At 45.4% G+C, this 57,671-nt stretch carries 56 protein-coding genes, 2 tRNA genes, 2 rRNA genes and 1 pseudogene (2 of these 61 only partly in view); 60 read left to right on the forward strand and 1 reads right to left on the reverse strand.

The genetic code is table 11. The features are described 5' to 3' along the window. The 11 genes from CP943_RS00360 to rsmI form a co-directional block, all read left to right on the forward strand. Positions 1–1,164 carry the 3' portion of a toxic anion resistance protein gene (locus CP943_RS00360; protein WP_105980621.1) on the forward strand. The gene continues 30 nt to the left of window position 1, outside the view, so the window shows 1,164 of its 1,194 coding nt (coding positions 31–1,194); its start codon lies off the left edge, out of view; the stop codon is at positions 1,162–1,164. A 139-nt stretch (positions 1,165–1,303) separates the two neighbouring features. Beyond that, a complete protein-coding gene (locus CP943_RS00365) occupies positions 1,304–2,746 on the forward strand; it encodes an aminotransferase class I/II-fold pyridoxal phosphate-dependent enzyme (protein ID WP_105980622.1) in 1,443 nt (480 codons plus the stop codon). Continuing rightward, on the forward strand, positions 2,743–3,381 hold the full coding sequence (gene tmk, locus CP943_RS00370; RefSeq protein ID WP_026579005.1) for a dTMP kinase: 639 nt from the start codon (positions 2,743–2,745) through the stop codon (positions 3,379–3,381). Before CP943_RS00365 ends, tmk begins: the two co-directional genes overlap by 4 nt. A 74-nt stretch (positions 3,382–3,455) precedes the next feature. Then, on the forward strand, positions 3,456–3,785 hold the full coding sequence (locus CP943_RS00375; RefSeq protein WP_003178156.1) for a cyclic-di-AMP receptor: 330 nt from the start codon (positions 3,456–3,458) through the stop codon (positions 3,783–3,785). Positions 3,786–3,796: 11 nt separating this feature from the next. Next, positions 3,797–4,237, forward strand: a complete 441-nt coding sequence (locus CP943_RS00380; RefSeq protein WP_020449792.1) for a YaaR family protein — start codon at positions 3,797–3,799, stop codon at positions 4,235–4,237. Between the two features lie 11 nt (positions 4,238–4,248). Further along, entirely contained in the window at positions 4,249–5,238 is a 990-nt protein-coding gene (holB, locus tag CP943_RS00385) for a DNA polymerase III subunit delta' (protein WP_020449793.1), read from the forward strand. Between the two features lie 2 nt (positions 5,239–5,240). Continuing rightward, positions 5,241–6,068, forward strand: coding sequence for a competence/sporulation regulator complex protein RicT (locus CP943_RS00390; RefSeq protein WP_020449794.1), 828 nt, complete (start codon positions 5,241–5,243; stop codon positions 6,066–6,068). Positions 6,069–6,082: 14 nt separating this feature from the next. Then, a complete protein-coding gene (gene yabA, locus CP943_RS00395) occupies positions 6,083–6,445 on the forward strand; it encodes a DNA replication initiation control protein YabA (RefSeq protein WP_020449795.1) in 363 nt (120 codons plus the stop codon). A gap of 64 nt (positions 6,446–6,509) precedes the next feature. Beyond that, positions 6,510–7,253 carry a tRNA1(Val) (adenine(37)-N6)-methyltransferase gene (locus CP943_RS00400; RefSeq protein WP_020449796.1) on the forward strand — a complete coding sequence of 248 codons (744 nt, stop codon included), beginning with the start codon at positions 6,510–6,512 and terminating at the stop codon, positions 7,251–7,253. After that, positions 7,240–7,533 carry a GIY-YIG nuclease family protein gene (locus CP943_RS00405; RefSeq protein ID WP_020449797.1) on the forward strand — a complete coding sequence of 98 codons (294 nt, stop codon included), beginning with the start codon at positions 7,240–7,242 and terminating at the stop codon, positions 7,531–7,533. Before CP943_RS00400 ends, CP943_RS00405 begins: the two co-directional genes overlap by 14 nt. Next, positions 7,508–8,383 (forward strand): 16S rRNA (cytidine(1402)-2'-O)-methyltransferase, encoded by an 876-nt coding sequence (gene rsmI / locus CP943_RS00410; protein ID WP_026579003.1) that lies wholly within the window; start codon positions 7,508–7,510, stop codon positions 8,381–8,383. Before CP943_RS00405 ends, rsmI begins: the two co-directional genes overlap by 26 nt. 49 nt (positions 8,384–8,432) lie before the next feature. Here the strand turns inward: rsmI and CP943_RS00415 are convergent, their stop codons facing one another. Further along, complete coding sequence (locus tag CP943_RS00415; RefSeq protein ID WP_085959887.1) at positions 8,433–8,723, reverse strand: transition state genes transcriptional regulator AbrB; 291 nt, start codon at positions 8,721–8,723, stop codon at positions 8,433–8,435. 507 nt (positions 8,724–9,230) lie between these two features. Between CP943_RS00415 and metG the strand changes: the two genes are divergently transcribed. From metG to CP943_RS00665, 49 genes and pseudogenes are all read left to right on the forward strand, one after another. Continuing rightward, positions 9,231–11,219 carry a methionine--tRNA ligase gene (metG, locus tag CP943_RS00420; protein ID WP_026579002.1) on the forward strand — a complete coding sequence of 663 codons (1,989 nt, stop codon included), beginning with the start codon at positions 9,231–9,233 and terminating at the stop codon, positions 11,217–11,219. 83 nt (positions 11,220–11,302) lie between these two features. Continuing rightward, entirely contained in the window at positions 11,303–12,070 is a 768-nt protein-coding gene (locus CP943_RS00425; protein ID WP_026579001.1) for a TatD family hydrolase, read from the forward strand. A gap of 244 nt (positions 12,071–12,314) precedes the next feature. Then, complete coding sequence (locus CP943_RS00430) at positions 12,315–13,511, forward strand: G5 and 3D domain-containing protein (protein ID WP_020449801.1); 1,197 nt, start codon at positions 12,315–12,317, stop codon at positions 13,509–13,511. A gap of 167 nt (positions 13,512–13,678) precedes the next feature. After that, positions 13,679–14,239: a ribonuclease M5 gene (gene rnmV / locus CP943_RS00435; RefSeq protein ID WP_020449802.1), complete on the forward strand. Its 561-nt coding sequence runs from the start codon at positions 13,679–13,681 to the stop codon at positions 14,237–14,239. Next, positions 14,232–15,110 (forward strand): 16S rRNA (adenine(1518)-N(6)/adenine(1519)-N(6))-dimethyltransferase RsmA, encoded by an 879-nt coding sequence (rsmA, locus tag CP943_RS00440; protein WP_020449803.1) that lies wholly within the window; start codon positions 14,232–14,234, stop codon positions 15,108–15,110. Before rnmV ends, rsmA begins: the two co-directional genes overlap by 8 nt. A gap of 159 nt (positions 15,111–15,269) precedes the next feature. Next, positions 15,270–16,151 (forward strand): sporulation peptidase YabG, encoded by an 882-nt coding sequence (gene yabG, locus CP943_RS00445; protein WP_023855980.1) that lies wholly within the window; start codon positions 15,270–15,272, stop codon positions 16,149–16,151. A 224-nt stretch (positions 16,152–16,375) separates the two neighbouring features. Next, positions 16,376–16,636 (forward strand): biofilm formation stimulator Veg, encoded by a 261-nt coding sequence (veg, locus tag CP943_RS00450; protein ID WP_003178187.1) that lies wholly within the window; start codon positions 16,376–16,378, stop codon positions 16,634–16,636. Between the two features lie 156 nt (positions 16,637–16,792). Next, complete coding sequence (locus CP943_RS00455) at positions 16,793–16,978, forward strand: small, acid-soluble spore protein, alpha/beta type (RefSeq protein WP_003178189.1); 186 nt, start codon at positions 16,793–16,795, stop codon at positions 16,976–16,978. 298 nt (positions 16,979–17,276) lie between these two features. Continuing rightward, complete coding sequence (gene ispE, locus CP943_RS00460) at positions 17,277–18,146, forward strand: 4-(cytidine 5'-diphospho)-2-C-methyl-D-erythritol kinase (RefSeq protein WP_025809574.1); 870 nt, start codon at positions 17,277–17,279, stop codon at positions 18,144–18,146. Positions 18,147–18,202: 56 nt separating this feature from the next. After that, positions 18,203–19,056 (forward strand): annotated as a pseudogene (gene purR / locus CP943_RS00465) (pur operon repressor); the annotation flags it as partial. Continuing rightward, entirely contained in the window at positions 19,054–19,431 is a 378-nt protein-coding gene (ridA, locus tag CP943_RS00470) for a 2-iminobutanoate/2-iminopropanoate deaminase (RefSeq protein WP_065643993.1), read from the forward strand. The pseudogene purR and the gene ridA, both read left to right, overlap by 3 nt. A gap of 180 nt (positions 19,432–19,611) precedes the next feature. Then, a complete protein-coding gene (spoVG, locus tag CP943_RS00475; RefSeq protein ID WP_003178198.1) occupies positions 19,612–19,905 on the forward strand; it encodes a septation regulator SpoVG in 294 nt (97 codons plus the stop codon). A gap of 300 nt (positions 19,906–20,205) precedes the next feature. After that, positions 20,206–21,576 carry a bifunctional UDP-N-acetylglucosamine diphosphorylase/glucosamine-1-phosphate N-acetyltransferase GlmU gene (gene glmU / locus CP943_RS00480; protein ID WP_105980623.1) on the forward strand — a complete coding sequence of 457 codons (1,371 nt, stop codon included), beginning with the start codon at positions 20,206–20,208 and terminating at the stop codon, positions 21,574–21,576. Between the two features lie 20 nt (positions 21,577–21,596). Continuing rightward, a complete protein-coding gene (locus CP943_RS00485; protein WP_020449809.1) occupies positions 21,597–22,547 on the forward strand; it encodes a ribose-phosphate diphosphokinase in 951 nt (316 codons plus the stop codon). A gap of 80 nt (positions 22,548–22,627) precedes the next feature. Further along, positions 22,628–23,254, forward strand: a complete 627-nt coding sequence (locus CP943_RS00490; RefSeq protein WP_020449810.1) for a 50S ribosomal protein L25/general stress protein Ctc — start codon at positions 22,628–22,630, stop codon at positions 23,252–23,254. Between the two features lie 116 nt (positions 23,255–23,370). Beyond that, positions 23,371–23,937 (forward strand): aminoacyl-tRNA hydrolase, encoded by a 567-nt coding sequence (pth, locus tag CP943_RS00495; RefSeq protein WP_025809572.1) that lies wholly within the window; start codon positions 23,371–23,373, stop codon positions 23,935–23,937. 56 nt (positions 23,938–23,993) lie between these two features. Beyond that, positions 23,994–24,224, forward strand: a complete 231-nt coding sequence (locus CP943_RS00500; protein ID WP_003178210.1) for an anti-sigma-F factor Fin — start codon at positions 23,994–23,996, stop codon at positions 24,222–24,224. A 64-nt stretch (positions 24,225–24,288) separates the two neighbouring features. Beyond that, positions 24,289–27,822, forward strand: a complete 3,534-nt coding sequence (gene mfd / locus CP943_RS00505) for a transcription-repair coupling factor (protein WP_025809571.1) — start codon at positions 24,289–24,291, stop codon at positions 27,820–27,822. A gap of 137 nt (positions 27,823–27,959) precedes the next feature. Continuing rightward, entirely contained in the window at positions 27,960–28,496 is a 537-nt protein-coding gene (spoVT, locus tag CP943_RS00510) for a stage V sporulation protein T (protein WP_020449813.1), read from the forward strand. Positions 28,497–28,720: 224 nt separating this feature from the next. Further along, positions 28,721–30,313, forward strand: coding sequence for a putative polysaccharide biosynthesis protein (locus CP943_RS00515; RefSeq protein ID WP_105980624.1), 1,593 nt, complete (start codon positions 28,721–28,723; stop codon positions 30,311–30,313). Next, positions 30,303–31,772, forward strand: coding sequence for a bifunctional methyltransferase/pyrophosphohydrolase YabN (gene yabN / locus CP943_RS00520; RefSeq protein WP_095293082.1), 1,470 nt, complete (start codon positions 30,303–30,305; stop codon positions 31,770–31,772). The genes CP943_RS00515 and yabN overlap by 11 nt, the downstream gene beginning before the upstream one ends. A gap of 6 nt (positions 31,773–31,778) precedes the next feature. After that, positions 31,779–32,042 (forward strand): RNA-binding S4 domain-containing protein, encoded by a 264-nt coding sequence (locus tag CP943_RS00525; protein WP_003178218.1) that lies wholly within the window; start codon positions 31,779–31,781, stop codon positions 32,040–32,042. Between the two features lie 76 nt (positions 32,043–32,118). Continuing rightward, on the forward strand, positions 32,119–32,427 hold the full coding sequence (gene yabP, locus CP943_RS00530) for a sporulation protein YabP (RefSeq protein ID WP_011197470.1): 309 nt from the start codon (positions 32,119–32,121) through the stop codon (positions 32,425–32,427). Further along, complete coding sequence (yabQ, locus tag CP943_RS00535; protein WP_020449817.1) at positions 32,424–33,050, forward strand: spore cortex biosynthesis protein YabQ; 627 nt, start codon at positions 32,424–32,426, stop codon at positions 33,048–33,050. The genes yabP and yabQ overlap by 4 nt, the downstream gene beginning before the upstream one ends. Positions 33,051–33,066: 16 nt before the next feature. Beyond that, positions 33,067–33,444, forward strand: a complete 378-nt coding sequence (locus tag CP943_RS00540; RefSeq protein WP_025809568.1) for an FtsB family cell division protein — start codon at positions 33,067–33,069, stop codon at positions 33,442–33,444. A 79-nt stretch (positions 33,445–33,523) separates the two neighbouring features. Continuing rightward, a complete protein-coding gene (locus CP943_RS00545) occupies positions 33,524–33,922 on the forward strand; it encodes a S1 domain-containing RNA-binding protein (RefSeq protein WP_003178226.1) in 399 nt (132 codons plus the stop codon). A gap of 150 nt (positions 33,923–34,072) precedes the next feature. Continuing rightward, positions 34,073–34,146, forward strand: a tRNA-Met gene (locus tag CP943_RS00550). A gap of 10 nt (positions 34,147–34,156) precedes the next feature. Continuing rightward, positions 34,157–34,228, forward strand: a tRNA-Glu gene (locus CP943_RS00555). A 210-nt stretch (positions 34,229–34,438) separates the two neighbouring features. Then, a complete protein-coding gene (spoIIE, locus tag CP943_RS00560) occupies positions 34,439–36,928 on the forward strand; it encodes a stage II sporulation protein E (RefSeq protein WP_020449819.1) in 2,490 nt (829 codons plus the stop codon). Between the two features lie 76 nt (positions 36,929–37,004). Then, a complete protein-coding gene (locus tag CP943_RS00565) occupies positions 37,005–37,742 on the forward strand; it encodes a vWA domain-containing protein (RefSeq protein ID WP_020449820.1) in 738 nt (245 codons plus the stop codon). Beyond that, a complete protein-coding gene (locus tag CP943_RS00570; RefSeq protein WP_020449821.1) occupies positions 37,711–38,745 on the forward strand; it encodes a protein kinase domain-containing protein in 1,035 nt (344 codons plus the stop codon). Before CP943_RS00565 ends, CP943_RS00570 begins: the two co-directional genes overlap by 32 nt. A gap of 102 nt (positions 38,746–38,847) precedes the next feature. Next, positions 38,848–40,278 (forward strand): tRNA lysidine(34) synthetase TilS, encoded by a 1,431-nt coding sequence (gene tilS / locus CP943_RS00575; RefSeq protein WP_023855974.1) that lies wholly within the window; start codon positions 38,848–38,850, stop codon positions 40,276–40,278. Beyond that, positions 40,262–40,801 carry a hypoxanthine phosphoribosyltransferase gene (gene hpt / locus CP943_RS00580; RefSeq protein WP_003178236.1) on the forward strand — a complete coding sequence of 180 codons (540 nt, stop codon included), beginning with the start codon at positions 40,262–40,264 and terminating at the stop codon, positions 40,799–40,801. The genes tilS and hpt overlap by 17 nt, the downstream gene beginning before the upstream one ends. Positions 40,802–40,897: 96 nt before the next feature. Next, the gene (gene ftsH, locus CP943_RS00585; RefSeq protein WP_020449823.1) at positions 40,898–42,817 is read left to right on the forward strand and encodes an ATP-dependent zinc metalloprotease FtsH; all 1,920 of its coding nucleotides are present in this window, start codon (positions 40,898–40,900) and stop codon (positions 42,815–42,817) included. A 200-nt stretch (positions 42,818–43,017) separates the two neighbouring features. Continuing rightward, a complete protein-coding gene (locus CP943_RS00590; protein WP_003178242.1) occupies positions 43,018–43,794 on the forward strand; it encodes a type III pantothenate kinase in 777 nt (258 codons plus the stop codon). Between the two features lie 11 nt (positions 43,795–43,805). Then, positions 43,806–44,675, forward strand: a complete 870-nt coding sequence (gene hslO / locus CP943_RS00595; protein WP_020449824.1) for an Hsp33 family molecular chaperone HslO — start codon at positions 43,806–43,808, stop codon at positions 44,673–44,675. A gap of 52 nt (positions 44,676–44,727) precedes the next feature. Next, positions 44,728–45,618: a peptidyl-prolyl cis-trans isomerase gene (locus CP943_RS00600; protein WP_026578991.1), complete on the forward strand. Its 891-nt coding sequence runs from the start codon at positions 44,728–44,730 to the stop codon at positions 45,616–45,618. A gap of 75 nt (positions 45,619–45,693) precedes the next feature. Further along, positions 45,694–46,617: a cysteine synthase A gene (gene cysK, locus CP943_RS00605; RefSeq protein WP_020449826.1), complete on the forward strand. Its 924-nt coding sequence runs from the start codon at positions 45,694–45,696 to the stop codon at positions 46,615–46,617. A gap of 198 nt (positions 46,618–46,815) precedes the next feature. Then, positions 46,816–48,246, forward strand: a complete 1,431-nt coding sequence (locus tag CP943_RS00615) for an anthranilate synthase component I family protein (RefSeq protein WP_179289543.1) — start codon at positions 46,816–46,818, stop codon at positions 48,244–48,246. Continuing rightward, positions 48,243–48,827, forward strand: coding sequence for an aminodeoxychorismate/anthranilate synthase component II (gene pabA / locus CP943_RS00620; protein WP_023855970.1), 585 nt, complete (start codon positions 48,243–48,245; stop codon positions 48,825–48,827). Before CP943_RS00615 ends, pabA begins: the two co-directional genes overlap by 4 nt. Continuing rightward, positions 48,824–49,693, forward strand: a complete 870-nt coding sequence (gene pabC, locus CP943_RS00625) for an aminodeoxychorismate lyase (protein WP_105980625.1) — start codon at positions 48,824–48,826, stop codon at positions 49,691–49,693. Before pabA ends, pabC begins: the two co-directional genes overlap by 4 nt. A 5-nt stretch (positions 49,694–49,698) precedes the next feature. Beyond that, positions 49,699–50,556: a dihydropteroate synthase gene (gene folP / locus CP943_RS00630; protein WP_020449830.1), complete on the forward strand. Its 858-nt coding sequence runs from the start codon at positions 49,699–49,701 to the stop codon at positions 50,554–50,556. Next, a complete protein-coding gene (gene folB / locus CP943_RS00635; RefSeq protein WP_023855968.1) occupies positions 50,549–50,911 on the forward strand; it encodes a dihydroneopterin aldolase in 363 nt (120 codons plus the stop codon). The genes folP and folB overlap by 8 nt, the downstream gene beginning before the upstream one ends. Beyond that, the gene (gene folK / locus CP943_RS00640) at positions 50,908–51,408 is read left to right on the forward strand and encodes a 2-amino-4-hydroxy-6-hydroxymethyldihydropteridine diphosphokinase (protein WP_020449832.1); all 501 of its coding nucleotides are present in this window, start codon (positions 50,908–50,910) and stop codon (positions 51,406–51,408) included. Before folB ends, folK begins: the two co-directional genes overlap by 4 nt. Then, a complete protein-coding gene (locus CP943_RS00645; RefSeq protein WP_031304995.1) occupies positions 51,360–51,569 on the forward strand; it encodes a helix-turn-helix domain-containing protein in 210 nt (69 codons plus the stop codon). The genes folK and CP943_RS00645 overlap by 49 nt, the downstream gene beginning before the upstream one ends. A 16-nt stretch (positions 51,570–51,585) precedes the next feature. Then, positions 51,586–52,587, forward strand: coding sequence for a tRNA dihydrouridine synthase DusB (gene dusB / locus CP943_RS00650; protein ID WP_020449833.1), 1,002 nt, complete (start codon positions 51,586–51,588; stop codon positions 52,585–52,587). A gap of 84 nt (positions 52,588–52,671) precedes the next feature. Then, complete coding sequence (gene lysS / locus CP943_RS00655; RefSeq protein WP_023855967.1) at positions 52,672–54,171, forward strand: lysine--tRNA ligase; 1,500 nt, start codon at positions 52,672–52,674, stop codon at positions 54,169–54,171. A gap of 295 nt (positions 54,172–54,466) precedes the next feature. Next, positions 54,467–56,016, forward strand: a 16S ribosomal RNA gene (locus CP943_RS00660). Between the two features lie 171 nt (positions 56,017–56,187). Next, positions 56,188–57,671, forward strand: a 23S ribosomal RNA gene (locus tag CP943_RS00665) (it continues 1,446 nt past the right edge of the window). Together the 16S and 23S rRNA genes form the textbook arrangement of a ribosomal RNA operon.

Here is a 57,671-nt window from a genome sequence, read left to right on the forward strand (position 1 = left end):
ACTGGCGCACAGCTTAAAATTGATGATTTGCTTTCCGATCCTTTTGGACAAGGAGAAAAGTCTGTTTCCGGCATGGAGAAAGAACACCGCGGGCAGCAAGTAAATCTGGTTGATACGTTATCCGAAGAAAAACGCCGGCAGGCATTCCAACTGGCCGAACAGATCGATCCAAAACAACATGACAGCATGACTCTGTATGGAACGCAAGCTCAATCCAAACTCTTGAATTTTTCACACGAGATGCTTGAGCACGTCCAAAAAAAAGATATTGGTGAAATTGGGCAGGTCTTAAGCGACCTAATGAAAAAGCTTGAACAGGTCAGCCCTGATGAATTGAAAACTGAAAAAAGGAACTTTTTTTCCCGTTTTTTCGGAAGAGTATCCCATTCTGTTCAAGAAGTCTTATCAAGGTATCAAAAAACCGGCGCCCAAATAGACAGAATCAGCGTAAAACTTGAGCATTCCAAAAGCACGCTGATCAATGATAATAAGATGCTCGAACGGCTGTATGAAAAAAATAAAGAATATTATGAAGCGCTGAATGTCTATATTGCAGCCGGTCAGCTGAAGCTTGAAGAATTAAAACATCAAACCATACCCGAATTAAAAGAGAAATCGAAAACAGAACATCATCATATGGCCGTTCAGGATGTAAATGATATGATTCAGTTTGCCGACCGGCTGGAAAAGCGGGTTTATGATTTAACATTGAGCAGACAAATTACACTGCAGAGCGCCCCGCAAATCCGTTTGATCCAACACACAAATCAAGTGCTGGCGGAAAAGATCCAATCATCGATTATGACAGCAATTCCTCTTTGGAAAAATCAGGTTGCTATTGCGCTTACTCTATTGAGGCAGCGCCGAGCCGTAGAAGCTCAAAAAAAGGTTTCAGCCACAACAAACGAACTGCTCTTGAAAAATGCCGAGATGCTGAAGGCCAACACGATCGAAACTGCCAAGGAAAATGAGCGCGGCTTTATCGATATCGAAACATTGAAACAAGTGCAGGACAATCTGATCGGAACGCTTGAGGAGACGCTTAAAATTCAAGAAGAAGGCCGTTCAAAGCGCCTTCAGGCAGAAGAAGAAATAAGGGCAATGGAAGATGGTCTCAAGGCTAAGCTGCTGGACATGAAAGAAAACCAAAACCGTTTATCATAAGCAAGATAAACATTTACCAAAACGTCCGCCCTTTATGTAATCCGCCTTGAAGGGTATAATAAATGCAGAATGTCATACCGTCACCCGGGAGCACGAGGGTGACGAAGAAAATAGAGAAGATGACTAAAGGATCGGTTATATGAAGACACCTTTATATACAGCATTGGTGAACCATGCTGAAGGACATCATTATTCTTTTCACGTTCCGGGACATCACAATGGAGATGTCTTTTTTGATGAAGCGAAAATCTTTTTCGAAACGATTCTCAAAGTTGATCTAACTGAACTGACGGGTCTGGATGATTTGCATGAGCCATCAGGCGTCATCAAAGAAGCGCAGGATTTAGTTTCGCGGCTTTATGGCGCGGAAGAAAGTTTTTTTCTCGTCAATGGTTCGACCGTCGGGAATCTGGCGATGATCATGGCTGTTTGTCAGCCGGGTGACACGATACTTGTTCAGCGGAACTGCCATAAGTCTGTATTTCATGCGATTGAACTTTCAGGCGCCCATCCGGTTTTTTTGACGCCGGAAATTGATGAGGCGATGGCCGTTCCCACACATATATTGTACGAAACGGCAAAAGATGCAATTTCACAATATCCGCACGCTAAAGGAATCGTGCTGACATATCCCAATTACTACGGACATGCTGTTGATCTGAAGCCGATCATAGAAGAGGCCCATCAACACGACATTCCCGTTCTAGTCGACGAGGCTCACGGCGCCCATTTTGTGCTGGGCCATCCATTTCCCCAGTCGTCGCTGAAAGCGGGCGCCGATGTTGTCGTTCAGTCTGCGCACAAAACGCTCCCGGCGATGACAATGGGATCTTATCTGCATATTAACAGCCGCAGGATGAACAGGGACAGACTGGCATACTATCTCTCTGTACTTCAAAGCAGCAGTCCTTCTTATCCAATCATGGCATCTTTGGATATAGCCAGGGCATACGCCGAAGATATCTTGAAAACAAATCGAACAGCCGATATTGAGAAAGAGCTCCTCAACATGAGAGAAGCCTTTTCTCAAATAAACGGAGCCGAGATCGTCGAGCCGGCTGATGCCGGTATCCAGCAAGATCCGCTTAAGCTGTCTGTCAGATCAGCGTATGGCCACTCCGGTTTTGAACTGAAATCCATATTTGAAGCAAACGGCATCCATCCTGAATTGGCAGATGAAAGGCAAGTCCTGTTGATCCTGCCGCTTGAAGGAAAAAACAAGCCTGCGCCGGAACTGATCAGCACAATCAGCAAAGAAATCAGAGATACAGCTGTTCAACACGATTATCCTGCCGGAATCGGAATCCCTTCTGAAAAAGTCACAGCTTTGCCTTACCGGAAAAGCAAGTTGTCAGCCTTCAAAAAAGAATCGGTTCCTTTTACGGAAGCCGCGGGCAGAATAAGCGCGGAACCGGTCATACCGTACCCTCCGGGTATACCGTTGATTATGGCGGGTGAGAGAATAACAAAAGGGACGATCAGCCGGCTGACGCGGCTCGTCGATCTGAATGTACACATTCAGGGCAGCAATCAGCTCAAACAAAAGCAATTAACTGTATATATAGAAGAGGAGAAATCATGAACGGATTATTTATTACTTTTGAAGGGCCTGAAGGTGCGGGGAAAACGACAATCCTTCAGGCTGCGGCAGACCAATTGACGAAAAACGGCTATTCTGTTCTCGCGACAAGAGAACCGGGCGGCATTGAAATATCTGAACGAATTCGCGAGGTTATTTTAAATCCAAGTCATACGGCTATGGATCCAAAAACCGAAGCCTTATTATATGCAGCCGCAAGAAGGCAGCATCTTGTCGAAAAAGTAAAACCGGCGCTTGAAGAAGGAAAAATCGTCTTATGCGACCGGTTCATCGACAGTTCACTTGCTTATCAGGGGTATGCCAGGGGACTCGGCATTGATGAAGTATTTTCTGTTAATCAATTTGCGATCGGCAATATGATGCCTAATATGACGATTTATTTCGACATCGACCCGGAAGAGGGAATGAAGCGGATCAATATAAATCATGCCAGAGAGAAGAACCGGCTTGATCTGGAAAAACTCCATTTTCATCAACTTGTTCAAAAAGGCTATAAAGAAGTTATGAACCGGTTTCCCGGCCGATTTCGGATCGTGGATGCCAGTCAGAATGTTGAACATGTGTTAAAAAGGGTAAATAACATCATTAAGGAAGCATTAAAAGAAAATCAGTTGTGACCTGTTTACCATTCATTGTTATAATGGTAGCAAGAGTATCCTTAAGTGTTTCCATCCAAAAGGGGGCTTTTCATATGAAGTTAATTATCGCTGTTGTTCAAGACCAAGACAGCAATAGGCTTTTAAAGGCTTTAACCGATCACAATTTTCGCGTGACTAAACTGGCGTCAACCGGCGGCTTTTTGAAATCGGGAAACACAACCTTCATGTTGGGTGTAGATGATATTCGAGTAGACAAAGCTTTAAGCTTGATAAAAGAAAACGGAAGCAAGCGCGATCAGCTGATTGCCCCTGTTTCTCCAATGGGCGGAAATGCCGATTCATATGTTCCTTATCCCGTTGAAGTTGAAGTGGGCGGAGCAACCGTTTTTGTACTGCCGATCGAGCAATTCCATCAATTTTAAGGGTTGAGGATATGAAAATAAGTCAAGAACTGCGTACAATGATAGAGAAACAGCAGACTCCGCCTGCAAGAGGAGAAAACGTTTCTGCTTCATTTAAAGAGAAGATGAATATACAAAGCGGCAAGCTACGAGTTGAACAGTTGACAATGCTTTTAACAGATATTGAAGCGTTCGGAAAACGCTTATCAAAGTCGAGGAACTTCAAGGATTTGGCCAGATTCAAAGGCTTGATCAAACGATTTGTAAAAGAGACCGTTGAAAACGGGCTGACGGTGGAGAATTCAAGAAGCTTCGATCTGTACGGAAACAGCCGGACATTGAGCATTGTAAAAGAACTGGACGAAAAGCTTGTGCAATTAACAGAGGACCTGATGGACCAAGAAAAATCTTCTATCGAACTTTTAGAACAGATTGGCGAAATCAAGGGTTTACTGATAAACCTTTACACATAGAGAGTGATGGTATGGCTACAACCTGGACAGAAATGCAGAAGCTTCAGCCACGGGTCATGAAGCTTTTGCAAAATAGTATAGAAAGAAACCGGCTTGCCCATGCCTATTTATTTGAAGGGCGCAAAGGGACGGGCAAATTAGACGCGGCAACCCTTCTGGCAAAAAGCTTTTTTTGCCTTGAAGACGGAGCGGAGCCATGTGAGTCGTGCCGGAACTGCCAGCGGATTGAATCAGGAAACCATCCGGACGTTCACGTCGTGCATCCGGACGGACTTTCGATTAAAAAGGGACAAATTCAGGCGCTTCAGGAAGAGTTTTCAAAGACCGGTTTGGAATCGCATAAAAAGCTGTACATTATCTCCCATGCCGATCAAATGACGGTCAATGCGGCGAACAGCCTTCTGAAGTTTTTAGAGGAGCCGAGCAGCGATACAATCGCTGTTCTTTTAACGGAACAGCCGCAAAAATTGCTCGATACGATCATATCGAGATGCCAAGTTTTATCCTTTCAGTCGTTGCAGCCCGAATCAATTGAAAAGGAACTGATCAAACAAGAGGTCTCACCGAATATTGCTGCCCTTTTGTCGAATATGACAAACAATTTATCGGAAGCGCTCGAATTGAGTCGAAATGATCAGTTTGCAGAGTCGCGAGCGAAAGTGATAAAATTGTATGAAGTCTTACACCAGCGAAAAGGACATGCTTTTTTCTATATTCAAGATCAGTGGATGCCCTTTTTCAAGGAGAAAGACCACCAAGAAATGGGTCTTGATATGCTTTTATTTATATATCGCGACGTGTTGTCCATTCAGTTGGGACATGAAGATAAAATACTATTTCAGGACTTATTCCAATCATTAAAACAGCATGCGCTGCAAACAACACAACAAAGAGTGACAAACCAGATACTTGCTGTTTTAGAAGCAAAAAAACGGCTTTATTCCAATGTGAATGCTCAAGGATTAATGGAGCACTTGGTTTTAATGCTGCAGGAGGGATAAGCTTGTACAACGTTATTGGTGTCCGTTTTAAAAAAGCGGGCAAAATATATTATTTCGATCCGAACGGATTTCAGATAGATAAAGACAGCTGTGTGATCGTCGAAACGGTTCGCGGTGTTGAATACGGGCAGGTTGTCATCGCCAACAAGAAAGTAGACGAGAACGATGTCGTGCTGCCTTTAAGAAAAGTGATCAGAGTTGCGGATGAGCGCGACCGCCTGATCGTTGAAGAGAATCAAGAAGCTGCGCTGTCCGCCTTTGATGTCTGCCAGAAAAAGGTTAACGAGCACGGCCTTGAGATGAAGCTGGTCGATGTGGAATTCACTTTTGACCGCAACAAAGTCATTTTTTATTTTACGGCTGACGGAAGAGTCGATTTTAGAGAACTCGTCAAAGATTTGGCGTCAATCTTTAAAACGAGAATCGAACTGAGGCAAATCGGCGTCAGGGATGAAGCGAAGATGCTGGGCGGCATCGGACCGTGCGGAAGAATGCTTTGCTGTTCCACATTTTTAGGTGATTTTGAGCCCGTGTCTATTAAAATGGCAAAGGATCAAAATCTGTCGCTGAATCCGACGAAGATTTCCGGACTATGCGGACGGCTGATGTGCTGTCTGAAATATGAAAACGATGAATACGAAACAGCAAAAGAACAGCTTCCGGATATTGGGGAAGTGATCGCCACGTCCAACGGCCCGGCAAAAGTCGTCGGCTTGAATATTCTTGAACGCATTCTCCAAGTTGAACTGACAGACTGTGACAAAGTCGTTGAATATACGTGGGATGAGCTGTTGCAAGAAGGTGTCGTATCTGCACAAACCACAGATTAACGAGGTGTGAAACCTTGGATAAAAAAGAATTGTTTGATACAGTGATAAGTTTAGAAGAACAAATCGGGTCCCTTTACCGCCAGCTTGGAGATCTCAAGCAGCATATCGGGGAAATGATTGAAGAAAACAATCATTTACAGCTTGAAAACGAGCATTTGCGCAAGAGGCTGGAGGAAACGGATCAAAGGCTAAAAAACGCAAAATCCGATGAAAAAGAGATAAAAGCAGAAAAGACAGGGCATGCTGATATTGGAGAAGGCCATGATAATTTGGCGCGCCTGTATCAGGAGGGTTTCCATATTTGCAACATCCATTACGGAAGTGTTCGCAAAGAAGGAGACTGCCTGTTCTGCCTCTCGTTCTTAAATAAAAAATAAGAAAGGCTTCCGGCGGAACGGAAGCCTTTTTAACGGTACAATGTGTTTAGGAAAGGGAAAAGACATGATTCAATTAAAAGACGATGAACGACTGGATTATTTACTTGCAGAAGATATGAAAATCGTGCAAAGCCCGACAGTTTTTGCGTTTTCCTTAGACGCCGTTCTGCTGTCGAAATTTGCATATGTTCCGATACAAAAAGGAAACATCATTGATCTGTGCACAGGGAACGGGATTGTTCCGCTGCTTCTCAGCACCCGCACAAAAGCCGCCATCACCGGGGTGGAAATTCAGGAAAGGCTGTATGACATGGCTCTCCGCAGCGTGGAATACAATAACCTACAAAAACAGATTCATCTCATCAGGGACGACTTGAACAATATGCCGCAGGTGCTCGGATATAATAAAGCTGATGTCGTCACATGCAATCCTCCTTATTTCAAGACGCCGCAAAAAACGGAGCAAAACTTAAATGAACATCTGGCCATTGCCAGACATGAAATTTACTGCACGCTTGAAGACGTCGTTCGCGTCAGCAGCAAGCTGTTAAAGCAGGGCGGCAAACTCGCTCTCGTTCACCGGCCGGGGAGGCTGCTCGAAATCTTTGAATTGATGAAGGCCTTCCAAATCGAGCCGAAGCGCGTCCAGTTTGTTTACCCGAAAAAAAGTAAAGAGGCCAACACCATTTTAGTGGAAGGAATAAAAGACGGCCGGCCTGACCTGAAAATTCTGCCTCCTTTATTCGTATATGATGAACAAGATCAATATACACCTGAAATAAGGAAGATTTTATATGGAGACGAGTAGCCATTATTTTTACGTGCTTTCGTGCCGGGACGGTAGCTTGTACGCCGGCTATACAAACAATATCGAGAAGCGCCTGAAAACCCATAATGACGGGAAAGGCGCGAAGTATACGAGGGCAAGGCTGCCGGTAAAACTCCATTATGCAGAGTGCTTTTCAACAAAGCGAGAGGCGATGCAGGCCGAATACTATTTTAAAAAATTATCGAGAAAGAACAAAGAACGTTATATAGAAGAAAAAAGACGGGAGGGTGTTGATTATCAACCGGCAAAAGAGCTTTGACCAAAAATCAGACATGGGCATGTTATATCTCGTTCCGACACCCATCGGCAATTTGGAGGATATGACATTTCGAGCGGTTTCTGTGTTGAAAGAGGCGGACATTATCGCTGCGGAGGATACGAGGCAGACGAAGAAATTGTGCCATGTATACGAAATCGAGACACAGCTTGTCAGCTACCATGAACACAATAAAGAAAGCAGCGGACACAAAATTTTGGAATGGCTGAAAGAAGGTAAAAATGTCGCGCTGGTCAGTGACGCCGGAATGCCGACAATATCTGACCCCGGGGCTGAAATCGTCCGCGATTTTATTGAAATGGGCGGCTATGTCGTGCCTTTGCCCGGTGCAAATGCCGCTTTGACCGCACTGATAGCCTCAGGCATTGCGCCGCAGCCGTTTTTCTTTTTCGGTTTTTTGGACCGTAACAAACGGGAAAGGAAAAAACAGCTCGAGGCTTTGAAAAACAGACAGGAGACGATGATTTTTTACGAGTCCCCGCATCGGCTGAAAGAAACCTTGTCAGCCATCAGAGAGGTATTCGGCAACCGGCAAATCGCATTGACAAGGGAACTCACGAAAAAATTTGAAGAGTTTATCAGAGGTTCGATCGAAGAAGCGCTCAAATGGGCTGAACAGGAACAGGTGCGCGGAGAGTTTTGCCTTGTGATCGAGGGAAGCCGTGAAGAAACGATCGAAGAATCGTTCTGGTGGGAGAACCTTTCAGAAAAAGAACATGTCGAGCATTATATCAGCGAAGGATACCATTCAAAAGAAGCCATTAAAAAAACCGCGGTAGACCGCGGCGTTCCGAAACGGAAAATTTATGACGCTTATCATATTCAAAACTAAAAAAACCGCCCTTGCTTCGGCAAGAGCGGTTTTTGTATAATCAAAATAATTATTTTTGAGATTGAAGTTGTGCTTGAATTTCGTTAATGATTTGCTCAGCGCCTTCAGGGCTAAGAACCAATTTACCGCCTGCAAGTTTAAGGTTGTCATCAGAAACTTCACCTGTAACTTGGCAAGTCATGTTTGGTTTATATTTTTTCAAGATGATTTTTTCGTCATCTACATAGATTTCAAGAGCGTCTTTTTCCGCGATTCCAAGCGTACGGCGAAGTTCGATCGGAATCACCACGCGTCCTAGCTCATCAACTTTACGTACAATACCTGTAGATTTCATATTCATTCTCCTCCCGAAAGATTGTTATTTTTATAGGTGTTTATTATCTTCGTCATTATTCGACAAAATCCTTACAGTCCTAGCATAACAAGGTTTCCAATAAACGTCAATCATTTTCTTTTCTATTGTTTGTAAAAATTAGATCATATAGTCAAAAGACCTTGGAAGAACTGATGTAACAAGGGAAATGAAGATGATAAAACAGTAGGATCAATCAAAAAAAAGCCCTTAAATCAAGACTTTCGAACTAAGGTTTTTCCTCATATCGATTATATACGACATTATTCGACAATGAAAGCATTTTTTTGTCGAAGTATAATATTTCTTTCTGTTAAAAAATTTGTAATCGACCGTATTCATGATGGATCGACAATGTATATTTTCTTGAACTTGAAGGCTAAGATGGTATCATATAAAGAGGGATTATATATTGAGTATATACTGAATGAATACACATGCCGCTCTCGTCCTTTGGGCGGGAGTTTTTTGACATTTTAATTGGGAGGTTCCATCATGCCGCAAGAAAAAAATACGTTTTACATTACTACACCCATTTATTACCCAAGTGGAAAGCTACATATTGGACATGCCTACACAACCGTTGCCGGTGATGCGATGGCTCGGTATAAAAGACTGAGAGGCTTTGATGTCAGGTACTTAACAGGTACAGATGAGCACGGACAAAAAATCCAGCAAACGGCGGAGAAGGAAAATATTACTCCGCAGGAATTGGTCGATCGTGCGGCAGAAGACATTCAGCAGCTTTGGAAAAAGCTCGACATATCCAATGACGATTTCATACGGACGACAGAGGAACGTCATAAAAACGTGATCGAAAAGGTTTTTCAGAAGCTGCTTGACAATGGTGATATATATCTTGATGAATATGAAGGCTGGTACAGCATACCTGACGAAACGTTTTACACCGAAACCCAGCTCGTTGATGTTGAGCGAAACGAAAAAGGCGAGGTAATCGGAGGAAAAAGTCCTGACAGCGGCCATCCCGTTGAGTTAATCAAAGAGGAATCTTACTTCTTCCGCATGGGAAAATATGCGGACCGGCTGCTCGCTTTCTATGAAGAAAATCCTGAATTCATTCAGCCTGAATCCCGCAAAAATGAAATGATCAACAACTTTATTAAACCGGGTCTTGAGGATTTGGCTGTTTCCCGGACGACGTTCGACTGGGGAATAAAAGTGCCCGGCAACCCGAAGCATGTCATCTATGTTTGGATAGACGCGCTGTTTAATTACATTACGGCACTTGGCTTTAATACGGCAAACGATGAAAATTATCAAAAATATTGGCCGGCAGACGTTCATCTTGTCGGTAAAGAGATCGTCCGTTTCCATACCATTTACTGGCCGATTATGCTGATGGCATTGGACCTTCCGCTGCCGAAAAAAGTTTTTGCCCACGGATGGCTGCTGATGAAAGACGGAAAAATGTCTAAATCAAAAGGAAATGTGGTCGATCCAGTCACATTAATCGACAAATACGGACTTGATGCATTGCGTTATTATCTTCTCCGCGAAGTGCCGTTCGGTTCTGACGGCGTATTTACACCGGAAGGATTTGTCGAGCGGATTAACTATGATTTAGCGAATGATTTAGGCAACCTGTTAAACAGAACGGTCGCCATGGTCAACAAATACTTTGACGGCCGGGTTCAGTCATACGAAGGCCCGGTTACCGCTTTTGACGAACAGTTGTCATCATTCTCACAAAAGACAATTGAAGCGTACGAACAGGCGATCGAAAATATGGAGTTTTCTGTAGCGCTTTCTTCATTGTGGCAGTTTGTCAGCAGAACGAATAAATACATTGACGAGACAGCCCCATGGGTACTGGCAAAAGATAAGGACAAAGAAAAAGATCTTCAATCGGTCATGTACCATTTGGCAGAGTCGTTGCGCATCACTGCTGTATTGCTGCAGCCGTTCTTAACGCAGACGCCTGAAAAGATTTTTGCACAGCTCGGTGTTACGGATGCGTCATTGAAAACCTGGGACAGCATTAAAAGCTTCGGCCAGCTGAAATCGGTCAAAGTACAAAAAGGAGAACCGTTGTTCCCGCGTCTTGAAGCGGAAGATGAAGTCGCTTATATCAAATCAAAAATGCAGGGAACGGCTCCAAAAGAAGAACCGAAACAAGAGGAAAAAGCAACTGAAAGGCTTCCGGAAATCACGATAGACCATTTTATGAGCACGGAGCTGAGAGTGGCTGAAGTCATCCATGCCGAACCCGTCAAAAAAGCGGACCGTCTGTTAAAGCTTCAGCTTGATTTGGGCTTTGAAAAACGCCAGGTCGTTTCAGGAATTGCCAAGCACTACAAACCTGAAGAGCTTGTCGGCCGGAAAGTCATTTGTGTAACAAACTTAAAACCGGTCAAACTAAGAGGAGAACTTTCTCAAGGCATGATATTGGCTGGAGAAGACAACGGCGTTCTGTCGCTTGCAGCGGTAGACAGTTCATTATCAAACGGAACGCGAATCAAATAAATGTTGGCAAAGGGTGTTCCACGTGTAACATTTCGTCGAACACCTTTTGTTTTTCGACAATATCTAAAAAAGGTGGCATTTTGATGTTATTTGATACACATGCACATTTAAATGCCGAGCAATTTAATGAGGATTTGGAAGAAGTCATTGCTCGGGCAAAGGAAGAAAAAGTGGAGCACATTGTTGTTGTGGGGTTCGATCGTCCGACGATTAAGCGCGCAATGGAATTGATTGAAGCATACGATTTTATTTATGCTGCCATCGGGTGGCATCCGGTTGATGCAATTGATATGACCGATGAAGATTTGGCTTGGATCAAAGACCTCTCTGCCCATGAAAAAGTTGTGGCGATCGGTGAAATGGGACTTGATTATCATTGGGATAAGTCGCCGAAGGACGTTCAAAAAGAGGTGTTCAGAAAACAGATTGCTTTGGCAAAAGAAGTCGGCTTGCCAATCGTGATTCACAACCGTGATGCAACAGAGGATGTCGTTTCTATTTTGCGGGAAGAAGGGGCCGAGGAAGTCGGCGGGATCATGCACTGTTATACCGGAAGCGCCGAAATTGCACAAGAGTGCATAAATATGAATTTCTACCTATCTTTCGGCGGTCCCGTCACATTTAAAAATGCCAAAAAGCCGAAGGAAGTGGTCAAACAAATACCAAATGACCGACTTTTAATTGAGACGGACTGCCCGTATTTAACGCCGCATCCATACAGAGGAAAGCGGAATGAACCAAGCTATGTGAAGCTTATCGCCGAACAGATTGCTGAATTGAAAGGGATGACTTATGAAGAAGTAGCGGCCGTCACCACAGAAAATGCAAAAAAACTTTTCGGCATCAGCTGACACGATTTGATATCGAGCCTTGTTCAAGCTTGTCTCTTCGGGGGACGGTTCTAAAAAGTTCTACATGTCTGTTTGCACTCATAGGATATCTTTGTCGACAAGTCTTTCTTTCTTTTATGAGGTGGTTTTCCCATAATAAAAGAGATGGCGGGCTTGCGGAGAAATAGAGAGGAGGGTTGACAGGCTTGTAGATACTCTATATAATCTCCCCGAGGAGAAGGAGGCGTTTTTCATCATACAAAAAATGAAAAAGCTGTTTTCCGTAAAGCTTAGCAAAAGCAGATGGATACTGATTGCTGCTGGACTGCTTGTCGCAGGAAGCGGAACTGCTTACGGAGCACATGAGCTCGCTAAACAGCAAGTCACCATTTCGATAAACGGGAAAAAGCAGGATGTTCGCACGAATGCGGAAACCGTAGGTGAACTGCTGAAAAGCTTAGACATCGAGACGAGGAAAGAAGATCACATCTCTCCCGCTGAAGATACAAAATTAACGGCGAACACGAATGTTGAGTATGTTGCCGCAAAACCTGTTCATTTCGCGGTCGACGGACAGGAAAAAGAAATCTGGACAACAGCGGGTACTGTCGGCAAACTGCTGAAAGATTTAAATCTAGAGTTGGCGGAACACGATCAAATTGAACCCTCAGTTGATAAAGAAATAACAAAAGACATGAAGCTGACTTTGCAAAGGGCTTTTAAAGTAACCGTAAAGGATGCCGGTAAAGATAAAGATATATGGACGACTTCGACTACGGTCGCTGACTTTTTAAAACATCATAAGATCAGCATAAAAGGCGATGATGAAGTTAAGCCTGCGCTTGATAAAAAGCTGACAAAAGATCAGGCGATTCACATTACTCGTATCAAAAAAGTCACCGATGTAGTGGAAGAGAACATCCCTTTTGAAGTCCGCAAAAAAGAGGACGATTCACTTGAAAAAGGGAAAGAAAAAGTTGTACGGGACGGTAAACATGGCAAGCTTAAAAAGCACTATGCCGTTGTTATGAAAAACGGCAAGGAAGTTTCCAGAGAACTGGTTAAAGAGGAAACAGCCGCTGAAAGCAAAGCCAAAATCATTGCTGTCGGTACAAAGCAAGCCGCAGTGGCTACAGTCAGCGCGAATGTATCGCGCGGAAATCAATCCTCAGGAAAAGAATTTTATGTATCCTCTACAGCTTATACGGCAAGCTGCAACGGATGCTCTGGCCACACTGCGACCGGCGTTAACTTGAAAAATAATCCGGGTGCTAAAGTGATCGCTGTCGATCCGAGCGTCATTCCGCTGGGTTCTAAAGTACATGTAGAAGGATATGGCTACGCGGTTGCAGCCGATACAGGCTCAGCCATCAAAGGCCGTAAAATCGATGTATTCTTTCCGAGTAAGTCTACAGCTTACCGCTGGGGTAACAAAAGAGTTAAAATCAAGGTGTTGAACTAAATATCATTTATTACGCTTCTTATATAAGCAGAGGGATTTTGCGCCCTCTGTTTTTTTGGTTATAATAGATCCATCTTGTTTTCTAATTAATTAGACGGTTTTATTACAAAAAGGTTTCAATAATTTTAAAAATGTAATAAAAGGTTTTTCACTATACGGAGGAAGAAATGAAGATTAAAGAAATCATTGTTGTCGAAGGCCGTGATGACACAGCAAAAATCAAATCGGCTGTTGATGCTGATACGATTGAAACGAACGGATCTGCCATAGGGGAAGACGTCATCAAACGGATTCGGCTTGCCCAGGAAACGCGCGGGGTCATTATTTTAACCGATCCTGATTTCCCGGGGGAAAAAATCAGAAAAACGATTGCAGAAAAAGTCCCCGGCTGCAAGCATGCATTTTTACCCAAGCATTTGGCAAAGCCTAAAAATAAGCGCGGAATCGGTGTTGAACATGCTTCGCTTGAGGCAATCCGCGAATGCTTAAAAACCGTTCAGGAGGAAATGGAGGCGACGGAACCTGAGATTGAGGCTCGGGATTTAATCGAAGCCGGCCTGATCGGGGGCCCTCTGGCAAAACAAAGGCGGGAGCGGCTCGGCGAGATATTGAATATCGGCTATACAAATGGGAAACAGCTTCAAAAGCGGCTGCAAATGTTTCAGATCAAAAAGAGTGATTATTTAAGCGCACTGGATGTTGTGCTGCGGGAGGAAGAGCATGAATAAAGATATCGCCACCCCAATTAGAACTAAGGAAATTCTCAATAAATACGGATTTTCATTCAAAAAAAGCCTGGGGCAGAACTTCTTGATTGATACGAACATATTGGACAGAATTGTCGACCATGCGGGAGTGACGGAGCGTACCGGCGTGATTGAAATCGGTCCGGGGATCGGGGCATTGACCGAGCAGCTGGCAAAGCGTGCGAAGAAAGTGACGGCCTTCGAAATCGACCAAAGGCTCCTGCCGATTTTAAAAGATACGCTTTCTCCGTATGATAATGTGACTGTCATTCACCAGGATGTCCTGAAAGCCGATGTCCGGGCGGTAATGGACGAGCAGTTTCAAGACTGCGATGAGGTGATGGTTGTCGCCAACCTCCCGTATTACGTCACGACTCCGATCATCATGAAGCTTTTAGAAGAAAATCTGCCGCTGAAAGGGATCGTCGTCATGCTTCAAAAAGAGGTAGCGGACCGAATGGCTGCGAAACCTTCTACAAAGGAATACGGGTCCCTTTCCATCGCGGTTCAGTTTTATACCGAAGCCAAAACGGTCATGAATGTGCCAAAGACTGTATTTGTCCCTCAGCCTAACGTGGATTCCGCGGTCATCAGGCTGACGCTGAGGGGAGAACCGGCTGTCGCGGTTCAAGATGAAGCCTTTTTCTTTCAAGTCGTAAAATCCAGCTTTGCACAGCGCCGAAAAACGCTTTTCAACAACCTCGTTAACAACCTGCCGAATGGCAAAGAGAATAAATCAAAAATTGAAAGAGCGCTTCAGGATTCACAAATCGACGGAAAACGACGCGGAGAATCGCTGAGCATTGAAGAGTTCGCCGTCTTATCTGACCGCTTGAGAGCAGTCCTTCTTTAATGGAGGGCTTTTTTTATTTGAAGCCGGGCTTTAAGCCTGATCAGGCTTGTCATCCGTTCACCACTTGAAGGGCGGGCACATAGGCTAAAGAAGCACCTTTACTTTTCATTGCTTTATATTCATCAGGATGGGGCTTAGTCTATGTGTGGAGTGAAAAGCATGCAATTTAAAATAGGCGATATGGTCGTCAGAAAATCTTATCGAAGAGATATCTTATTTCGAATTATACGAATTGATCAATCGGCAAATGGAGAACCTGTGGCCGTTTTGCACGGAGATGAGGTCAGATTAATCGCTGACGCATATTTAACGGACCTGGAGATGGTCCGCGAGGCTGAGCGGCAGATGAGAAAGCGGGAAGAAGAATCGAGAATGAAGGAATCCCTCGATCTTCTCCGCCAGGATTACAAACTCCTTCACAATAAACATGAGTATCGCGCCACAAACCAATATAACAATCAACAGCAGTACTTTCATATGCCTGGAAGAGTCCTTCATTTAGACGGGGATTCGGCTTATTTAAAAAAATGTCTGGCGCTCTATGAAAAGATCGGGGTTCCTGTATACGGCATTCATTGTTATGAAAAGAAAATGTCATCGGTCATCGAGGAACTGATCGATGAGTACCGCCCGGATCTTCTCGTCATCACCGGACACGATGCCTATTCTAAGCAGAAGGGTGATATTAACAATCTGGATGCCTACAGGCATTCAAAAGATTTTATCGAAACCGTTCAAAAAGCGAGAAAAAAAATTCCCCATCTTGATCAGCTTGTCATTTTTGCAGGCGCATGCCAGTCCCATTTTGAATCACTGATCAGAGCCGGTGCAAATTTTGCAAGCTCTCCGTCAAGAGTCAACATCCATGCGCTTGATCCGGTCTATATAGTCGCAAAAATCAGCTTCACTCCGTTTATGGACCGCATTAACGTCTGGGAAGTGCTCAGAAACACCCTGACGAGGGAAAAGGGACTCGGAGGCATTGAGACGCGAGGCGTATTGAGAATCGGAATGCCATATAAAACAAAAGAAAACGATTAAACGAGCCCGCCGGATGGCGGGTTTTTGCCATACAGCCGAATGTTTTTATCTTTTTTTAAAAAAACATACATAATGAAACGAAAAATGAGGAAAATAAGGGAAAGTCGGCGTATAATTTGTCACAAATATTTTATTGACAGAGGCTTATGAACGTTGATATAATTTAAATTTTATTTGACAAAAATGGGCTTCTGGTGTATACTGAATATAGTGAGGTGGATGCAATGGCGAAAACGTTGTCCGATATTAAAAGATCGCTTGATGGACATTTGGGAAAAAGGCTGACGTTAAAAGCAAACGGTGGCCGCCGAAAAACGATTGAGCGTTCGGGCATTTTAGCTGAGACGTACCCTTCTGTTTTTGTGATACAACTAGACCAAGACGAGAATTCGTTTGAAAGAGTTTCATACAGTTATGCGGATATTCTTACTGAGACGGTTGAATTGAGATTTTCTGATGATAAAACCAGCTCAGTAGCCCTTTAATAAGCAGCGGACTTTATGTTTGCTGCTTTTTGTTTTGCCTTTTTTTATCCAGAATTTTTCGGGGAAGTTCTGCACAAATCGAGCAAAGCTAATACATGTCACTTGTTTTATGATGAGTCAGACGGATGGTATGATACTTGAAAGGGGCTGTTTCGCATGGGCAGACGTCGAAGCATCATGTCAGAGGAATTCAAAAATGAATTGGCTAAGGATCTTGGATTTTACGACACGGTAAAAACCGAGGGCTGGGGCGGAATTCGGGCCAGAGACGCCGGTAACATGGTGAAGAGGGCCATTGAATTAGCCGAACAGCATATGGCTCAAAACCAGCAAAATCATTAAAACAGTGACATACGGAGGGCGCTTCTGTCCTCCGTTTTTTTCATTGATCTGCATTCAGCCGATCAGGTGCTGCAAACGCCTTGAGGATTCGCTGAAGGGGGCAATCGCGATCTGCGGGAATGACCGCATGCTAAGAGCGCGGTGTCCTGCACGTGCGCATGCATTTGTACTTGTATGGAAAATGACCGCATGCTAAAGGCGCGGCGTCTTGCGCGGGCGCATGCATTTGTACGTCCTGTACTTCAAAATATGTTACAATGTGGATACTTATGTTTAGATGGAGAAGTAGGTGAATGGATTGCGTATTTTAGAGAAGGCGCCGGCTAAAATTAATTTGTCGCTCGACGTTCGCCGCAAACGTCCAGATGGGTATCATGAAGTAGAGATGGTCATGACGACAATTGATTTGGCGGATCGGATTGAATTAACCGAGCTGGCAGAAGATAAAGTAACGGTTTCCTCGCATAACCGCTTTGTTCCCGACGATCAGCGAAACCTTGCTTATCAGGCTGCAATGCTCATGAAAGAACGATACGGCATTAAAAAAGGTGTTTCTATATTTATTACGAAAGTGATTCCCGTTGCTGCGGGGCTTGCGGGAGGAAGCAGCGATGCGGCTGCCGTCTTCAGAGGGCTGAACCGGCTGTGGGATTTGAAGCTTTCGATGAATGAACTGGCTGAGCTTGGCGCTGAGATCGGATCTGATGTCTCCTTTTGCGTACATGGAGGAACGGCTCTTGCAACGGGAAGAGGAGAGAAAATCCGTCATATCGAGACTCCGCCGCACTGCTGGGTTGTGCTGGCAAAGCCGACGATCGGCGTATCAACTGCAGAAGTGTACAAGCAGCTGAAAGTCGATGAGATTGAACATCCGGATGTTCAAGGTATGATTTCTGCGATCGAAGAGAAGAATTTTCAAAAAATGTGTGACAAACTCGGCAATGTTCTCGAATCTGTTACATTGAATATGCATCCCGAAGTCGCGATGATCAAAAATCAAATGAAGCGGTTTGGCGCCGATGCTGTGCTGATGAGCGGGAGCGGCCCCACTGTGTTCGGATTGGTTCAATACGAATCAAAAGTACAAAGAATCTATAACGGATTAAGAGGGTTTTGCGATCAGGTTTATGCGGTGCGGATGATCGGAGAACAAAATGAACTTGATTAAATCCGTATGTTAAGTTATATTATTTTTAAAAATATTCGGATTTTGGAGGTAAGTGCATGAAGTTTCGTCGAAGCGGCAGATTGGTGGATCTGACAAATTATTTGTTGACCCATCCGCATGTCTTAGTGCCATTAACCTTCTTTTCAGAACGGTATCAATCTGCTAAATCATCCATTAGTGAAGATTTAACCATTATTAAGCAGACCTTCGAGCAGCAGGGGATCGGGACGCTTCAGACCGTGCCGGGAGCAGCAGGCGGCGTTAAATACATTCCAAAGGTAAAACGCGATGAAGCGGAGGAATTTGTAAAGTCGCTCGGTGAGTCATTGATCGATTCGGAACGGATATTGCCCGGCGGATATTTGTATTTAACCGATATCCTTGGCAAGCCCTCTGTATTAACGAAGGCCGGCAAGATTTTTGCTTCAGCTTTTTCAGACAGGGAGATCGATGTCGTGATGACGGTGGCGACAAAAGGAATTCCTCTGGCATATGCGGTAGCCAGCTACCTTGATGTGCCGACAGTGGTCGTCAGAAAAGACAATAAGGTAACTGAAGGTTCAACGGTCAGCATTAACTATGTGTCTGGATCTTCCAACCGCATTCAGACGATGTCTCTTGCAAAACGCAACTTGCAGACGGGCTCGCGCGTTTTGATTATAGACGACTTTATGAAAGCGGGAGGAACGATCAACGGTATGATCAATCTTCTCGAGGAATTCAATGCCCATGTAGCAGGCATCGGTGTTCTTGTGGAGGCTCAGGGAGTCAAGGAGCGGCTGGTCGATGAGTACATGTCCCTTTTGACTCTTTCTGAAATTGATATGAAGGAAAAAAAGGTGGAAATCCAAAACGGAAACTTTCAGCGTTTTTTTGCAGACAATGAATAGGAAATGGGGAGTTTGAGATGACAAAGGTTGTTCAGACAAAAGAAGCACCGGCGGCGATCGGACCGTATTCACAAGGAATTGTTGTCAATAATATGTTTTACAGTTCAGGGCAAATTCCACTGACCCCGTCGGGTGAAATGGTGACTGGAGACATCATAGAACAGACGCATCAAGTTTTCCGCAATTTAAAAGCCGTGCTGAAAGAAGCGAACGCCTCTCTGGAGACTGTCGTCAAAGCAACTGTGTTTTTGGCGGATATGAATCAGTTCGCAGAGGTGAATGAAGTTTACGGACAGTACTTCGATACCCACAAACCGGCGAGATCATGTGTTGAGGTGGCAAGGCTGCCGAAAGACGCGCTCGTTGAAATAGAAGTCGTCGCATTAGTAAAATAGAAAAAACTCCGAAAAGATGGTTTTGGTCTCCAAAATCATCTTTTTTGTTTGGAAAATTTGTCAATTCAGTGTTTTTTTATCCCAATATTACAAAAATATTTTTAATTATGCAGGAAAACAAAAAAAACCGTTGAATAGTTACACTAATGTTTTTATATTGGGAAAAGGTGGTGAACTACTGTGGAAGTTACCGACGTAAGATTACGCCGCGTGAATACCGATGGTCGCATGAGAGCGATTGCATCCATCACGCTGGATCACGAATTTGTAGTGCATGATATTCGTGTAATTGATGGAAACAATGGTCTTTTCGTTGCGATGCCAAGTAAGCGTACACCTGATGGAGAATTTCGTGATATCGCTCATCCAATCAACTCAAGCACCCGCGGAAAAATTCAGGACGCGGTGTTAAATGAATATCATCGTTTGGGTGACGTTGAGGAAATAGAATATGAAGAAGCTGGAGCTTCTTAAAAAAAGAAGGGCTTATGGATAAGCCCTTTTTGTTTTGAAAAAAATAATCTTATCATAATAAAATGACAATATATGGTTTGTGATTGCGTATAACAGAAACAGGAGGTAAAACATATGGCGGTTTGAGAATCCCATCCCGAAGGAATCAATTTGTCTCCCTGATCAGTGAATCCTAAATATACTCTGAATATCCAAAATATGCTGTCTTGATTTTCCGATTTCTCATTTTGGCTTGCTTGAAATCAACTCATATTTAGGATATATTTTTCTATGGATAATAGGGATAATGGAGGCCAATACATGGATAAGCGGTTTGCAGTTGTGTTAGCAGCTGGTCAAGGAACAAGAATGAAATCAAAGCTTTATAAAGTTCTTCATCCGGTTTGCGGAAAACCTATGGTCGAGCATGTTGTCGACGAAGCTCGCAAGCTATCATTAGAAAAACTTGTCACAATAGTTGGACATGGAGCCGAAGATGTCAAAAAACAGCTCGGGGAAAAAAGCGAATATGCCCTGCAGGCTGAACAGCTCGGAACAGCCCATGCCGTTAAGCAGGCCAAGTCGATTCTTGGAAGCGAAAAAGGAACGACTATCGTCATTTGCGGAGATACACCGCTTTTAACTGCCGAAACGATGGAAGCCATGCTCAATGAGCACCAGAAAAAAGCAGCAAAAGTGACGATTTTAACCGCTGTAGCGGAGGATCCGACAGGCTACGGACGCATTATTCGCAATGAAAACGGCGATGTTGCAAAAATTGTCGAACATAAAGATGCAACAGACGAGGAAAGACTTGTCAAAGAAATTAACACAGGAACTTATTGTTTTGACAACGAAGCTCTTTTTCAAACGATCGAGCAGGTTTCCAATGACAACGTACAAGGGGAATATTATCTTCCGGATGTCATTGAGATCTTGAAAAATCAAGGTGAAACTGTAGCCGCTTATCAGACTGGCAACTTCCAGGAAACGCTCGGAGTCAATGACAGAGTCGCCCTTTCACAAGCGGAAATTTATATGAAGCAGCGGATCAATAAACGCCACATGCGAAACGGCGTAAGCTTAATCGACCCTGACAACACATATATTTCACCGGAAGCCGTCATCGGCAGAGATACCGTGATTTATCCCGGCACCGTTATTAAAGGGCGGGTTGTCATCGGTGAGGACGCGGTCATCGGACAGAACAGCGAACTCGAAAACAGTACGATCGGCAGCAGAACGGTTATTAAGCAGTCCGTTGTCGTGAACAGTGAAGTCGGTGACGATGTTACAATTGGACCGTTTGCTCATATCAGACCCGATTCAAAGATCGGCAATGAGGTAAGGATCGGGAATTTCGTCGAAGTGAAAAAATCGGAATTTGGTGATCGCAGCAAAGCATCTCATTTAAGCTACATAGGGGACGCGGAAATCGGAACGGATGTCAATCTCGGCTGCGGGTCGATTACCGTAAATTATGATGGGAAACATAAGTTCAAAACGAAGATTGAAAATGGGGCATTTATCGGCTGCAACTCCAATTTGGTCGCTCCGGTGACAATCGGCGAAGGTGCATACGTAGCTGCGGGTTCAACGATTACCGACGATGTACCAGGCAAGGCTTTGTCTATTGCCAGAGCAAGACAAGTCAACAAAGAAGACTACGCTGAGAACATACACAAAAAATAATCCTAAATCGGAGGTTTACCATGTCTAAATATGAAGACGACAATTTAAAGATTTTTTCTTTAAACTCAAATCCGGGTCTTGCGAAGGAAATCGCAGATATCGTCGGAGTTGAGCTGGGAAAGAGTTCTGTTAAACGCTTTAGCGACGGTGAGGTTCAAATTAATATTGAAGAAAGCATCCGCGGCTGCGACTGCTATGTCATCCAATCGACAAGCGCACCGGTGAACGAGCATATTATGGAGCTTTTGATTATGGTGGATGCGCTGAAACGCGCATCGGCGAAAACGATTAATATCGTGATGCCTTACTACGGCTATGCCCGTCAGGACCGTAAAGCCCGTTCCCGTGAGCCGATCACAGCCAAACTGGTGGCAAACCTGCTGGAAACCGCCGGAGCTACCCGTGTGATTGCACTTGATCTTCACGCGCCGCAAATCCAAGGTTTCTTTGATATACCGATCGATCATTTAATGGGTGTTCCGATTTTAGGTAATTATTTTGAAGAGAAAAATTTCAAGGATGTCGTGATCGTGTCCCCTGACCACGGCGGTGTGACGCGTGCCCGCAAATTGGCGGACCGCTTGAAAGCGCCGATTGCGATTATCGATAAACGCCGACCTAAGCCGAATGTAGCCGAGGTTATGAATATCATCGGACATATTGAAGGGAAAACAGCCATTTTAATTGATGATATTATTGATACGGCAGGAACGATTACGCTTGCGGCTAATGCGCTCGTCGAAAGCGGCGCAGAGGAAGTGTATGCATGCTGTACACATCCGGTTCTTTCCGGTCCGGCGATCGAAAGAATCGACAATTCGAAAATTAAAGAGCTCGTTGTGACCAACAGCATTGAGCTTCCTGAAGAAAAGAAAATCGCGAAGTTCAAGCAGCTTTCTGTTGCACCGCTTCTGGCAGAAGCGATTATTCGTGTGCATGAAAAACAATCTGTCAGCTTCCTGTTCGATTAATTTGCTGATTCTGGTTTAAAGTTTTGTCGTTATGGGTATGGTTTTAGAAAGACCAATCTAACGATAGGATGGTGCTGAACATGGCAATTTTAAAAGCGGAAGAAAGAACGGATTCCAGACGGTCTTCTTTAAGAAAGATCCGGCAATCCGGGTATGTGCCGGGTGTCATTTACGGAAGAAACCTGGAAAACAAATCCGTTGCGTTAGACAGTATTGAGCTTTTAAAAATTTTGCGAGCTGAGGGCAAAAATACGATTATCAACTTGGATATAAACGGAGACCAGCACTCTGTTATGGTGACTGAGCTGCAGACGGATCCATTAAAAGATTCAATTGTACATGCCGATTTTAAAGTGGTTGATATGGAAGCGGAAATGGAGGCGACGGTTCCTGTAAACCTTACGGGTGAAGCAGAGGGGATTAAACAGGGCGGTGTTCTTCAGCAGCCGCTTTACGAGCTGTCTGTCACAGCGAAGCCGAAGAACATTCCGCAAACGATCGAGGTCGATATTTCCAGTCTCGAAGTCAACGATGTTCTAACCGTCGGCGATATTCCGTCTAAAGGCGATTATTCATACAACCATGAGCCTGATGAAGTTGTTGCATCCATTCTTCCTCCTCAAAAGCAGGAAGAAACGGAAGCCGAATCAGCCGCTCAAGACGTTGAGGAACCAGAAAAAGGCACTGAAGAGGAAAAAGAAGAATAAGTACGTAAGACGTAATCCTCCCGCGGTTACGTCTTTTGTGCTAGAATGAGGGGAAATTAGGATGCTCCCCCTCAGTATGCTGAGGCAGGGTTTTGCTTAAGGGAGGATATAGAATAATGCTTGTGTTTGCAGGATTGGGCAATCCGGGTAAAACATATGAAAATACGAGACATAATGTAGGATTTATGACGATCGATGAGCTTTCAAAAGAGTGGAACATTCCGCTTGATAAAACAAAGTTCAACGGTCAATACGGAATCGGATTTGTTTCCGGCAAAAAGGTTCTACTTGTTAAGCCGCTTACATATATGAATTTATCGGGAGAATGTTTGAGGCCGCTTTTGGACTATTATGAGATCCCTGTTGACAATTTGAAAGTGATTTACGATGACTTGGATCTTCCGACCGGAAGAATCCGTCTGAGGACGAAAGGAAGCGCAGGAGGCCATAACGGCATCAAATCGATGATTCAGCATCTGGGAACAACTGAGTTTAACCGGATCAGAATCGGAATCGGCCGTCCGGTCAACGGCATGAAAATCGTCGATTATGTGCTTGGCGCTTTTACAGATGAAGAAGAGCCGGCGATACAAGAGGCCGTCAGACAATCGGCCAAGGCCTGTGAAGCTTCTCTGGAAAAACCTTTTTTAGAAGTCATGAATGAATTTAATGCTAAGGTATAAGGCAGAAGGGAACGGAACATACTAGTTTTAAAAAGACTCGGTATGGAGGTTCCTTTATGGCTTTACATTATTATTGCCGGCATTGCGGCGTTAAAGTCGGAAGTCTTGATCATTCTTATGTAAACAGTGAACAGTTAGGCTTTAACCACTTAACAAACGATGAAAGAAACGATATGATTTCTTATATGGATAATGGGGATTTACACGTGAAGACGATATGTGAAGATTGTCAAGAAGCGCTTGAGCGAAACCCGGATTATCACCAATATCATTCGTTTATTCAATAAATAGCTTTGGTGTAGAGACTAGACCAAAGCATTTTTCTATTTGAGGAAGAGAGGAGGGGCTCATTTGAACAATATTCAATCCTATATCACAAAAAGCGATGATTTTAAATCCATCGTCAACGGCTTGAACGAAGGGCTGAAGGAACAGCTGCTTGCGGGGCTCTCCGGATCTGCCCGGTCGTTATTTACAGCCGCTCTTACAAAAGAAACGAGACGGCCGGTATTTTTAATTACGCATAACCTTTATCAGGCTCAAAAAATTACAGATGACTTGACAGGGCTGATAAAAGATCAGCCTGTCCTTTTATATCCTGTCAACGAATTGATTTCTTCTGAAATTGCGGTGGCAAGCCCTGAGCTGCGCTCGCAAAGGCTTGATGTCTTAAATCGGCTTGCAAGCGGTGAAACGCCTATCGTTATTGCTCCGGCAGCAGCCGTCAGAAGAATGCTGCCCCCTGTCGAAGTATGGCAAAACAGTCAGATTCGCATTGAGACGGGGCGCGACATCGACCCGGAACAGCTGCTTCAGAAGCTTGTTCAAATGGGGTATGAGCGTACGGATATGGTGGCGGCTCCAGGCGAATTCAGTATTCGCGGGGGGATTATCGATGTCTATTCATTGACCGAAGAAAACCCTGTCCGGATTGAATTGTTTGATACAGAAGTTGACTCGATTCGTATATTCAATACGGATGATCAGCGCTCACTGGAAACGCGCGATGAAGTAACGATCGGCCCTGCGAAGGAACTGATCGTGCGGGATGAAGATCGGCAAAGAGCGCTTGAACAAATCGATAAAGGTCTTGCCAACAGTCTTAAAAAGCTGAAGCTTGATAAACAAAAGGAAATTCTCGATCAAAATATCGCGGAAGATAAAGAGCGGCTCAAGGAAGGTCATATCGGCCAGGAAATGGTTAAATACCTTTCTTATTTCTATGAGAGGCCTGCTAGTTTACTAGATTATTTCCCGAAAAATACTTTGCTGATACTAGATGAGATCAGCCGTATTCATGAAATGGAAGACCAGCTTCAAAAGGAAGAGGCAGAATGGATTACGAGCCTGCTGGAAGAAGGGAAAATCCTTCATGATACAGCAATGTCATTTCCTTTTCACAGCCTCATTTCAAAACAGTCCCGCCCGATTTTGTATTACTCGCTGTTTTTAAGGCATGTGCAGCACACCAGTCCGCAAAACATCGTCAATGTTTCAAGCAAGCAAATGCAGAGCTTTCACGGACAAATGAATGTGCTCAAAAATGAGATTGAACGGTTTAAGAAATCGAAATATACAACGGTTTTTCTAGGGGACAGCAAAGAACGCGTCGAAAAACTTGCGTCTGTATTGTCCGATTATGAGATCGAAGCCGCCCAGGCCGACCAGGATGCAGCGCTTGCCCAAGGCCAGATTTACATTATGGAAGGCGGTCTTCAATCCGGCTTTGAACTTCCGATGATCAAGCTGGCCGTCATTACCGAAGAAGAACTGTTTAAAAAGCGTGTCAAAAAGCAGGCGCGCAAACAAAAACTGACCAATGCCGAACGGATCAAAAGCTACTCGGAGCTTCAGATCGGCGATTATGTCGTCCATGTGAACCACGGTATCGGAAAGTATTTAGGGATTGAAACGCTGGAGATCAACGGCATTCATAAGGATTACCTGAATATTCACTACCAGGGAAGCGACAAGCTTTACGTACCGGTTGACCAAATTGATCAGGTGCAAAAATACGTCGGTTCCGAAGGCAAAGAGCCGAAGCTTTATAAACTCGGGGGAAGCGAATGGAAACGGGTTAAGAAAAAGGTTGAAAGCTCTGTCCAGGATATCGCCGATGACTTGATCAAGCTTTATGCCGAAAGGGAAGCAAGCAAAGGTTACGCGTTTTCTCCCGACCATGAAATGCAGCGTGAGTTTGAAGCCGCATTTCCTTATCAGGAGACAGAGGACCAGCTGAGATCGATCCATGAGATTAAAAGAGACATGGAAAAAGAAAGACCGATGGATCGGCTCCTTTGCGGCGATGTGGGCTACGGCAAAACGGAAGTGGCGATCCGCGCCGCCTTTAAAGCGATTGCAGACGGAAAACAGGTCGCGATCCTCGTGCCGACTACGATCCTCGCACAGCAGCACTATGAAACGATATTGGAACGTTTCCAGGACTACCCGATTAATATCGGTTTGCTCAGCCGGTTCCGGACGAGAAAAGAAGCAAATGAAACGATCAAGGGCTTAAAAAACGGAACGATTGACATCGTAATCGGCACTCACAGGCTGTTGTCCAAGGATGTCGTGTACAAAGATCTTGGACTGCTTATCATCGATGAAGAACAAAGGTTTGGTGTCACGCACAAGGAAAAAATTAAACGCATTAAAGCGAATGTCGACGTTTTGACGTTAACGGCAACTCCGATACCTCGAACCCTTCATATGTCCATGCTCGGTGTCAGAGATTTGTCAGTCATTGAAACGCCTCCGGAAAACCGCTTCCCTGTACAGACGTACGTTGTCGAATACAACGGGGCCCTAGTCAGAGAAGCGATAGAACGCGAGCTGGCCAGGGGCGGTCAGGTTTACTTCTTGTACAACCGGGTGGAGGATATTGAAAGAAAAGCGGAAGAAATCTCGATGCTTGTGCCTGATGCCAAGGTGACGTATGCCCATGGGAAGATGACAGAAAACGAACTCGAATCGGTCATGCTGAATTTCTTAGAGGGAGAATCGGATGTGCTCGTCAGCACAACGATTATTGAAACGGGCGTTGATATTCCAAACGTCAATACCCTAATTGTATTTGACGCAGATAAGATGGGGCTTTCCCAGCTGTACCAGCTGAGGGGCCGTGTCGGGCGCTCAAACCGTGTAGCTTACGCTTACTTTACGTACCGGAAGGACAAAGTCCTTACGGAAGTGGCCGAAAAAAGGCTTCAGGCGATTAAAGAATTTACAGAACTCGGGTCAGGATTTAAAATCGCGATGCGCGATTTGACGATCCGCGGCGCCGGAAACCTTTTAGGTGCGCAGCAGCACGGGTTCATTGATTCTGTCGGTTTTGATTTATATTCGCAAATGCTCAAGGAAGCAATAGAAGCTCGCAAGGGAGATGTACCGCAAGCTGAAAAATTTGAACCGGAAATCGATTTGGAGCTTGACGCATATATTCCGCAGACTTATGTGACAGACGGCAAGCAAAAAATAGATATGTATAAACGGTTCAGAGCGATTTCAACCATTGAAGAAAAGAGCGAGCTTCAAGACGAGATGATCGACCGCTTCGGCGAATACCCGAAAGAAGTCGAATATTTATTCGCCATCGCAGAGGCGAAGGTATATGCCATCACCGAACGCGTCGAGCTGATCAAGCAGGATAAAGACGCCGTCAGACTGACGATTGACGAAAAAGCTAGTGCCGAAATAGACGGCCAAAAACTGTTTGAACTCGGCAGCAAGTACGGCAGACAGATCGGCCTCGGGATGGAAGGAAAGAAATTGAAAATTTCGATTCAAGTGAAAAACCGAAATCCGGAAGAGTGGCTGGAAACGCTTCTCGAAATATTGAAAGGCCTTCAAAACGTTAAAAAGCAAACGATCGCTTCATCATAAAAATTTGTTGTTTCTCGCGTATATTACATTTGATGTGAAGGATACTAAAACCAATCAAGAGTGGAGAGTGTTACATAAGTACACAGCTCTGTTTATATCCACCAGATATATCATCAAATGAAAGAGAGGCAGCAGAGATGAAAGCAACTGGTATCGTACGTCGAATTGATGATTTAGGCCGGGTCGTGATCCCGAAGGAAATCCGCAGAACTTTGCGCATTCGTGAAGGAGACCCTTTGGAAATATTTGTGGACCGGGATGGGGAGGTTATTTTAAAAAAATATTCTCCGATCAGCGAGCTCGGCGACTTTGCAAAGGAGTATGCTGATGCGCTTTATGACAGCATGGGCCATTCCGTGCTGATTTGCGACCGGGATGTGTATATCGCAGTATCCGGGGGGTCTAAAAAAGACTATTTAAACAAATCGATCAGCGACATGGTCGAAAAGGCGATGGATCAGCGAAATTCTGTTTTGGAAGGAGACGCCAAGACAATTCAGCTTATTGATGGTATTGACGAAGAGGTTGCTTCTTATACCGTCGGTCCGATTGTTGCAAACGGCGATCCGATCGGAGCGGTTGTCATTTTTTCGAAAGACCAGTCAATCGGAGAAGTGGAACATAAAGCGGTTGAAACCGCCGCTGGTTTTTTGGCCCGTCAAATGGAACAATAGGTCTCATTCCTTTTATTTTGACATTCCTGCTCGAACGAGCTGGAATGCCGAAAGCGTTTTTCTCAGCTTGAATCAACATCAGCAGTTGGAACAGCACCTTTTGGGCTGTTCTTTTTTAGTTCACAGTTGCAGGCGGGGTATGAGTCTTGAATATGGTATAATAAGCACGTTTCGTGCGCTTTTTAGAAAGCTGAGAGAAAGCGCATTGGAAGGAGCTTAAAGGAATGGGGTTTTTAAAAGGCCAAAGACAATGGATTTGGCAAGGCGCCTTTGTTTTATCATTGGCGGGGATATTATCAAAGATATTAAGCGCTGTATATAGAGTGCCTTTTCAAAATATAGTTGGAGATGTCGGTTTTTATATTTTTCAGCAGGTGTATCCGATGATCGGAATATCTGTGATGCTTGCCACCTCCGGGTTCCCGGTCATCATTTCAAAGTTGTTGAATGATTACGGGACGGCAAACCGGGCAAAAATTCTCCGGGTGTCTATGTTTTTTTTGTCGGTCGTGGGCCTTGGCTTTTTTCTTCTCTTGTTTGCCGGAGCCGAAGCCATCGCAGGGTTTATGGGTGATCCCGCCCTTGCCGGGGTGATCCGCGCCGTGTCGTTTTCTTATTTGCTGCTGCCGCTCGTGTCTTTGCTTAGAGGCTATTTTCAAGGAGGCGAACGGATGCTTCCGACGGCACTTTCTCAAATTGGAGAGCAGACACTCCGGGTCGGGGCGATCCTCATTTTGACGTGGTGGCTCGTCAAAAACGGCTTTTCCTTATATGACGCCGGGGCAGGGGCTGCCTTTGGCTCCCTTGTCGGCGGCCTTGCGGCGTTTTTCATTCTCGCCGTGTTTTGGGCCAAGCGTGAAAAGCAACCCGCTGCCGCCGGGATAGAGGCCGGTACAGGCGATATTTTGAAACAGCTGTGTCTGTACTCGGTTACGATTTGCACGGCCGGCCTCATGCTGATTCTCATCCAGCTCGTCGACGCAATGAACTTGTATTCATTGCTGGCCGGACAAGGAATGGACGAACTTCAGGCGAAACATACAAAAGGGGTGTATGACAGAGGACAGCCGCTTTTGCAGCTTGGAACCGTTTTTGCTGCGAGCATTGCGACAGCTCTTGTCCCGTCCCTTACAAAAGCGAAGAAAAATGGAGAAACGGCGGTTCTGGAGGAAAAGATCCGTTATTCGCTAAAAATGAGCTTCGTCATCGGCACTGGAGCAGCCGCCGGTCTGATATGCATTTTGGAGCCGGTGAATGTCATGCTGTTTAAGAACAGCGATGGAACGGCTGCGCTGCAGATTTTCAGCGTGTCGATTCTGTTTGCATCGTTGGCGATCACGATGACTGCTGTTTTGCAAGGACTCGGCAATACATGTCTTCCAGCTGTTTCCGTCTGCTGCGGCTTTTTTGTGAAAGCCGTATTGAACGAGCTCCTGATCCCCGGTTTCGGCATTTCCGGCGCCGCTTTTGCGACTATGATGTCATTCGCTACTGTCGCTGGACTCAATTTTTTTCAGCTGAAAAGGAAAGGCTGGATCAAGTTGCCGGAATACAGGATAGCGGGAGTTTTGCTGTCGGCTGTGATCATGTCGGCCGCTCTGGCGGTGTGGCTTTTTGCTTTTGAAGCGGCCATACCTCATGAAAACAGATGGATCGCGACTGCGGAAAGTCTTAGCGCCGTATTCGTCGGCGGCATTGTCTTTTTGTCCGGTATCTTCACATTACGCGTGTTTTCAGAAAAAGAACTTGAGCTTGTACCTTTTGGCAGCAAGCTCCTGACATTAAAACGAGAAAGGGGCGGCAGACATGGCCGGTAAAATCACGGTAGTCGGCCTGGGGGCAGGCGATATGAATCAATTAACCCTCGGTGTATATAAACGGCTCACACAAGCGGAGGTTCTTTATGTCAGGACGAAAGACCATCCGTTAATAGAAGACCTGAAAAAAGAAATAGCTGAGATTCATTTTTTTGATGAGGTCTATGAAAAGCATGATCAATTCGAAGATGTTTACGAGGAGATCGTAGAGCGGCTGTTTGAGGAGGCGAAGCAGCGCGATGTGCTCTATGCCGTTCCGGGCCACCCGTTCGTCGCTGAAAAAACGGTTCAGCTTTTGCTTGAGAGGCGGGGCGCTCATCAGGCCGATGTCGTTGTCGAGGGAGGCCACAGCTTTATTGATGCGACATTAAATGCTTTGCAGATCGATCCGATTGACGGGTTTCAGTTTGTCGACGCCGTCCGGTTTTCCGCTGACGAAGTCGAGCTCCGTCATCATTTGATTATTTGCCAGGTATATGATCAAATGACGGCATCAGAGGTCAAACTGACGTTGATGGAAAAGCTCCCTGATGACTATGAAGTCGTCATTGTCACAGCGGCCGGAAGCAGTATGCAAGACATTCGGACAGTGCCTCTTTACGAATTGGACAGAAGTGTCGGTATCAATAATTTAACGAGCGTCTACGTTCCGCCGGTCAAAGACGAGGAGGTTCTGTACCAGGAATTTTCGATGTTCCGCAGCGTCATCAGGAAGCTGCGCGGACCGGACGGCTGCCCGTGGGATCGGAAACAAACCCATGAATCGCTCAAAAAATACTTAATTGAAGAATGCTATGAGGTGCTCGAGGCGATTGATGAAGAAGATCCCGACCACCTTGTTGAGGAGCTCGGCGATGTGATGCTCCAAGTTCTGCTGCATGCGCAGATCGGCGAGGATGACGGTCTTTTTACAATTGACGATGTGATTCGCGGCATTACGGCAAAAATGATCAGAAGGCATCCGCATGTCTTCGGAGAAGTATCTGTTCGTGATGAGGCCGACGTCATGGTAAACTGGGAAGAGATCAAGAAACAGGAGAAACAAGTGGACGATCCATCCCTTCTCGACGACATTCCAAAGCCGCTGCCTGCTTTGTCAAAAGCGAACAAGCTTCAGAAAAAGGCGGCAAAGACCGGATTCGACTGGTCGAATGTCCAGGATATTTGGGATAAAGTTCACGAGGAAATGAAAGAATTTTCTTCAGAAATTTCCGAAGCCGAACAGTCCAGCAAAAAAATGAAAGAAGAGTTCGGCGACCTTTTATTCGCTCTCGTCAACATCGGCCGGTTTTATAAAATTGAACCGGAAGAAGCCCTGGCGATGACAAATGCCAAGTTTTACAGAAGGTTCACGCATATTGAACAATCTGCAAAGCGCATGGGCAAGGATCTGGAAAGTATGACGCTTGAAGAAATGGACGAATTGTGGAATGAAGCGAAAGACATTGAAAGGAGCTGACAAGTGATGAGACTCGACAAATTTCTCAAAGTATCAAGGCTGATTAAAAGACGGACGCTTGCAAAAGAAGTGGCTGACCAGGGAAGAATTTCGATCAATGGCCAGCAGGCGAAAGCAAGCTCTGTTGTCAAAGCGGGAGACGAGCTTGCGGTGCGTTTTGGCCAAAAGCTTGTAACCGTCAAAGTCAATGAATTGAAGGATACGACAAAAAAAGAAGAAGCCGCTGATATGTATACCGTTCTCAAAGAAGAGAAGCTGGGAGGAGAATAGGCTTGTTCTAAAAAAATCCCCCGTCTCATACAATGCAGTATCGAATCTTTAGTATGAGGATATGGGGGATGAATCGATGAATGTATATTATGATCAGCACAACCCTTCCGGCGGGGCATCTGGTCCTGAACATAATGTGACGATGAAGGGCCGCAAGCTGCTGGATATATCCGGTGTCAAACAGGTCGAGAGCTTTGACAATGAGGAATTCTTACTTGAGACGGTCATGGGCATGCTGGCAGTCAGAGGCGAAAACCTGCAGATGAAGAATCTCGATGTGGAAAAAGGCGTTGTCTCCATCAAGGGAAGAGTGCTTGATCTCGTCTATTTGGATGAGCAGCAGGGGGAGAAAGCTAAAGGATTTTTTAGCAAGTTGTTTAAATGACGCTGACCACTCAGTTCTATACGATGCTGGCCATGGCCGGAATGGGGGCATGGCTTGGCGCTTCCCTTGACACCTACACCCGTTTTGTCGTTCGCTCAAAAACAGCAAGGTGGCTGTTGTTTCTCCATGACTTTTTGTTTTGGGTGGTACAAGGTCTCCTTTTTTTCTATGTTTTGCTGAGCGTGAATGAAGGGGAATTCCGAATTTATATCTTTCTGGCGGTCATGCTTGGATTTGCCGCTTATCAAAGCCTTTTTAAGCAGATCTATATCAAGCTTTTGGAATGGATGATTTCCTTTTTCATATTCATCTCCAGGCTGGTCTCAAAGATGATGCAGATGATGGTGTTTCGGCCTGTTGTATGGACGTTTCAAGCTATTTTTGCCATCATTCTTTTTACAATGAGAAATATCTATGTTCTTTTTCGTTTTTTTGCGGTATGTTTATATAAGATATTAAAATTTGCAGGATATCCGATTTATTTTATACTATATCAATGCTGCAGGCTTCTTCCCGCCCCGGTTCGGGGATTGTTGAGACGCTTTTTGCAAAAAGGAGCAGGATTTTTCGAAAAGGGGAAGAAACTATTCATAACAATTAAGGCAAAACTTTTAAAAAAATGAGGGGAGGCCGTCTGGAATGAATGATCCCACGAGACGCAACATATCGCAAATACAGAACGAATACAAAGAGCAGATGGAGCGAAAACAGCAGCAGCTGAAAAGAAAAAGACGCGGTCTATACAGACGGTTGATGGTTTTCGGCGCCGTTGTGCTGCTGTCGGCGATTGTGATTGTCAGTTCTCTTTGGTCGCAGACTTCGGATATCAGCGCGAAGCAAGAGAAGAAAGAAGACCTTTTGAAACAATTGGAACAACTGGAAGCAAAAAAATCGGATTTGAAAGATGAGATTGTGAAATTAAAGGATGAGGACTACGTTGCAGAGCTTGCCAGAAAGGATTATTACCTCTCAAAAGATGGCGAAATCATCTTCAAGTTTGAAGATAAGAGCAAGTAGCCTTGTTGACACTTATTTTTTTCTTTATGTATAATTAAACAAATGATCTTTTTTAAGTCTAAGGAGGAGCACTTTTTTTATGTCGATTGAAGTTGGCAGCAAGTTGCAAGGGAAAGTAACAGGTATTACAAATTTCGGAGCGTTTGTTGAACTGCCTGGAGGATCAACAGGTCTTGTTCATATTAGCGAAGTAGCCGATAACTACGTGAAGGACATTAATGATCATCTGAAGGTTGGTGATCAAGTAGAAGTTAAAGTCATCAATGTTGAGAAAGATGGGAAAATCGGCTTGTCGATCAAAAAGGCTGTAGACCGTCCTCAATCATCAAGACCTGCGAGACCTAAAAATGATTTCCGCTCTAAAGAAACGTTTGAACAGAAAATGAATAAGTTTTTAAAAGACAGTGAAGATCGCTTATCGTCTCTAAAACGCAACACGGAATCAAAACGTGGAGGGCGCGGAGCAAGAAGAGGTTAACTTGCTGCTTTCTATATATACGAAAGGCATTCGTCTTATCCCAACGGATGCCTTTTTATTGTCTTATAAAATTTTTATTAAAATTTCTATTGACGGATAGGACAATCCTTTGTATTATAGAACTTGTGCGTTAAAAGAAATCAACAACATGGCGGTGTAGCTCAGCTGGCTAGAGCGTACGGTTCATACCCGTGAGGTCGGGGGTTCGATCCCCTCCGCCGCTACTTATATGAAGGCCCGTTGGTCAAGTGGTTAAGACACCGCCCTTTCACGGCGGTAACACGGGTTCGAATCCCGTACGGGTCATTCCGGAAACCGGCTTCTTCTGAAGCCGGTTTTTTTGCTGCATAAAAATACGCAAAATAACGGGAATGGACTCGACTTATCAAGAGTGATTGAAGCATGCTACAAAAAGCGTCGAACAGTTCTTTGAATTCATTACCTTCTTTTGACAAAATCCTATTTCATCTTTCGTTATAATGGCAAGCAACGAATAAACGAGTGGGAGATGAGAGCATGGAAAAAGCGGAAAGAAGAGTGAACAGCCCAATAGCTGGACCTGTTGTTCAAAAATTGTATTCATGGATTGGCAGCACGACGAAGCTTGTAATGCAGCATTTATATTCCCTCTTTTTTTATAAAGGGCTGATCTATATGATCATCGGTTTTTTATTGGGACGAGCCTTCATTCTGTCAGAGGTCATTCCCTTTGCTCTTCCATTTTTCGGAGCGATGCTTTTAATTAAAAAAGATAAAGCTTTTCTTGCATGCCTGGCACTTCTTGCCGGGGCTCTGAGCATATCGCCTCAGCATTCGCTGTTCGTGCTTGCGGCTCTGTTTGCATTTGCGATATGTTCCAAAATGACGTCTCTTATTATAAAAGATCGCGTCAGAACGCTGCCTGTCGTCGTCTTTTTAGCGATGGCTGTGACAAGATGCGGATTCGTATATGCCGAATACGGAACGGTTTCGGGTTATCACTATATTATGGCTTTTGTTGAAGCCGGGTTATCGTTTATCCTCACACTGATTTTTTTGCAAAGCCTGCCGATTGTTACATCAAAGCGGGCGAAACAGTCGCTGAAAATTGAAGAGATCATTTGTTTTATGATTTTAATCGCTTCTGTTCTCACAGGTTTGACAGGCGTTTCTTTTCAAGGCATGCAGGCTGAACTGATATTGGCCCGTTATGTCGTGCTCGCTTTCGCGTTCATCGGGGGCGCGAGCATCGGCTGTACAGTCGGTGTTGTGACCGGGCTGATCCTCAGCCTTTCAAATATCGGCAATTTATATCAGATGAGCCTGCTGGCTTTTTCAGGCCTTCTCGGCGGTTTGTTAAAAGAAGGAAAAAAGTTCGGTGCTGCGGTCGGCTTATTGATCGGATCTCTATTGATTTCTCTGTACGGAGAAGGTTCAGCTGAACTTGTGCCGACGCTTTATGAATCACTGATTGCAATCGGTCTGTTCCTTTTAACCCCTCAGTCGATTACGAAAAAAGTGGCTAAGTATATACCGGGAACGACTGAACACGCTCAGGAACAGCAGCAATATGCAAGAAAAATCCGCGATGTCACCGCGCAGAAGGTCGATCAGTTTTCGAGTGTTTTTCACGCATTATCCGAAAGCTTCGCTACCTTTTATCATTCGGTTCCGGATGATGAAGGAAAAGAAAAAGAGATCGATCTGTTTTTGAGCACTGTAACAGAACACTCCTGCCAGTCCTGTTATAAGAAAAACAAGTGCTGGGTTCAGAACTTTGATAAAACATATGACTTGATGAAACGAGTTATGCAGGAAACAGAAGAAAAGCAATATTTTAAAAACCGCAAGCTGAAAAAGGAGTTTCATCAGCACTGCTCCAAATCAAAGCAAGTAGAAGCGCTGATGGAAGACGAGCTGTCTCATTTTAGGGCAAACCAGACATTAAAACAAAAGGTGCATGACAGCAGGCGTCTCGTCGCAGAGCAGCTGCTCGGGGTTTCTCAGGTCATGGCGGACTTTTCTCGGGAAATAAAAAGGGAGAGGGAGCAGCATTTTATTCAAGAAGAACAAATTCGGGATGCGCTGCAGCATTTCGGCATTGAAATTCAACAAGTCGAAATTTACAGCCTAGAGCAGGGAAATATCGATATCGAAATGAGTATCCCGTATTGCAACGGCCACGGGGAGTGTGAAAAAATCATCGCTCCGATGCTGTCCGATATTTTGGAAGAACAAATTATCGTCAAAGCGGAACAGTGCGCCGGCCATCCGAATGGATATTGTCATGTTGCTTTCGGTTCGGCGAAGTCATACAGGGTGGTGACGGGAGCCGCACATGCAGCAAAAGGAGGAGGGCTTGTCTCCGGCGACAGCTACAATATGATGGAGCTCGGCACCGGCAAATATGCGGCCGCCATCAGCGATGGTATGGGAAATGGCGCAAGGGCCCATTTTGAAAGCAATGAGACGATCAAGCTGTTGGAAAAGATTCTTCAGTCGGGCATCGACGAAAAAGTGGCGATTAAAACGATCAACAGCATTCTTTCATTAAGGACGACAGATGAAATATATTCGACATTGGATTTATCGGTCATCGATCTTCAGGATGCGAGCTGCAAGTTTTTGAAAATCGGCTCCACCCCGAGCTTTATTAAAAGAGGCGATCAGATTATCAAAGTGCAGGCCAGCAATCTGCCGATCGGCATCATTACAGAATTCGATGTTGATGTAGTCAGCGAGCAATTAAAAGCGGGAGACCTTTTGATCATGATGAGCGACGGAATCTTTGAAGGGCCTAGACATGTTGAAAATCATGATCTGTGGATGAAGCGTAAATTGAAATCTTTGAAAACCGAGGAGCCGCAGGAAATCGCCGACTTGATCATGGAAGAAGTGATTCGGACAAGGTCGGGTCTGATTGAGGACGATATGACGGTGATTGTTATCAAGCTGGACCATAATACGCCAAAGTGGGCCTCCATTCCGGCGCCGTCTTTTTTCCAAAAGAATCAAGAGATTTCTTAGCCTTCGTATAAATCAAATTTCTTCTGGCGATGATGGAACTAAATCAAGATATCTTTGTCCAGGAGGAATAAAAACGATGAAAAAGGGGCACTTGAATCAAATCCTGCTTTTGACGGACGGCTGTTCAAACCGCGGCGAAGACCCGCAGGCCATGGCCGCCTTTGCGAAGGAGCAGGGAATTACCGTGAATGTGATTGGGATTATGGACGAGCATGAAATGGATCAGGAGGCGATGAAAGAAGTTGAAGGGATCGCCCTCGCAGGCGGGGGAGTTCACCAGGTTGTTTACGCGTCGCAGCTGTCGCAGACTGTTCAAATGGTGACAAAAAAGGCGATGACGCAAACCCTTCAAGGCGTTGTCAATAGTGAGCTCAAACAAATTCTCGGCAAGCATACCGAAATGGATGAACTGCCTCCTGATAAACGCGGTGAAGTTATGGAAGTCGTAGATGAGCTCGGTGAGACCGTACATCTTCATGTATTGGTTCTTGTCGATACAAGCGCGAGCATGAATCCGAAGCTGCCGACTGTTAAAGAAGCATTGATAGACCTTTCCATCAGTCTCAATTCAAGAATCGGCGAAAACGAATTTGCGATGCTTATATTTCCCGGGAAAAAACAAGAGGTCGAGCTTGTGCTTGATTGGACCCCGAAGTTTGAATCTCTTTCTTCAATATTTTCCAAGCTTTCAGCCGGCGGCATTACGCCGACAGGACCCGCAATACGAGAGGCGATTCAGCATTTTAACAAAATCGGCTCAAGAAGGAGAATGTTAGAAGACGATGAAAAACACTTCGACGAGTTTGGCGGCTAGTCTAAAGCCGGGTGCAGCCGTTGTTGGAAAGTGGAACAATCATTCCTACAAGATCATCAGACAGCTTGGAAAAGGGGCGAATGGCGTTGTATATCTGGCCGATTCGGGAAAGGGCCGCGTTGCATTAAAAGTGAGCGATGACAGCCTGTCCATTACCTCGGAAGTGAATGTTCTGAAATCTTTCTCAAAGGCCCAGGCAAAAGCAATGGGGCCTTCTTTTTTTGATGTGGATGACATGATGGTTGCGGGTGCGGGCAAAAAACTTTCATTTTATGTCATGGAATATATTGAAGGTCCGCTTCTTTTAAGATATGTAAACGAAAAAGGCGAGGAATGGATACCGGTGCTAATCAGCCAGCTTCTCTCAAGTTTGTCGGCCATTCATCGCGAAGGATGGGTGTTTGGAGATTTAAAGCCCGAGAATTTAATCGTGACGGGCCCGCCGCCGCAAATCCGCTGCATTGATGTGGGCGGGACGACAAAAGAAGGCCGGGCAATCAAGGAATATACAGAGTTTTTTGACAGAGGCTATTGGGAATTTGGAACCCGTAAGGCTGAGCCTTCGTATGATCTGTTTTCAGTCGCCATGATTATGGTGAACTGTGCGGTGAAAAAAGAATTTAAAAAGACAGCAAGACCTCAGGAACAGCTTATGTCAGTCATCGACGGACAGCCGTTTTTAAAGCGGTATAAGCCGGTTCTTGCTTCTGCTTTAAAAGGAAGCTATCGAACAGCTGATGAAATGAAGGGAGACCTCCTGGCAATCGGACGGCCGGCCAGAATGCAAAGCAGCCGCCAGTCGAGAACCGCCCGCTCTTCATCGGCATCCGCCCCGTCTCAAGGCCCGCGGCATAAGCGGGGGACGCCTCAGCAGCAAATGTTAAGAAGTGGGCGCAGAAAGCAAAGAAACAGTTCTAAATCCGGCGGTGTTTTTGAAACGCTGCTGATCGTCGTAAGCGTTCTTGCCCTTTACTTTGCGTATATCGTTCTCTTTTTTATTTAGCTCTGCTTTGCTGGCGGATAGCTCTTCTTTGCAGGGACCGATTGAAAGTGTTAGGATATTTATATCTTTTGAAATACACCCTGCTCTTAGTGGGAGGACATTGTGAAAAGTATTGAAGATTTCATGAGAAAATACGAACTGTCATTTGATGGAGCGACACTGGTTGCAGGCGTCTCCGGCGGGCCTGATTCGATGGCGCTGCTGCATGCTCTGCAACGTACGGTTCCTGCCTCGGCGACGCTGATTGCCGCACACGTCGATCATATGTTCAGAGGCGAAGAGTCTGAGCATGATATGCGGTTCGTTCAGGACTACTGCGAGGCGGAAGGCATACAATGCGAGGCGGTGCAAATCGATGTCCTGACATTTGCCGCGGAAAACAATCTGAATAAACAGGCTGCTGCGAGAGAATGCCGGTATGCGTTTTTTCAAGAATTAATGAAAAGGCGCCGGGCTGAATACCTGGTTCTGGCTCATCATGGCGATGATCAGGTGGAAACGATGCTGATGAAGATGGCAAAAGGCACTGTCGGGCTCGGGCTTGCTGGAATTCAGCCAAAGCGCCGTTTTGACAGCGGCTGGCTGCTTAGGCCGTTTCTAAGGCTGTCAAAGGATGATCTTTTGGCTTACTGCAAAGAGAATCGAATACCGTATAGAACCGATCCGAGCAACAGTGAGGATGATTACACAAGGAACCGGTTCAGGCACCATGTTCTCCCTTTTCTGAAGAAAGAGTCGGAAGATGTCCATAAAAGGTTTCAATCCGTCAGTGAATTCCTGACAGAAGACGAATTATACTTACAGGCATTAACGAAAGACAAAATGAATACAGTAATCACAAGCAAGTCAAGTTCCGGTGTCGAAATCAGCATCGATCGGCTTCTTGCGCTCCCTATGCCTTTACAAAGAAGGGGAGTTCATCTAATATTAAACTATCTTTATGAAAACGTTCCATCAGCGTTTTCAGCCCATCATATTCAAGTGTTTCTGGATTGGATTTCACAAGGTGGACCATCCGGTTCCCTTGATTTTCCGAATGGGCTAAAAGTTGCAAAATCTTATCATACATGTTTGTTTACATTTCAGCGTTTACAATGTGAAAATGTTTCCTATCATTATGAAATAAGCGGGGCAGACGAAGAAGAACTGAAGCTTCCCGACGGCTCCTCCCTTCATGTGAGCGGACCCGGTTCAACCCGGAAGCTGCAAGGAAACGATGTTTTTGCAACAAGTCCCAAGCAGGTTCAATTCCCCCTTTATGTACGGACAAGGCAAAACGGAGACCGAATCAAACTTAAAGGGATGAACGGCTCAAAAAAGGTTAAAGATATATTTATTGATGAAAAAGTGCCTCTTGCGAAAAGAGACAGCTGGCCCATTGTAACAGACGCGGTTGGAAACATTATTTGGATACCTGGTCTGAAAAAAACCATTTTTGAGGAACTTGATGTTACAAACAATGATCGCATTGTATTACAATATAGACAGCATGAAAAGTGTAGGGGGCTAGCAAAGAATGAAACAGGATATTGAAAATATCTTGATCTCAGAAGAAGAGATCCAAAAGAAAGTCAAGGAGCTGGGCGCAACTCTGACAGAAGAGTACAGCGGCAAGTTTCCGCTGGCAATCGGTGTGTTAAAGGGAGCCATGCCGTTTATGGCTGATCTTTTGAAGCATATTGATACATATTTGGAAATGGATTTCATGGATGTATCAAGCTACGGCAGTTCAACGGTTTCTTCCGGAGAGGTAAAAATCATTAAAGATTTGGACACATCTGTAGAGGGCCGTGACATCTTAATTATTGAGGATATCATCGACAGTGGGCTGACCTTGAGTTATCTTGTAGAGCTTTTCCGATACCGCAAAGCAAAATCGATTAAGATCGTAACCCTTCTTGATAAACCAAGCGGACGAAAAGCGGATATCAAAGCGGATTACGTCGGCTTTGAAGTTCCCGATGCATTCGTTGTCGGATATGGTCTCGATTATGCTGAACGCTATCGTAACCTTCCGTACATCGGAGTGCTGAAACCTGCGGTTTATGAGAGCTGATTCGGGCTTGTTAGCGAAAGGGATATCTGTTGTATTGGAACGATTTTCTATGATACTATTGAACATAGTTGTGCTTACTGTGGGAGGAGGTAAGGAATGAATCGGGTCTTCCGTAATACCATTTTTTATTTACTTATTTTATTAGTTGTGATCGGAGTTGTGAGCTACTTCCAAACCGCAAATCCGAAAACAGAAAATATGACGTATAGTGACTTTGTTTCAAACCTAGATAAAGGGAAGGTTGAAAATGTCTCCATCCAGCCTGTCAGGGGCGTGTACGAGGTTCGGGGACAGCTGACGACCTATGAGAAAGATCAATATTTCCTGACCCATGTTCCTGAAGGAAAAGGGGCAGATCAAATTATTGATCAAGTGAAAAAAACGAAGATACAAGTAGAACCTGCACAGGAAGCAAATGGATGGATGACGTTCTTTACCACCATCATCCCTTTTGTTATTATCTTCATTCTTTTCTTCTTCCTGCTTAATCAGGCTCAAGGCGGCGGAAGCCGTGTTATGAACTTTGGAAAAAGCAAGGCGAAGCTCTATACAGAAGAAAAGAAACGCGTCAAATTCAAAGATGTGGCAGGAGCGGATGAAGAAAAGCAAGAGCTTGTGGAAGTCGTTGATTTCCTCAAGGATCCCCGCAAGTTCGCTGAACTCGGAGCAAGGATTCCGAAAGGCGTGCTTTTGGTCGGACCTCCGGGTACCGGTAAAACATTGCTGGCGAAAGCTTGTGCCGGAGAAGCAGGGGTGCCTTTCTTCAGCATCAGCGGTTCTGACTTCGTTGAAATGTTCGTCGGGGTTGGTGCATCACGTGTTCGCGACTTATTCGAAAACGCTAAGAAAAATGCACCGTGTCTGATTTTCATCGATGAAATTGATGCTGTCGGACGCCAGCGGGGAGCAGGTCTTGGCGGAGGGCACGATGAACGTGAACAGACGCTCAACCAGCTTCTTGTTGAAATGGACGGATTCAGCGCCAATGAAGGAATCATCATTATCGCTGCGACAAACCGCGCCGATATTTTAGACCCTGCATTGCTGCGTCCGGGACGTTTTGACCGTCAAATTACAGTTGACCGCCCAGATGTTAAAGGCCGTGAAGCTGTACTTCAAGTACACGCAAGAAACAAGCCGCTTGATGAATCCGTAAACTTAAAAGCGATCGCGATGCGGACGCCTGGATTCTCAGGTGCAGATCTTGAAAACCTTTTAAATGAAGCGGCTCTCGTAGCAGCGCGTCAAGATAAGAAAAAGATCGATATGCGAGACATCGATGAAGCGACAGACCGCGTCATCGCCGGACCTGCAAAGAAAAGCAGGGTCATTTCGAAAAAAGAACGCAATATCGTGGCTTATCACGAGGCGGGACACACTGTAATCGGACTTGTCTTGGATGAAGCGGATATGGTGCATAAAGTAACGATCGTACCGCGCGGCCAAGCGGGCGGATACGCCGTTATGCTTCCTAAGGAAGACCGTTATTTCCAAACCAAACCCGAACTTCTCGATAAGATCGTCGGCTTGCTTGGAGGCCGTGTAGCTGAAGAGATCATCTTCGGTGAGGTCAGCACGGGTGCCCATAACGACTTCCAGCGCGCTACAGGCATTGCCAGACGAATGGTAACTGAATTCGGTATGTCTGAAAAGCTCGGTCCTCTTCAATTCGGACAATCGCAAGGCGGGCAAGTGTTCTTGGGACGCGATTTCAACAATGACCAAAACTACAGCGACGCGATTGCGTATGAAATCGATAAAGAAATTCAGCGCTTCATTAAGGAATGTTATGAACGTGCAAAAACAATCCTTACTGAAAATCGCGACAAACTTGAGCTGATCGCTCAAACATTGCTGGAAGTTGAAACGCTCGACGCTGAGCAAATCAAACATTTGTCTGAGCACGGAAGACTTCCTGATCGCACATATTCGGATGATCAGGAAAAGACAGACGATGTGAAAGTCAACATCAATAAACGAGATGACGAAGAAAAAAACGAGGATGAGAAAGAGTAACGACTCATTTCCGCCTCTTCAGGAAAACTGCCAAGCTCTGCTTTTGGCAGTTTTCTTTTTTTATGGTTAAAAAACCTCTTTGGAAAATCTTTGTTCACTACGATTTGATTCGTTTACAAACAGAATCGGCATCGTGTATTGTATGATGGTAGAATGTTTTATGCCCAAGTAAGAGAAACTAGTCAAAAGTGGTGATCAGAATGTTGCTTGTTATAGATGTGGGAAATACAAACACCGTCCTTGGCATCTACCACGAAGGAGAGCTCGAATATCATTGGCGGATTGAGACAAGCCGCCATAAAACGGAAGATGAATTCGGCATGCTTCTTCGTTCTTTATTTGATTATGTCGGACTGATGTTTGACCAGATCGAAGGAATTATTATTTCATCAGTTGTACCTCCGATCATGTTCTCCCTCGAAAGAATGTGTATTAAATATTTTCAGATCGAGCCTCAGATTGTCGGTCCGGGAATGAAAACAGGATTAAACATAAAATACGATAATCCGAAAGAAGTCGGAGCAGACCGCATTGTAAATGCAGTGGCGGCTATTCATCTCTATGGGAGCCCCCTGATTGTCGTTGATTTTGGAACCGCTACGACGTACTGTTATATTAACGAGCGCAAGGAGTACATGGGCGGTGCGATCGCGCCGGGCATCACGATTTCAACTGAAGCGCTTTATTCGAGAGCTGCCAAGCTTCCCAGAATTGAAATTGCACGGCCCGATCATATTGTCGGCAAAAGTACGGTCAGCGCGATGCAGTCCGGAATCCTTTACGGCTACGTCGGACAGGTTGAAGGCATTGTCAAACGGATGAAATGGCAGTCCAAGAAAAATCCGAAAGTCATTGCGACGGGAGGTCTTGCTTCCTTGATAGCAGACGAATCGGACTGCATCGATATCGTTGACCCGTTCCTTACATTGAAGGGACTAGAGCTTATTTATGAACGGAATCGTGTTGAAAGTGTATAGGAGGATGAGGTATGGATTATTTAGTGAAAGCCATCGCATATGACGGCAAAGTGAGAGCATATGCAGCGAATACAACAGAAACGATTCATGAAGCCCAAAGAAGGCATAACACATGGCCTACCGCTTCCGCCGCTTTAGGAAGAACGATGACGGCGGCTGTCATGCTCGGTGCCATGCTGAAAGGCGAAGACAAGCTTACCGTCAAGATTGAAGGAGGCGGACCTATCGGCGCGATTGTCGCTGACGGAAATGCAAAAGGAGATGTCAGGGGCTACGTGTCCAATCCGCACGTTCATTTTGACTTAAATGAACACGGCAAACTGGACGTCAGAAGAGCCGTCGGTACGTCCGGCACACTAAGCGTAGTAAAAGATCTCGGTCTCCGCGATTTATTTACAGGCCAGGTTGAGATCGTTTCCGGAGAAATCGGCGAGGATTTTACATATTATCTCGTATCTTCTGAACAGGTTCCTTCTTCGGTGGGTGTAGGGGTGCTCGTCAACCCTGACAATACGATTTTAGCTGCAGGCGGATTTATCCTTCAGCTGCTGCCGGGCACGGACGATGAAACAATCACGAAGCTTGAAACAAACCTTTCTCAAGTGGAGCCCATTTCAAAGCTGATTCAGAAAGGTTTGACACCTGAGGAAGTGCTGGCTGCGGTATTGGGAGAAGAACCGGAAATACTGGAAACCGTTCCTGTCCGGTTTACATGCAATTGTTCAAAAGAGCGTTTCTCAGGAGGCATCATCGGTCTTGGCAAAGATGAAATTCAACAGATGATTGATGAAGATGGCCAAGCTGAGGCTCAATGCCATTTTTGCAATGAAAAGTATCTGTTTACAAAGGAAGAGCTTGAAGCGCTTCGAGATGAAATATAAGCCCGCTATGCAGTAGCGGGTCTTTTACAATGGGGAAAGGGGAGACACCATATTGAAATCAAGAACACTTTGGCCGATTATTTTAGGTGCGATCTTTGTCAACTGTATCGTGATCGCGTATGTTTTGACGAAATCGCAGACTGCTTCTTCACCGTCCGCTCAAGAAGTCATTGCACATATCGGAAAAAACGGCATCACGCGTGAAGAATGGCTGAGCGAAATGGAAGAGCGCTATGGAAAATCAACGCTTGAAGATATGATCAACGACCGCGTTGTTACCCAAATGGCCGAAAAAAATAAGATCAAAGTGTCTGATGAAGACATTGAAAGAGAATTTCTGCTGATTAAAGCTGTATACAATTCCTTCTACGAAGACGAAGCCACAACAGAAAAAGAATGGAAAGAGCAGATCAAGCATAATATTCTTCTAGAAGAGCTCCTGACAAAAGATATTGTCATTTCTGACAGCGAATTGAAGTCATTCTATAACAAAAATAAGGACTTATATAAATTCGATGATTCTTATCGCCTCAAGCATATCGTTGTCAAAGATAAAGACGAAGCAGAACAAGTTCTTAAAGAGCTGAAGGAAGGATCCAGCTTTGAAGCGGCCGCGGCTGAACATTCGACTGACCGGTATACGTCTCCTTACGGCGGCGACCTCGGGTTCGTCAATGATCAGCACGAAAACATTCCGGCCGAATATTTAGAGAAAGCTGAGCAGCTAAAGGAAAATCAATGGGTGGATGAACCGATTAAAACGAGCCAAGGCTATGCAATCATCCAGCTCAAAGAAAAGCTCCCGGGACAAGCTTTCACTTACAGCGAAGTGAAAAATCAAATCAGAAGGCAGATCGCGATGGATCAATTAGGCGACAAAGCTTCGGTGAAGACACTTTGGAAAGATGCGAAAGTATCTTGGTTTTATGACGATAAAAAATAAAGATTGACAAAATATTTTGATATTGATAAATTAGATATAATCCCAATAAAATTACTCGGAAATTGAGGTGTTCAAATGGTTCGCGTTGCAAACTCTGTTTATGACTTAATCGGAAATACACCTGTCGTTAAATTAAATCGACTAGTTGATGAAGACAGTGCTGAAGTATATGTGAAACTGGAGTATATGAACCCTGGAAGCAGCGTAAAAGACCGGATTGCGCTTGCCATGATAGAAGATGCTGAAGAGAAAGGCCTTCTGAAAGAAGGAGATACACTGATTGAACCGACCAGCGGAAATACGGGAATCGGACTTGCCATGGTCGCTGCAGCGAAGGGCATCAAAGCGATTCTTGTTATGCCTGATACAATGAGTTCTGAGCGCCGCAACCTTCTGCGTGCATATGGAGCTGAGCTTGTGCTGACTCCGGGTGCTGAAGGAATGAAAGGCGCGATTAAAAAAGCGGAAGAACTGGCTGAGGAGCACGGCTATTTTATGCCTCAGCAATTTAACAACCCTGCGAACTCAGAAGTTCACCGCCGCACAACGGGAAAAGAAATCGCCGAACAATTCGGAGACGGTTTAGATGCATTCATTGCAGGTATCGGAACCGGCGGAACGATAACAGGTGCCGGAGAAGTCCTGAAAGAAAAAAATCCGTCCATCAAGATTTTCGCGGTGGAACCGACTGATTCTCCTGTTCTTTCCGGAGGAAAACCAGGTCCGCACAAAATTCAGGGAATCGGAGCGGGATTCGTTCCGAAAATCTTGAATACGGAAATTTACGATGAAATCATCACAGTGAAAAACGAAGAAGCCTTTGAATTTGCCCGTAAAGCGGCGAGAGAAGAAGGAATTCTCGGAGGAATTTCTTCGGGTGCTGCGATCTGTGCTGCTCTTCAAGTCGCTAAAAAGCTTGGGAAAGGCAAAAAAGTTCTCGCTGTTCTTCCTAGTAACGGAGAGAGATACTTAAGCACGCCTCTTTATCAATTTGAATAGGCTCCAGTTGAAACGGGAGGCTGCCGACAATGTCGGCGGCCTTTTGTTTTTCACGGGCGAAGCCCTTTTAAAAGCTCGGTGTCCTTGAGTGAACATGCTCAAGGACTTTTTTCTATATTGGAAATGAAATTCTCTTTTCCTAGAAAAAAGATATGCATTACAATAAGGACATTAGACTAACGGCAGAGGAATGATATGATGAGACAACGAAGGCCTGTAGCCAGAGCGTTCCCATTTTCCAATCAACGGTTTTTAGAGCAATTTGAAAGCCTGTCGAAAGGAAAGCAATACCGCGTTCTGCTCGAAAGTGCGAGAGGCGGAGAATACAGCATAGCCGGGCTCGACCCTGTCGCAATAGCAAAAGGGAAAGACGGCATCACGACGATTCAATACAAAGGGGACATCATATTCAAAGAGGGGGATCCGTTTCAGCAGTTTTCTCAGTGGTTTGAAACGCTGAAAACGGAGACGGTTGCAGATTTTCCCGACTTTCAGGGCGGGGCTGTCGGTTTTCTAAGCTATGACTATGCCCGATATATTGAGAAATTCAAAATCCTGTCTATCGATGATCTGCAAACGCCGGATTTATTCTTTCTCGTATTTGATGATATAGCCGTCTATGATCATAAGCAGCAGCAGCTTTGGGTGATTACCCACACCGTTGAAGAATCGCCGGCCCCTTCGGAAGAGAAACTGGACAGGCTTGAGCAAATGTGGAAGACGGAACATCCGAAGACCGCTGGCGGTCATCAAACAAATGATAATAAAAGCCCGTCATTCGCAGCTTCATTTACAGAAGCCGGCTTTTCTCAGGCCGTTGAGAAGGTGAAGCAATACATTGCAAGCGGCGACGTATTTCAGGTGAACCTTTCTGTTCGCCAGTCGGAGCGCCTGTCTGCGCCTCCTTATGAGGTATACAAAATGTTAAGAGAAATCAACCCTTCGCCGTACATGTCCTACTTGGAAACCCCGGATTTTCAAATCATCTGCGGGTCGCCCGAACTGCTCATTAAGAAAAAGGGCACCAGGCTTGAGACAAGACCGATTGCCGGGACGAGATCCCGCGGGGCGGATGAAGCGGAGGATGAAGCGCTCGCGAACGAACTGATCATGAATGAAAAAGAGCGCGCCGAACATGTGATGCTCGTTGATTTAGAGCGTAATGACCTCGGCAGGGTCTCCAAGTACGGTTCGGTCAGGGTCGATGAATTCATGGTGATTGAGAAGTATTCCCATGTCATGCATATCGTCTCTAATGTGTGCGGGGAACTAAGGGACGAATGCGATGCCGTGGATGTCATCCATGCCGTGTTTCCCGGCGGTACGATTACAGGAGCGCCGAAAGTTAGAACGATGGAAATTATAGAGGAGCTTGAGCCGACGAGACGGGGGCTTTATACTGGTTCTATAGGATGGTTCGGATATAATCAGGATATGCACTTTAATATCGTTATCCGAACGATATATGTGAAAGCGGGCCAGGCGTTCATGCAGTCCGGAGCTGGAATCGTCATCGATTCCAACCCTAAGCATGAATATAAAGAGTCAATTAAAAAGGCCCTGGCGATGAAAAAGGCGCTGCAGTTGAGTGAAGAAGAGAAAAAAGAGCAGAGGAGAGCTGAGATATGATTCTAATGATCGACAATTACGATTCATTTACGTACAATTTGGTTCAGTATTTAGGCGAGCTTGGCGAGGAGTTAGTCGTCAAGCGGAACGATGAGATCACGCTTCAGGAAATAGAGGATATGTCGCCTGACTTTTTGATGATATCTCCCGGTCCTTGCAGTCCGGATGAGGCCGGGATCAGCCTTGAAGCGATCCGCCATTTTGCCGGGAAGATACCGATTTTCGGGGTCTGTCTCGGACATCAGTCGATCGCCCAGGTTTTCGGAGGCGATGTCGTCAGGGCGGAACGGTTAATGCATGGGAAAACTTCCGAAATCTTGCACGACGGGTTGACGGTCTTTAAAGACTTGGAACATCCGCTCACGGCCACGAGGTATCATTCGTTGATCGTCAAACCGGATACGCTGCCCGGTTGTTTTGTGACATCGGCTTGGACGGAAGAAGGGGAGATTATGGCCATCAGGCATAAAGAACTGCCTATTGAAGGCGTTCAGTTCCATCCGGAGTCGATTATGACTGCCTCCGGAAAAGAAATGCTGAAGAATTTTATTGAGACTTACCGAAAGAAAGTGAACACATGATCATTTACCTGAACGGTCAATATGTGAAGGAGGAGGAAGCAAGACTTTCTCCTTTTGACCATGGTTTTTTATACGGAATCGGGGTATTTGAAACGTTCCGCCTTTATGAAGGGGAGCCCTTCCTTTTAGACTGGCATATGGACAGACTGAACAACGCTTTGGAACAGCTGAGAATTGAGCTTGAGCTGAAAAAAAGCGAAGTGCTTGCCATTCTTGACAGGCTGCTTCAGTTGAATCAGCCCCCAAATCTGGATGCCAAGGTCCGGTTAAATATATCTGCCGGTCCCGGTGACTCAGGTCTTTTTCCTGATTCATACAAAAAACCCGGTGTTATGGTGATGATGAATCCTTTTCATCCTGAATCGATTCCGGTTGAAAAGGAGGGTGTCATTTTACAGGTCCGACGCAATACGCCAGAAGGTCCGTTCCGCTTGAAATCACATCACTTTTTAAATAATCTGTTCGGAAAAAGAGAGCTCGGACCAGACGCTGCCAAAGAAGGGATTTTTCTTACCGAAGGCGGAGCTGTAGCCGAAGGGATCATTTCCAACATTTTTTGGGAAAAAGACGGTTGTGTGTATACACCTTCTCTTGATACCGGCATATTAGGCGGCGTCACCCGGCGTTATGTCATCGAGCGCCTTGCAGATATGGGAATCGAAGTTATGCAGGGGGTATACCCTTTAAAGGAGCTTCTCTTTGCGGACGAAGCATGGATGACCAATTCCGTTCAGGAAATCGTTCCATTCCGGAGAATCGGCAGCACTCAATTTCCGGGAAAGGATGGAAATTTGTCGAAACGTCTGCAAGAGGCATACACTAACGATAGAAAAGCAGCAAAAGACTATATTTCAATTAAAGGGTGAAGGATATGGCGCTTCAAACAGCGGTGCGTTCAAAGAAGTTGACCGCAAAGCAATACACATTGTCTTATGAAGATAAAACATTGATCATGGGGATTTTAAATGTGACGCCCGATTCTTTTTCAGACGGCGGAAAATATAACAGCATCGACCGCGCCGTTATTCATGCAAAGCAAATGATCGAAGACGGCGCCCATATCCTTGATATCGGAGGAGAATCAACGAGGCCGGGGGCGGAAAAGGTTTCTCTTGATGAGGAGCTGTCAAGGGTCATACCTGTAATTGAAAAACTTGTTCAGGAAATCGACGTGCCGATTTCTGTTGACACTTATAAAGCAAAAGTGGCGGATGAAGCCCTTAAGGCCGGTGCAGCGATTATCAATGATGTCTGGGGAGCAAAAGCAGACCATGACATGGCCCGGGTTGCGGCCGCTCATAATGTGCCGATTATCTTGATGCATAACCGCGAGGAACGGAATTATAAGGACTTGATCCCGGACATGCTGTCTGATTTGATGGAATGTGTGAGCATTGCAAAATCAGCAGGCGTTCAAGATCATCACATCGTACTTGATCCGGGTATCGGCTTTGCCAAAACGTATCATGACAATCTGGCGGTCATGAACCAGCTTGAGAAATTCAGCGAACTCGGATACCCGGTTTTATTGGGGACGTCACGCAAAAAATTTATCGGCCGTGTTCTGGATCTGCCGCCTGAGGAGAGGGCGGAAGGCACGGGCGCGACGGTATGCCTCGGTATTCAAAAAGGGTGCGATATCGTCAGGGTGCATGACGTCAAGCAAATTTCCAGGATGGCAAAAATGATGGATGCCATGATTGATAAAGGAGGCGTTTATCATCGATAAAGTGTATGTAGAGGGCATGGAGTTTTACGGATATCACGGTGTTTTCAAAGAAGAAAACAAACTTGGCCAAAGATTCCGCGTTGATCTGACAGCATTTCTAGACTTAAGCGAAGCCGGAAAAACGGATCGTATTGATGCCACCATTAATTATGCTGATTTGTATAAGCTGTGCAAAGAGGTTGTGGAGGGAGAGCCGGTCAACCTTGTGGAGACCCTCGCAGAAACGATTGCCGCAAAAGTGCTGAAGCATTTTGAAGCGGTTCAGGAATGCACGGTCAAAGTCGTCAAGCCTGACCCGCCTATACCGGGACACTATAAATCGGTGGCCATCGAGATGACGAGGAAACGACAATGAACAATTCGGCATATATAGCGCTCGGCTCGAATATCGGCCAGCGGGAAGAATATTTAAAAAAAGCTGTCTCTCTCCTCCATCAACATCCGTCTGTACAGGTGACAGACATCTCGTCGATTTATGAAACAGATCCTGTCGGGTATACAGACCAAGATCTATTTTTAAACATGGCTGCAGCTGTTAAAACATCTCTTTCACCGTTTGAATTGCTTGATTTGACTCAGCGTATTGAAAAAGAACTCGGCCGCAAACGCGACATCAGATGGGGGCCGAGAACTGCAGACCTTGACATTTTGTTGTATAATCGTGAAAATATTGAGACAGAGCAACTTATCGTTCCTCATCCTAGAATGCACGAACGTTTGTTTGTGCTCATCCCGCTGCTGGAGATTTATCCCGAGCTTGAGGGAGCTGTCAATCATGCGAAAAATCAAGAAGGTGTAAGAGTATGGAAGCAGAAATCTGGGGTAGACGAATTCGTGCATATCGAAAGCTGAAGGGTTATACTCAAGAAGGGTTTGCAAAAGCATTGGGTATATCCGTTTCTGTGCTTGGTGAAGTAGAACGCGGGAATCGTATGCCGTCGGAGAGCATGCTCAGGGATGTAGCCAATACTTTAAATATAACAGTGGAGGAATTATCTCCATCAGAAGAATAAGAAAGGAGGACTAAAAATGTTTAAAATCGGTGATATAGAATTAAAAAACAGGGTTGTGCTTGCGCCGATGGCCGGTGTCTGCAACTCCGCCTTCCGCTTGACGGTTAAGGAATTCGGAGCGGGTTTGGTCTGCGCCGAAATGGTCAGCGATAAAGCGATCCTTTACAATAATGCAAAAACGATGGGAATGCTTTATATCGATGAACGTGAAAAACCGCTCAGCCTGCAGATCTTCGGCGGCGAAAAAGAAACGCTTGTCGAAGCGGCGAGGTTTGTTGACCAAAACACAACTGCGGATATTATTGATATAAACATGGGATGTCCGGTGCCAAAGATTACAAAATGTGATGCAGGAGCCAAATGGCTGCTTGATCCGAATAAAATTTATGAAATGGTTTCTGCAGTAGTGGAGGCTGTTGACAAGCCGGTGACCGTAAAAATGAGAATGGGCTGGGATGAAGACCATATCTTTGCCGTTGAGAATGCGAAAGCTGTAGAGCGCGCAGGCGGAAAAGCGGTCGCTCTTCACGGGCGGACCCGCGTGCAAATGTACGAAGGAACGGCAAATTGGGATATTATCAAAGAAGTGAAGCAGTCCGTTTCAATACCGGTAATCGGAAACGGTGATGTCAAAACTCCGCAAGATGCAAAACGCATGCTTGATGAAACAGGGGTTGACGGTGTCATGATCGGCCGTGCAGCGCTGGGTAACCCGTGGATGATTTACCGTACGGTTCACTATTTAGAAACAGGCGAATTGAAAGATGAGCCGAAAGTGCGTGAGAAAATGTCTGTCTGCAAACTTCACCTTGACCGATTAATCGGACTGAAAGGCGAAAATGTTGCGGTTCGCGAAATGAGAAAGCACGCAGCCTGGTATTTAAAAGGCATAAGAGGAAACGCAAAGGTCCGGAATGAAATTAATCATTGCGAAACGAGGGATGAGCTCGTTCAGCTTTTAGACGCGTTTACGATTGAAGCCGAGGCAAAAGAGCTTCAGGATGCAAAAGTAGGATAAATCCGACCTCTGCTCACTGTCAGTTTTCACTGGCAGTTTTTCTGCTTTTTTCCTGAAAGACTAAAAGTAACGGAGTGATATATGATGAGTCATGAAGAGCATAACCATGAAGAATTAAACGACCAGCTGCAAGTCAGACGCGATAAAATGAATCAATTGAGAGAAAACGGGAAAGATCCTTTCGGGCAGCGTTTTGACCGCACCCATCAATCAACTGATCTCATTGAATCATATAATGAATTCTCAAAAGAAGAATTAGAGGAAAAAGCAATTGAAGTGACGATTGCCGGCCGGATGATGACAAAGCGTGGAAAAGGAAAAGCGGGATTCGCGCACATTCAGGATTTAAAGGGCCAGATTCAGATCTATGTCAGGAAAGACAGTGTCGGTGAAGAGCAGTACGAATGGTTTAAAAGCTCTGACCTCGGGGACATTGTCGGCGTTACAGGCGTCATGTTTAAAACGAATGTTGGCGAATTGTCTGTCAAAGCTACATCCTTTGATTTATTAACAAAAGCACTTCGTCCGCTTCCGGACAAATATCACGGATTAAAAGACATCGAACAGCGCTACCGTCAGCGTTATTTGGACTTGATCGTAAACCCGGAAAGCAAAAATACGTTTATTACGCGCAGCAAAATCATTCAATCGATGAGAAGATACTTAGATGACCACGGATACTTAGAAGTTGAGACGCCTACGATGCACGCGATTCCGGGCGGAGCGTCTGCCCGTCCGTTCATTACGCATCATAATGCGCTTGATATGCCGCTTTACATGAGGATCGCTATCGAGCTCCATTTGAAAAGGCTGATTGTCGGCGGATTGGAAAAAGTCTATGAAATCGGACGTGTATTCAGAAATGAAGGAGTTTCCACACGGCACAATCCTGAATTTACAATGATCGAACTTTACGAAGCTTATGCTGACTATAAAGATATTATGAGCTTGACGGAAAACCTTATCGCTCATATTGCACAAGAAGTGCTTGGCACTACAACCGTTCAATACGGAGATTATGAAGTTGACCTCAAGCCTGAATGGAAGAGACTTCATATGGTCGATGCTGTTAAAGAAGCCACCGGTGTAGACTTCTGGAAAGAAGTATCGGTAGAAGAAGCAAGAACATTCGCGAAAGAACACGGAATTGAAATTTCTGAAAGCATGTCAGTAGGACATATCATTAATGAGTTCTTCGAGCAAAAAGTTGAAGAAACGTTGATTCAGCCTACTTTTATATACGGACACCCTGTGGAGATTTCTCCGCTTGCTAAGAAAAACCCTGAAGACCCTCGATTTACAGACCGTTTTGAGCTGTTTATCGTCGGCCGTGAACACGCGAATGCATTTACTGAATTAAATGATCCTATCGACCAAAAAGAACGCTTTGAAGCTCAATTAAAAGAACGTGAAGAAGGAAACGATGAAGCGCATATGATGGATGAAGACTTTGTCGAAGCACTGGAGTACGGAATGCCTCCTACCGGCGGTCTTGGAATCGGCATTGACAGACTGATTATGCTTTTGACGAATTCTCCTTCAATCAGGGACGTTTTACTATTCCCGCAAATGAGACATCGTTAAATGACGTTTGGGCAGCAGCCGTGTAACAAGCGGCTGCTGCGCATTTAAAACAAATTAAATTTTTTCTCAAAAAAGTATTGCACAATCATAAATACGGTGGTATATTATTATTCGTTGCCGCAAAACGGCGGCGAAAGAAAAAAAGAACTTAAAAAAAGTTCTTGACTTAATATCCGAGATTGGATATAATATAAAAGTCGCTTTAATAATGATCTTTGAAAACTAAACAAGACAAACGTACCTGTTAATTCATTAAATAAATCGTACATGCGAATGTGCGTAGTCATTATCAAACTTCATGGAGAGTTTGATCCTGGCTCAGGACGAACGCTGGCGGCGTGCCTAATACATGCAAGTCGAGCGGACAGATGGGAGCTTGCTCCCTGATGTTAGCGGCGGACGGGTGAGTAACACGTGGGTAACCTGCCTGTAAGACTGGGATAACTCCGGGAAACCGGGGCTAATACCGGATGCTTGATTGAACCGCATGGTTCAATTATAAAAGGTGGCTTTTAGCTACCACTTACAGATGGACCCGCGGCGCATTAGCTAGTTGGTGAGGTAACGGCTCACCAAGGCAACGATGCGTAGCCGACCTGAGAGGGTGATCGGCCACACTGGGACTGAGACACGGCCCAGACTCCTACGGGAGGCAGCAGTAGGGAATCTTCCGCAATGGACGAAAGTCTGACGGAGCAACGCCGCGTGAGTGATGAAGGTTTTCGGATCGTAAAACTCTGTTGTTAGGGAAGAACAAGTACCGTTCGAATAGGGCGGTACCTTGACGGTACCTAACCAGAAAGCCACGGCTAACTACGTGCCAGCAGCCGCGGTAATACGTAGGTGGCAAGCGTTGTCCGGAATTATTGGGCGTAAAGCGCGCGCAGGCGGTTTCTTAAGTCTGATGTGAAAGCCCCCGGCTCAACCGGGGAGGGTCATTGGAAACTGGGGAACTTGAGTGCAGAAGAGGAGAGTGGAATTCCACGTGTAGCGGTGAAATGCGTAGAGATGTGGAGGAACACCAGTGGCGAAGGCGACTCTCTGGTCTGTAACTGACGCTGAGGCGCGAAAGCGTGGGGAGCGAACAGGATTAGATACCCTGGTAGTCCACGCCGTAAACGATGAGTGCTAAGTGTTAGAGGGTTTCCGCCCTTTAGTGCTGCAGCAAACGCATTAAGCACTCCGCCTGGGGAGTACGGTCGCAAGACTGAAACTCAAAGGAATTGACGGGGGCCCGCACAAGCGGTGGAGCATGTGGTTTAATTCGAAGCAACGCGAAGAACCTTACCAGGTCTTGACATCCTCTGACAACCCTAGAGATAGGGCTTCCCCTTCGGGGGCAGAGTGACAGGTGGTGCATGGTTGTCGTCAGCTCGTGTCGTGAGATGTTGGGTTAAGTCCCGCAACGAGCGCAACCCTTGATCTTAGTTGCCAGCATTCAGTTGGGCACTCTAAGGTGACTGCCGGTGACAAACCGGAGGAAGGTGGGGATGACGTCAAATCATCATGCCCCTTATGACCTGGGCTACACACGTGCTACAATGGACAGAACAAAGGGCAGCGAAGCCGCGAGGCTAAGCCAATCCCACAAATCTGTTCTCAGTTCGGATCGCAGTCTGCAACTCGACTGCGTGAAGCTGGAATCGCTAGTAATCGCGGATCAGCATGCCGCGGTGAATACGTTCCCGGGCCTTGTACACACCGCCCGTCACACCACGAGAGTTTGTAACACCCGAAGTCGGTGAGGTAACCTTTTGGAGCCAGCCGCCGAAGGTGGGACAGATGATTGGGGTGAAGTCGTAACAAGGTAGCCGTATCGGAAGGTGCGGCTGGATCACCTCCTTTCTAAGGATATTATACGGAATATAAGACCTTGCGGTCTTATAGACAGGTGCGTTTAGATCTTGTTTAGTTTTGAAGGATCATTCCTTCAAAGCGTGTTCTTTGAAAACTAGATAACAGTAGACATCACATTCAATTAGTAATGCAAGATATCACGTAGTGATTCTTTTTAACGGTTAAGTTAGAAAGGGCGCACGGTGGATGCCTTGGCACTAGGAGCCGATGAAGGACGGGACGAACACCGATATGCTTCGGGGAGCTGTAAGCAAGCTTTGATCCGGAGATTTCCGAATGGGGAAACCCACTGCTCGTAATGGAGCAGTATCCATATCTGAATTCATAGGATATGAGAAGGCAGACCCGGGGAACTGAAACATCTAAGTACCCGGAGGAAGAGAAAGCAAATGCGATTCCCTGAGTAGCGGCGAGCGAAACGGGAACAGCCCAAACCAAGAGGCTTGCCTCTTGGGGTTGTAGGACACTCTGTACGGAGTTACAAAGGAACGAGGTAGATGAAGAGGCCTGGAAAGGCCCGCCATAGGAGGTAACAGCCCTGTAGTCAAAACTTCGTTCTCTCCTGAGTGGATCCTGAGTACGGCGGAACACGTGAAATTCCGTCGGAATCCGGGAGGACCATCTCCCAAGGCTAAATACTCCCTAGTGACCGATAGTGAACCAGTACCGTGAGGGAAAGGTGAAAAGCACCCCGGAAGGGGAGTGAAAGAGATCCTGAAACCGTGTGCCTACAAGTAGTCAGAGCCCGTTAACGGGTGATGGCGTGCCTTTTGTAGAATGAACCGGCGAGTTACGATCCCGTGCAAGGTTAAGTTTGAAAAGACGGAGCCGCAGCGAAAGCGAGTCTGAATAGGGCGCATGAGTACGTGGTCGTAGACCCGAAACCAGGTGATCTACCCATGTCCAGGGTGAAGTTCAGGTAACACTGAATGGAGGCCCGAACCCACGCACGTTGAAAAGTGCGGGGATGAGGTGTGGGTAGGGGTGAAATGCCAATCGAACCTGGAGATAGCTGGTTCTCTCCGAAATAGCTTTAGGGCTAGCCTCAAGGTAAGAGTCTTGGAGGTAGAGCACTGATTGGACTAGGGGCCCCTACCGGGTTACCGAATTCAGTCAAACTCCGAATGCCAAAGACTTATCCTTGGGAGTCAGACTGCGAGTGATAAGATCCGTAGTCGAAAGGGAAACAGCCCAGACCGCCAGCTAAGGTCCCAAAGTATACGTTAAGTGGAAAAGGATGTGGAGTTGCTTAGACAACCAGGATGTTGGCTTAGAAGCAGCCATCATTTAAAGAGTGCGTAATAGCTCACTGGTCGAGTGACTCTGCGCCGAAAATGTACCGGGGCTAAACGTATCACCGAAGCTGCGGACTGTTCTTACGAACAGTGGTAGGAGAGCGTTCTAAGGGCTGTGAAGCGAGACCGGAAGGACTCGTGGAGCGCTTAGAAGTGAGAATGCCGGTATGAGTAGCGAAAGAGGGGTGAGAATCCCCTCCACCGAATGCCTAAGGTTTCCTGAGGAAGGCTCGTCCGCTCAGGGTTAGTCGGGACCTAAGCCGAGGCCGAAAGGCGTAGGCGATGGACAACAGGTTGATATTCCTGTACCACCTCCTCACCATTTGAGCAATGGGGGGACGCAGGAGG

The organism is Bacillus paralicheniformis (genome assembly GCF_002993925.1).
Classification (GTDB): Bacteria; Bacillota; Bacilli; order Bacillales; family Bacillaceae; genus Bacillus; species Bacillus paralicheniformis.

Excerpts from the sequence above, each read along its gene's own strand:
- CP943_RS00365 (WP_105980622.1), top strand. The coding sequence starts at position 1,304 with ATGAAGACACCTTTATATACAGCATTGGTGAACCATGCTGAAGGACAT.
- tmk (WP_026579005.1), top strand. The coding sequence starts at position 2,743 with ATGAACGGATTATTTATTACTTTTGAAGGGCCTGAAGGTGCGGGGAAA.
- CP943_RS00375 (WP_003178156.1), top strand. The coding sequence starts at position 3,456 with ATGAAGTTAATTATCGCTGTTGTTCAAGACCAAGACAGCAATAGGCTT.
- CP943_RS00380 (WP_020449792.1), top strand. The coding sequence starts at position 3,797 with ATGAAAATAAGTCAAGAACTGCGTACAATGATAGAGAAACAGCAGACT.
- holB (WP_020449793.1), top strand. The coding sequence starts at position 4,249 with ATGGCTACAACCTGGACAGAAATGCAGAAGCTTCAGCCACGGGTCATG.
- CP943_RS00400 (WP_020449796.1), top strand. The coding sequence starts at position 6,510 with ATGATTCAATTAAAAGACGATGAACGACTGGATTATTTACTTGCAGAA.
- CP943_RS00405 (WP_020449797.1), top strand. The coding sequence starts at position 7,240 with ATGGAGACGAGTAGCCATTATTTTTACGTGCTTTCGTGCCGGGACGGT.
- CP943_RS00415 (WP_085959887.1), bottom strand. The coding sequence starts at position 8,723 with ATGAATATGAAATCTACAGGTATTGTACGTAAAGTTGATGAGCTAGGA.
- metG (WP_026579002.1), top strand. The coding sequence starts at position 9,231 with ATGCCGCAAGAAAAAAATACGTTTTACATTACTACACCCATTTATTAC.
- CP943_RS00425 (WP_026579001.1), top strand. The coding sequence starts at position 11,303 with ATGTTATTTGATACACATGCACATTTAAATGCCGAGCAATTTAATGAG.
- CP943_RS00430 (WP_020449801.1), top strand. The coding sequence starts at position 12,315 with ATGAAAAAGCTGTTTTCCGTAAAGCTTAGCAAAAGCAGATGGATACTG.
- rnmV (WP_020449802.1), top strand. The coding sequence starts at position 13,679 with ATGAAGATTAAAGAAATCATTGTTGTCGAAGGCCGTGATGACACAGCA.
- rsmA (WP_020449803.1), top strand. The coding sequence starts at position 14,232 with ATGAATAAAGATATCGCCACCCCAATTAGAACTAAGGAAATTCTCAAT.
- yabG (WP_023855980.1), top strand. The coding sequence starts at position 15,270 with ATGCAATTTAAAATAGGCGATATGGTCGTCAGAAAATCTTATCGAAGA.
- veg (WP_003178187.1), top strand. The coding sequence starts at position 16,376 with ATGGCGAAAACGTTGTCCGATATTAAAAGATCGCTTGATGGACATTTG.
- CP943_RS00455 (WP_003178189.1), top strand. The coding sequence starts at position 16,793 with ATGGGCAGACGTCGAAGCATCATGTCAGAGGAATTCAAAAATGAATTG.
- ridA (WP_065643993.1), top strand. The coding sequence starts at position 19,054 with ATGACAAAGGTTGTTCAGACAAAAGAAGCACCGGCGGCGATCGGACCG.
- glmU (WP_105980623.1), top strand. The coding sequence starts at position 20,206 with ATGGATAAGCGGTTTGCAGTTGTGTTAGCAGCTGGTCAAGGAACAAGA.
- CP943_RS00485 (WP_020449809.1), top strand. The coding sequence starts at position 21,597 with ATGTCTAAATATGAAGACGACAATTTAAAGATTTTTTCTTTAAACTCA.
- CP943_RS00490 (WP_020449810.1), top strand. The coding sequence starts at position 22,628 with ATGGCAATTTTAAAAGCGGAAGAAAGAACGGATTCCAGACGGTCTTCT.
- pth (WP_025809572.1), top strand. The coding sequence starts at position 23,371 with ATGCTTGTGTTTGCAGGATTGGGCAATCCGGGTAAAACATATGAAAAT.
- CP943_RS00500 (WP_003178210.1), top strand. The coding sequence starts at position 23,994 with ATGGCTTTACATTATTATTGCCGGCATTGCGGCGTTAAAGTCGGAAGT.
- spoVT (WP_020449813.1), top strand. The coding sequence starts at position 27,960 with ATGAAAGCAACTGGTATCGTACGTCGAATTGATGATTTAGGCCGGGTC.
- CP943_RS00515 (WP_105980624.1), top strand. The coding sequence starts at position 28,721 with ATGGGGTTTTTAAAAGGCCAAAGACAATGGATTTGGCAAGGCGCCTTT.
- yabN (WP_095293082.1), top strand. The coding sequence starts at position 30,303 with ATGGCCGGTAAAATCACGGTAGTCGGCCTGGGGGCAGGCGATATGAAT.
- CP943_RS00525 (WP_003178218.1), top strand. The coding sequence starts at position 31,779 with ATGAGACTCGACAAATTTCTCAAAGTATCAAGGCTGATTAAAAGACGG.
- yabP (WP_011197470.1), top strand. The coding sequence starts at position 32,119 with ATGAATGTATATTATGATCAGCACAACCCTTCCGGCGGGGCATCTGGT.
- yabQ (WP_020449817.1), top strand. The coding sequence starts at position 32,424 with ATGACGCTGACCACTCAGTTCTATACGATGCTGGCCATGGCCGGAATG.
- CP943_RS00540 (WP_025809568.1), top strand. The coding sequence starts at position 33,067 with ATGAATGATCCCACGAGACGCAACATATCGCAAATACAGAACGAATAC.
- CP943_RS00545 (WP_003178226.1), top strand. The coding sequence starts at position 33,524 with ATGTCGATTGAAGTTGGCAGCAAGTTGCAAGGGAAAGTAACAGGTATT.
- spoIIE (WP_020449819.1), top strand. The coding sequence starts at position 34,439 with ATGGAAAAAGCGGAAAGAAGAGTGAACAGCCCAATAGCTGGACCTGTT.
- CP943_RS00565 (WP_020449820.1), top strand. The coding sequence starts at position 37,005 with ATGAAAAAGGGGCACTTGAATCAAATCCTGCTTTTGACGGACGGCTGT.
- CP943_RS00570 (WP_020449821.1), top strand. The coding sequence starts at position 37,711 with ATGAAAAACACTTCGACGAGTTTGGCGGCTAGTCTAAAGCCGGGTGCA.
- hpt (WP_003178236.1), top strand. The coding sequence starts at position 40,262 with ATGAAACAGGATATTGAAAATATCTTGATCTCAGAAGAAGAGATCCAA.
- ftsH (WP_020449823.1), top strand. The coding sequence starts at position 40,898 with ATGAATCGGGTCTTCCGTAATACCATTTTTTATTTACTTATTTTATTA.
- CP943_RS00590 (WP_003178242.1), top strand. The coding sequence starts at position 43,018 with ATGTTGCTTGTTATAGATGTGGGAAATACAAACACCGTCCTTGGCATC.
- hslO (WP_020449824.1), top strand. The coding sequence starts at position 43,806 with ATGGATTATTTAGTGAAAGCCATCGCATATGACGGCAAAGTGAGAGCA.
- cysK (WP_020449826.1), top strand. The coding sequence starts at position 45,694 with ATGGTTCGCGTTGCAAACTCTGTTTATGACTTAATCGGAAATACACCT.
- CP943_RS00615 (WP_179289543.1), top strand. The coding sequence starts at position 46,816 with ATGAGACAACGAAGGCCTGTAGCCAGAGCGTTCCCATTTTCCAATCAA.
- pabA (WP_023855970.1), top strand. The coding sequence starts at position 48,243 with ATGATTCTAATGATCGACAATTACGATTCATTTACGTACAATTTGGTT.
- pabC (WP_105980625.1), top strand. The coding sequence starts at position 48,824 with ATGATCATTTACCTGAACGGTCAATATGTGAAGGAGGAGGAAGCAAGA.
- folP (WP_020449830.1), top strand. The coding sequence starts at position 49,699 with ATGGCGCTTCAAACAGCGGTGCGTTCAAAGAAGTTGACCGCAAAGCAA.
- folK (WP_020449832.1), top strand. The coding sequence starts at position 50,908 with ATGAACAATTCGGCATATATAGCGCTCGGCTCGAATATCGGCCAGCGG.
- CP943_RS00645 (WP_031304995.1), top strand. The coding sequence starts at position 51,360 with ATGGAAGCAGAAATCTGGGGTAGACGAATTCGTGCATATCGAAAGCTG.
- dusB (WP_020449833.1), top strand. The coding sequence starts at position 51,586 with ATGTTTAAAATCGGTGATATAGAATTAAAAAACAGGGTTGTGCTTGCG.
- lysS (WP_023855967.1), top strand. The coding sequence starts at position 52,672 with ATGAGTCATGAAGAGCATAACCATGAAGAATTAAACGACCAGCTGCAA.